The organism is Phyllobacterium sp. (assembly GCF_037994425.1).
GTDB lineage: Bacteria > Pseudomonadota > Alphaproteobacteria > Rhizobiales > Rhizobiaceae > Phyllobacterium.
The window spans coordinates 1-57671 of sequence record NZ_JBBNAM010000402.1 but is presented as its reverse complement, the minus strand read 5'-3'; the positions used below and the strand labels follow the sequence as shown (position 1 = coordinate 57671).

Sequence of the window (57671 nt, the reverse complement as noted above, 5' to 3'; positions counted from 1 at the left end):
TCGTTGAGATGCGCGTAATCGCCGAGCTTCTTTTCGCCCTTGATGACGGTGAGATACTCAGGATAAGCGATATGGACGCCGGTCTTTACGGAAGCGGACCCCATTTCCACAAAGATGAGGCGAAGGTGCTCGATGGCACGCGCACCGCCGACACCGCCGTAACCAACGAGGGCGACGGGCTTCTGGATGAAGTCACCGAGGTCGATGGCGTTCTTCAGGACGGCGGTTGGGCCGTGATTGTATTCGGCGACGGTAAAGACGAAACCGTCAAATTCGCGCAGCTTCTTCTTCCAGCGTTCGGCGGTTTCATTCTGGGCGTTGGTGGTGCGCTCTTCGCCAAAGAAATTCATTGGATAGTCAAGGAGATCGATGATCTCCACCTCGACATCGCCGCGCTGCGCCGCGACATCGGCAATCCACTTGGCAGGAAATTCTGCAAAACGGCCGATGCGGGTACTGCCGACGACAACGGCGATCTTGGTCTTGGACATGGTCGGAAATCCTTCGTCTTGGGGGATGGTAACTAATAGTGCCCGGCGCTATATAAGTGACTGTTTGGAACGCCTACAAGGAGGCACTTTTGTGAAACTAGATCACTTTCAAGTAACCTCCGCGTGCACTGCGGTTAACCACATTTTGGCACGCGTTGGCGACAAATGGACCGTTCTCGTTGTCAATTACCTCGGCAATAAATCGATGCGCTTCAATGAGTTGAAGCGGACGATCAATGGCATTTCGCAGAAGATGCTGACAAGCACGCTGCGCGGGTTGGAGCGCGACGGTTTTGTTACGCGCACCGTATATCCAAGCATCCCGCCGCGCGTCGATTATGAACTCACCGATCTCGGCCGCGACCTGCTCGTGCCAGTCCGTGCCCTTGGTGATTGGGCGATCCGCAATGAACAGCGCGTCGCCGAAGCGCGTGCCCGGTTTGACACCGCCCACGCCGGGAAGGGCGATCATCCGCGGTTCGCGGACGCTGCTGAATAGCACTTTATTCGCTGATGTAAGGAGGCTTGACGTATTTCAATAAATCTGGTTTTCTAGATATATGGATATTAATAATGCACTTGAAGCGCTTGGCGCCATTTCACAATCCACAAGGCTGGATATCTTCCGCTTGCTCATCAAGGCAGGAGACAAAGGGCTAGCTGCGGGTGAAATTGCAGAGGCCATATGCGGACGGCAAAACACCACCTCGACGAATCTTGCCATTCTTGCTCGATCCGGATTGATAAACGCGGCACGGGATGGCCGGAACGTCATCTACCGCGCGGACTACGCTGCGATGCGTGATCTCATCGCCTTCCTGCTTGAGGACTGTTGCGGAGGGCGGCCCGAGATCTGTGCGCCTCTGCTGCAGTCATTGTCGTGTCTCAACACAACATCCGGAGCCTGCTGTAATGCCTGACGCTTATAACGTCCTGTTCTTGTGCACAGGCAATTCAGCCCGTTCGATCCTTGCAGAATCCATCTTAAATGCCGAGGGCAAGGGCCGATTCAAGGCTTACTCTGCCGGAAGTCAGCCCAAGGGAAAGGTAAACCCGATGGCTCTGAAAGTTCTGGAAGCCATGGGCTATCCGAACGAGGGATTGAGCTCGAAAAGCTGGGATGGCTTTGCGGCACCCGGCGCCCCGCGGATGGATTTCATTTTCACGGTCTGTGACGATGCTGCAGGAGAGTCATGCCCTGTTTGGCCAGGTCATCCCACGACCGCCCATTGGGGGATCGAGGATCCCGCGCTCGTCGAAGGCACCGACATCGAAAAGGAGGCGGCGTTCTCCACAGCGGCGCGCTATCTGAAAAACCGGATCATGGCGTTTCTCAATCTGCCGCTTGCATCGATCGATCACATGTCTTTACACGCGCATCTGCACGATATCGCCGCGCTCGATGGATCAACGTCCTCCAAGGCCCAGACCGTCTGATCATGTCCGTTTTCGAACGTTATCTAACCCTTTGGGTTAGCCTCTGTATCATTGCCGGCATCGGACTCGGCCACCTGATACCGGGCTTTTTTCAAGCGGTCGGATCGGCAGAGATCGCCAAGGTCAACATCCCCATTGCCGCGTTGATCTGGTTGATGATCATCCCGATGCTACTCCGGGTCGATTTCGCAGCTTTGAGAGGAGTAGGGCGGTTCTGGCGCGGCATAAGCGTCACGCTTTTCATCAACTGGGCCGTAAAGCCATTTTCCATGGCGCTTCTCGCCTGGCTGTTCATCGGTTGGCTTTTCAGGCCCTACCTGCCGCAGACGCAGATCGAGTCCTATATCGGCGGTCTGATCATTCTTGCCGCGGCACCGTGCACGGCCATGGTTTTCGTCTGGTCGAACCTAACAAGAGGGGAACCTAATTTTACCTTGAGCCAGGTGGCGCTGAACGATGCCATCATGATCGTGGCTTTCGCGCCAGTGGTCGGTCTGCTGCTCGGGCTATCATCCATTGCGGTGCCATGGGACACGCTGGTCATCTCCGTCATCCTCTACATCGTTACACCCGTCATCGTAGCGCAGATCCTTCGGAGCCATATCCTGGGCGTGAGAAGAGGTGCTCTGGACGATGTTCTGAAAGTGATCCAGCCCTATATTCCTTGATTGCACTTCTCGCCACGCTTGTTCTTTTGTTTGGCTTTCAAGGCGATCAGATCATTGCACAGCCGCTGGTCATCGCATTACTCTCTGTTCCGATCCTCATTCAGGTCTACTTCAATTCCGGCCTGGCCTATCTGCTCAATCGCCTCGCGGGCGAGCAGCATTGTGTTGCCGGTCCCTCGGCGCTGATCGGCGCCAGCAACTTATTTGAATTGGCAGTTGCCGCCGCCATCAGCCTCTTCGGTTTCACGTCGGGAGCAGCGCTCGCCACGGTTGTCGGCGTGCTGATCGAAGTGCCGGCCATGCTTTCAGTCGTGTGGATCGTCAATCGCAGCAAGGACTGGTACGAACGCGGCTCGGCCGTGAGCGGTAAACTGAAACCCGAGAGTGTGTCCCGATGACTATCACGATTTATCATAATCCTGCCTGTGCCACGTCGCGCAATGTCCTCGAAATGATCCGCCAGAGCGGCGAAGAACCCGAGGTCGTCAATTATTTGAAAACGCCGCCGGACCGGAAGAAGCTGATGGAACTGGTCGCAGCGATGGGCGGCAATATTCGTAGTCTTCTGCGTGAGAAGGGAACGCCCTTTGCTGAGCTCAACCTGAAGGATCCGAAATGGAGCGATGACCAACTCATCGGTTTTATCGGTGAGCATCCGATCCTCTTGAACCGTCCGATTGTCGTTACTCCTAAGGGGACGAAGCTGTGCCGTCGTCTGAACTGGTACTGGAATTACTGGACAATCCCACGGAACAATTCACCAAGGAGGATGGCAAGGTTATAATGTCGAAGGGAAAGGGCCGTGCGTGACCTCCCTAACGTTGACAGTGGATGCTTCGATGCGGTCGATAGGGCAAAGCTGTCCGTCCCGTTCTCAGATCATTCACCGCGTATCCTTCTCCTCTATGGTTCGCTTCGCGAACGATCCTATAGCCGGTTTCTCGCGCGAGAGGCTGAGCGCCTGTTGAAAGCCTTTGGGGCAGATACGCGAGTGTTCGATCCTTCCGGTCTACCGCTCCCCGATGGAGCGCCGGTCGATCACCCCAAAGTCCAGGAACTTCGTGAACTCTCGCTTTGGTCGGAAGGACAGGTCTGGGTCAGTCCCGAGCGGCACGGCGCGATGTCCGGCGTGATGAAATCACAGATTGACTGGATCCACTTGCCTTGGGGTCGATCCGCCCGACCCAGGGGCGGACGCTTGCAGTCATGCAGGTTTCCGGCGGTTCGCAGTCTTTCAACGCCGTAAACCAGATGCGGGTTCTGGGACGCTGGATGCGGATGATTACCATCCCCAACCAATCGTCAGTCGCCAAAGCCTACCAGGAATTTGACGAGGCCGGGCGGATGAAGCCGTCTTCCTATTACGACCGGGTTGTCGACGTGATGGAGAAATTGGTAAAATTTACACTTTTGACACGCGCCGCATCATCCTACCTAACCAACCGCTATAGCGAGCGCAAGGAGAACGCGGCGAAACTGGAAGAGCGCGTAAAGCTAAACTCCATCTGAACGAAACAAAAAAGGCGGGTCGAAACCCGCCTTTTCCGTATGTCGCTGGGACAGGACTTCTTAGAAATCCATACCGCCCATACCGCCCATGCCGCCGCCTGGCATTGCAGGAGCAGCTGATTCTTTCTTCGGAGCTTCAGCAATCATGGCTTCGGTCGTGACGAGAAGGCCAGCTACCGATGCAGCATCCTGCAGGGCCGTGCGAACGACCTTGACCGGGTCGACGATGCCGAGCGCGATCAGATCGCCATACTCGCCGTTTGCAGCGTTGTAGCCGTAGGTTTCCTTCTTGTTGTCGAGGATCTTGCCGACAACGATCGAAGCTTCATCACCTGCGTTGGTAGCGATCTGGCGAGCCGGAGCCTGCAGTGCGCGACGAACGATGTTGATGCCGGCGTCCTGATCGGCATTGGCACCCTTGAGGGTAAGACCAGCCGATGCACGCAGGAGTGCAACACCGCCGCCAGGAACGATACCTTCTTCAACAGCCGCACGGGTTGCGTTGAGGGCGTCGTCGACGCGGTCCTTCTTTTCCTTCACTTCAACTTCCGTTGCACCGCCAACGCGGATAACGGCAACACCGCCAGCGAGCTTGGCAAGACGTTCCTGCAGCTTCTCACGGTCATAGTCGGAAGTGGTTTCTTCGATCTGCTGCTTGATCTGGCCAACGCGGGCGTTGATTTCGCCCTTCTTGCCATTGCCGTCAACGATCGTGGTGTTTTCCTTGGTGATCGACACCTTCTTGGCGCGGCCGAGCATGTCGAGCGTAACGCTTTCGAGCTTGATGCCGAGATCCTCGGAAATCACCTGACCACCGGTAAGGATGGCGATGTCTTCCAGCATGGCCTTGCGGCGATCGCCGAAGCCAGGAGCCTTGACAGCAGCAATCTTCAGGCCGCCGCGCAGCTTGTTGACGACGAGGGTTGCCAGGGCTTCGCCTTCGACGTCTTCGGAGATGATGACGAGGGGCTTCGAGGTCTGCACGACAGCTTCGAGAACCGGCAGGAGGGCCTGAAGGTTCGAGAGCTTCTTCTCGTGGAGAAGAATGTATGCGTCTTCGAGGTCAGCAACCATCTTTTCAGGGTTGGTGACGAAGTATGGCGACAGGTAGCCGCGGTCGAACTGCATGCCTTCGACGACTTCAAGCTCGGTGTCAGCGGTCTTGGCTTCTTCAACCGTGATAACGCCTTCGTTGCCAACCTTCTGCATCGCCTTGGCGATCATTTCACCGATTTCGGATTCGCCGTTGGCAGAGATGGTGCCAACCTGCGCAACTTCTTCCGAGGTCTTGATCTTCTTGGCGCTCTTGCCGAGCTGCTTGACGACTTCAGCAACGGCAAGGTCGATGCCGCGCTTCAGATCCATCGGGTTCATGCCAGCAGCAACAGCCTTGCCGCCTTCCTGAACGATAGCCTGGGCCAGAACAGTTGCAGTCGTGGTGCCGTCGCCGGCAATGTCGTTCGTCTTCGAAGCGACTTCACGAACCATCTGTGCGCCCATGTTCTCGAACTTGTCTTCAAGTTCGATTTCCTTGGCAACAGTCACACCGTCCTTGGTGATGCGCGGAGCGCCGAAGGACTTGTCGATGACAACGTTACGGCCCTTCGGACCAAGCGTAACCTTGACAGCGTCTGCAAGGATATTGACGCCGCGCAGCATGCGCTCACGCGCGTCGCGGCTGAATTTGACTTCTTTGGCAGCCATTTTATCTCTCCTGGGATTGAACCCGGTTTGATTTAAATTCGTAGATTGCGGGATGCCCGGCGATTAGCCGAGGATGCCCAGAATGTCGGATTCCTTCATGATCAGCAGGTCTTCGCCGCCGATCTTGACTTCCGTGCCGGACCACTTGCCGAACAGGATCAGGTCGCCTGCCTTGACATCGAGCGGTACGAGTTTGCCGGACTCGTCACGAGCACCGGTGCCTACGGCGATGACTTCGCCTTCCTGCGGCTTTTCCTTGGCAGTATCCGGAATGATGATGCCGCCAGCAGTCTTTGCTTCGGATTCGACGCGGCGTACGACGACGCGGTCATGAAGCGGGCGGAACTTGGTTTTGGCCATGGTTAGAACCCTTGATGTTGGTGTCAAAACGATGTCGCGAACGGTAGGCCATTCGCGTTATTAGCACTCGTGTGGGGTGAGTGCTAACTGGGAGCCGAGATAGTGGGGTGGGCTTGAAGAGTCAAGTGAAAGCATCATTGAAAATTGCTGCGAGCAGTTGTTGGAACGACGGAAAACTAAGGTAATCCCTCTTCTCGCATCCAAATGTGAAATGCCAATGACGTATCGTACAAAAATCCTGCCACATATCTTTTGCACATGCAGCGCCAATGAATGAAGCTATCATATATGAATATTACATTTTTTGAAAACGGCGCCGGCGGCTTTGAAGTCGATGTTGGGTGACAGGATGGTCAACTGAAAAGGCAGAAACCCGCAGCGTTGGAGGCGATAAGACGCGCGTGTTCCACGATGGCGGCAGCGCCGATGTTACCGCACCGAAGGCTGGAAGGAGACTGTCGCTGACGCCTTCGAGCTTTACCTGCAAGGCTTGATTATTACGGTGCGAACGGGAGCAGAGCCTGTTCAACCCACGTCAATCGTCGGTGGTCTCTTCACCGACGTGGTGCGCCATATCGACGAGCATGTCGCTGACATGCTTGTCGGCGAGTTCGTAGAAGATCTGTTTGGCCTGCCGGTTGCCGCGTACCAGGCGCGCACCACGCAACAATCTAAGATGATGGCTGACGAGCGATTGCGAGAGATCCAGGCTGGCGGCGATATCGCCTACTGACCTCGGCTCCTCGAGACAGAAAAACAGGATGCGCAAGCGTGTCGGGTCGCCGAGCAGGCGAAAGGTTTCGGCGAGCACCGTCAGTTCAGGCGCGGCAGGCGGATTTCCAGTCAATGTTTGTGCCCCGCATGGCTGTGGGCGTGCGCCGCGTGATCGTGTTGGCCGTGATCATGATCAGCTTCTCCGTGCCCGTGGCCGGAGTGGTCGTGATCATGATCGTCCTCGACTTCGCTGCCAAGGCAACAATCGCCCGGCGCATCCTCCGGCCAGTCGATGGCGATGGTCGAGTGCGCAATGGCGAATTTCTTAACAAGCTCGGCTTCGACCTGTTTGACCAGGAGGCGCGGATCCGTGTCGGGCGTCGGGCGCACATGCAATGTTGCAAGCGGTTTGCCCGAGGTAATCATCCAGACGTGAACGTGGGAAACTGCGGCAAGGCCGGATACCGTTTGCTGCAGGTGCTGTTCGATCGCTTCCGGCGTTGCATTGTCCGGGCGCCTTCAAGGAGAACGTGCAGCGAGTTGCGAAGGAGCGCCCAGGCACTGCGCAGGATCAGAAGGCAGACGAAGACGGACAGGATCGGATCGATCGGGGTCCAGCCCGTATAATAAATTACAATGGCAGCGACAATCGTGCCGACCGAGCCGAGGAGATCCCCCAATACGTGTAGCACGGCGCCTTTGATGTTGACGTGCTCGGTATCGCCGCCCCGCGTCAGTATCCAGAAGACCAGCATGTTGACGAGTAGGCCAATGGTGGCGACGATCAACATGGGTCCAGCCAGAACTTCGCCGGGATTGCGGAAGCGGTTGAAGGCTTCATACGCGATCCAGATAAGGATGGCGAAGAGCGCCACCGCGTTGATGAGGCCAGCAATGACCTCAAAGCGCAGATAGCCGAAGGTCCGCTTTTCATCGGCGGCTCGTCTGCCAAACCGGAAGGCGAAATAGGCCAGCGCCAGAGCGCCCGCATCTGTGAGCATGTGGCCGGCATCCGCAATCAGGGCGAGCGAGCCCGACATAAAGCCGCCCACGACCTCGACGATCATGAACGCAAACGTGATTGTGAACGCTATGAGCGTCTTCATCTCATTGTCGGCAGTAACCTTGGGCGTGTGATCGTGGCCGGCATGGTCGTGTGACATTATCGAACCTTTAGCAAACATATAAATATGTATTCATGTGTTTGATAGACGCGAATGAATGCTGTGTCAACGGCGATTATGCGCTCGCCAGCCAAGGTTTGAAGCCTGCTGTGCGAACATTTCACGCGCAACCGGCGTGACACGTTGGTGGCGATCAGCTAATCGAAGGCAATCTTGGACCTTTGTCGCAAAGCATTCTCGCTCAAAAGGATTGGCATGACCGACATGATACATTTGCAGCGCATCGACGCCTTGATAGATCGTTACGACGTGCTGCTGTGTGATGTCTGGGGCGTCCTCCACAATGGCGTAGATTCCTTCGCGCCTGCCTCCGCCGCCTTGCAACGGGCAAGGCAAGCCGGGCTTACAGTGGTTCTCATCACAAATGCACCGCGTCCCTTTGCCGGCGTTGCCGAGCAAATCCATGCGCTGGGCGTGCCTCAATCCGCCTATGACCGGATCGTCACGTCGGGTGACGTAACCCGAGAACTGATCCGCAATGCTCCACGCCGTGTATTTCATCTCGGACCTGAGCGGGATGAAACGCTCTATGATGGCCTCGACATCGAACTGGTCGAGGAGCGCGAAGCCGATGTCGTCGTCTGCACCGGCTTTTTCGATGACGAAACGGAAACGCCAGAAGATTATGCCGATATGCTGGTGCGCTTTCGCTCGCGCAATCTGCCGTTCATTTGCGCCAACCCGGATATCGTCGTCGAGCGCGGCGATCGCCTGATCTGGTGCGCCGGGGCGCTGGCCCGCGACTATGGGCAACTTGGCGGTCGCACGCTCATCGCCGGCAAGCCGCATCGCCCCATCTACGAGGCGGCCATTGCGGCGGCGGAAGACGTGCGCGGCTTGCCCGTCGAACGTTCGAGGGTTCTTGCCATCGGCGACGGCATGCTGACAGATATCAAGGGCGCTGACCTTTTCGAGATCGATGCGCTCTATATATCGGGAGGAATCCATGCGGGCGACTACGTGATGGGCGGCGTTCAGGACCTAGAAAAACTGCTGGCATTTCTTGCAAAGCATGGCAGCAATCCCGTTGCGACGATGCCCGCCTTGGCGTGAGAAGAGAAATGTCGATCCTGCGTCTGAATGATCCGTCCCACCTGCCTGACAAGCTCAAGGGCGCTGTCGTTGCCATCGGCAATTTCGACGGCGTGCATCGCGGACATCAGGCCGTGCTGGAGCGGGCGCTGGAGACGGCGCAGGCGGAAGGAAAGCCATCGCTGGTGCTGACGTTCGAACCGCATCCCCGCAGCGTATTCGTTCCCGACCAGCCGGTTGACAGGCTGACACCCGCCGCCGAGAAGGCGTCCATCCTGCAAGCGCTCGGATTCGATGCAGTCGTGGAATGCCATTTCACCGCGGCGTTTTCGCAATTGACGGCAGATAACTTCGTCGACCGAATACTCGTCGACGGCCTGGGCGCGAGCCGTATCGTTGCCGGCTTTGACTTCCATTTCGGCAAGGGCAGGCAAGGCGGTCCAGCGTTTTTGATGGCTGCCGGCGAACAGCGTGGTTTCCATGTGACGCTCGTCGATGCCTTCGGCGACGAGGGCGGACAGGCAATTTCCTCGAGCCGCATCCGCGAGCTTTTTGGCGCAGGCGAAGTCGTCGAGGCGGCCGGGCTCCTTGGCTACAGGCATCGCATTCGCGCCACTGTCATTGGCGGAAAGCAACTCGGTCGCACGATTGGCTTTCCGACAGCCAATATGGTGCTTCCGCCCGAAATCCATTTGAAGCACGGAATCTATGCCGTGCGGTTCCGCCGCGCCGACGGCACGCTCTATGACGGCGTTGCCAGCTTTGGCCGCAGGCCCACGGTGGATACCAACGGGGAGCCTTTGCTCGAAACCTATGTGTTCGACTTCAACGGCGATCTTTACGGCGAGACCTGTGCCGTTTCGTTCTTTGGCTATCTGCGTGGCGAGGAAAAATTCGATGGCCTCGAGCCGATGATGCAACAGATCCGGCGTGACGAGGAAGAAGCGCGAGCGCTTCTTCAGGGCGTCAAGCCACTCTCTCCGCTCGACCAGAAGATCAATTTCGATTGAATGTGGCAGGATCGTTTTAAATCAGCAGGAGCAGTGACCAATGATGCGATTGATCGGCATGCTGGATTCGCCCTATGTGCGGCGGGTTGCGATTTCATTGAAAATGCTGGACCTGCCGTTCTCCCACGAATCCGTTTCAGTCTTCAGCACCTTCGTCGCCTTTGCCGAAATCAATCCGGTCGTAAAAGCGCCCACCCTTGTGACGGAACAGGGCGTCGTGCTCATGGATTCCAACCTTATTCTGGAGTATGCCGCGCGCATCGCCGCGCCGGAGCTTGGACTCTCACCCGCAAAGATCGAGCACTTTACGCACGCGCAGCGGATCATCGGCCTCGCGCTCGCCGCTTGCGAAAAGAGCATACAGATCGTTTACGAGCATAGTTTGCGGCCCTCGGAAAAGCGGCATCAGCCCTGGCTCGACCGGGTGCATGGCCAGCTTGCGGAGGCCTTGCGGCTGCTCGAAGCTGAAATCGATCAGGAAAGCTCTTGGATCTTTGGGGATCGTCCGCTCCAGGCGGACATCACCAGCGCCGTGGCTTTCCGGTTTACCAGTGAGATGTTGCCGGACGTCATTGCGGCCGGTGACTACCGCGCTCTCGCGGCGCTATCGCAAAGGGCTGAGGCGACAGAGGCATTTCTTGCTTTCCCATTTAGCTAAGACGGCGATTTGGTAAATTGTTTACCATGTTGATCAATGCAATTTTATCTATCGCCCGATTAGCTACGCATATACGCTTGCCACCTTCCCAGACAGGCTCCTGGAGTTATTTCATGTCTATTCGTCTTGTTAGCGCTCTTGCGAGCGCAATAGTACTTTCAGTTTCGACGACTGCTTTCGCCGATGAATATTATTCCGACAATCAGACCCAGGCGAGTTCACGCGATGACCATTGGTGGTCCGGTGACTGGTACATAACCCTTGGTGCGAAAGGATTTGTCGCACCGAACTATGAAGGAGCAACGGACTACAAGCTGCGCGCGGCGCCTGTTATTTCCATGGGCCGTCCCGGCAGTTCGCTCAAGTTTTCTTCGCTGAATGATAATGCGTCGATCGGCTTCATCGACACGGGCGTATTCCGCGCCGGCGTCACCGGCAAGCTCATTACCGGTCGCGACTCCAGCGACTACGATGAACTGAAGGGCCTGAACGATGTCGACTGGGGTGTCGAACTGGGCGGTTTCGCCGAATTCTACCCCACCGAGAACGTTCGGGGCCGTGTGGAGGTTCGCCGCGGTATTGGCGCGCATGATGGCGTTGTCGCCGATTTCGCCATCGACGCCTTCACGAATCTGACCGATACCGTCCGGGTTTCGGCGGGTCCCCGCGCGACGGTGGCAACGAAGGACTATTTCAGGGAATATTACGGGGTGAATGCCAGCGAGTCCGCGGCATCGGGCCTCAAGCAATATTCGCCGGGCGGCGGGCTGAATTCGCTCGGCATCGGCGGTCAGATTACTTGGCAGACCACCGACAAAATCACGACCAGTGCCTTTGCCGAATATAACCGTTTGATGGGTCCGGCGGCAGATTCGAGCCTCGTGAAGGAGCGCGGCTCGCCCAATCAGGCGACCTTCGGCCTTCAGGCAACTTATCGCTTCGACTTCTCGCTCTGAGGATAGGGACAGGCGCGGCGCGAAGATTATCGCGCCTGCCTCTTTATTCCGCGGGCAGTGATTGATAAAAGCGCGGTCATGAAAAGCGTTTGCCGGCCCTGCGCAAGGTCCATACCTGTTTTGGCGATACGAATTACTGGCCCGGCCTTTCCGCGTTCCTGAAGCTTCGGCTTCGTGGTGCGGAAGGTCCGGGATAGCGCCATTGCGCTTCAATGTGATTGCTGAAATCCCTGCCTGCCGCGATGACGCGCGGGCCTTATACAAGTTGGAAAAATGACCGACACGTCCACGACACTTGACTATTCGAAGACACTTTATCTGCCGCAGACGGATTTTCCCATGCGTGCCGGCTTGCCTGCGAAGGAACCGGAGTTTGTCAGGCGCTGGCAAGACCTCGATCTTTACAGGAAGCTGCGCGAAGACGCGAAGGATCGCCCGCGCTACGTCCTGCATGATGGTCCTCCCTATGCCAACGGCAACATCCACATAGGCCACGCGCTCAACAAAATCCTCAAGGATGTGATCACACGCTCGTTCCAGATGCGGGGCTTTGACTCCAACTACGTTCCGGGCTGGGACTGTCACGGCCTGCCGATCGAATGGAAGATCGAGGAGCAATATCGCGCCAAGGGCAAGAACAAGGACGATGTGCCGATCAACGAGTTCCGCAAGGAATGCCGCGAGTTCGCAACCCACTGGATCAAGGTTCAGTCCGGCGAATTCAAGCGGCTAGGCATCGAGGGCGATTTCGATAATCCCTATACGACGATGGCCTTCCATGCGGAAAGCCGCATCGCGGGCGAGTTACTGAAGTTCGCCATGTCCGGGCAACTCTACCGTGGTTCTAAACCGGTCATGTGGTCGGTGGTGGAGCGCACCGCGCTTGCTGAGGCGGAGGTTGAGTATCAGGATATCGAGAGCGATATGGTGTGGGTGAAATTCCCCGTCGACAGTGGCTCTGGCGACCTCGGTTCGGCCCATGTGGTCATCTGGACGACCACGCCGTGGACGATCCCGGGCAATCGGGCCGTGGCTTTCTCGCCGCGCGTCGCCTATGGGCTCTACGAAGTAGCGGCGGCGGAGAACGATTTTGGCCCGCGTCCCGGCGAGAAGCTGATCTTTGCCGATGCGCTTGCCGAGGAATCGGCGGTGAAGGCCAAGTTGACCTTCAAGCGACTGCGCACGATCACGGCCGATGAGCTAGCTGCGATGACGCTTGCCCACCCGCTCCATGGCTTCGGCGGCGGCTATGATTTTGCCGTGCCGGTGCTTGTCGGCGATCACGTCACCGATGATGCCGGTACTGGCTTTGTGCATACCGCGCCCAGTCATGGCCGCGAGGACTTCGATGCATGGATGAACGCAAGCCGCGAACTCGAGGCTCGCGGAATCTCTGCGGCGATCCCGTTCACCGTGGACGATGCAGGCTTCTACACCAAGGACGCACCCGGCTTCGGTCCGGACCGCGAAGGCGGTGCCGCTCGCGTTATCGACGACAACGGCAAGAAGGGCGATGCCAACAAGTCGGTCATCGAAGAACTCATCGCGCGCGATGCCCTCTTTGCGCGCGGTCGCCTCAAACACAGTTATCCGCACTCGTGGCGCTCCAAGAAGCCGGTCATCTTCCGCAACACGCCGCAATGGTTCGTCTACATGGACAAAGACCTCGGCGACCTGACGACCTTGCGATCGCGCGCACTTGCCGCAATCGACGAGACGCGCTTCGTTCCGGCAGGCGGCCAGAACCGCCTGCGCGCCATGATCGAGGATCGTCCCGATTGGGTTCTGTCGCGCCAGCGCGCCTGGGGCGTGCCCATCTGCGTCTTTGCCGATGAAAACGGCAACGTCCTGAAGGACGACGCGGTCAATGCCCGTATCCTCGCGGCGTTCGAGGAAGAGGGCGCCGACGCCTGGTTTGCCGAAGGCGCGCGCGAGCGCTTCCTCGGAAAAAGGGCCAACGAGCCGTGGACTCGGGTGACGGACATCCTCGATGTCTGGTTCGACTCAGGGTCGACGCATGTCTTTACGCTCGAAGACCGGCCAGACTTGAAGTGGCCCGCCGATGTCTATCTCGAGGGTTCCGACCAGCACCGGGGCTGGTTCCACTCATCGCTGCTCGAAAGCTGCGGCACACGCGGCCGCGCACCTTACAATACGCTCGTCACTCATGGCTTCACCATGGACGAGGAAGGCCGCAAGATGTCGAAGTCCCTCGGCAATACAGTAACGCCGCAGGACGTGATCAAGGATTCGGGCGCCGACATTCTGCGCCTCTGGGTCATGACCACGGACTACTGGGAAGACCAGCGTCTCGGCAAGAACATCATCCAGACGAACATCGATGCCTATCGCAAGCTGCGCAACACGATTCGCTGGATGCTCGGCACGCTCGCCCATGACGAAGGCGACGAGATTGCCTATGCGGACATGCCGGAACTTGAAATGCTGATGCTGCATCGCCTTGCCGAACTGGATGAAGTTGTTCGCGCGGGCTATGACGGTTTCGAATTCAAGCGTATCACGCGCGCCTTGATCGATTTCATGAATGTCGAGTTATCTGCGTTTTATTTCGACATCCGCAAAGATGCGCTTTACTGCGATGCCCCTTCAAGTGTCAGGCGCAAGGCGGCGTTGCAGGTCGTACGGCATCTTTTCGATCGCATCGTCACATGGCTTGCTCCAATGCTGCCCTTCACCATGGAAGAGGCATGGCTCGATCTCCACAAGGACGCCGTTTCGGTGCATCTGGAACAATTCCGTGCGACGCCAGCCGAGTGGAGGAACGACGATCTTGCCGCGAAGTGGCGCAAGGTAAAGGATGTGCGCCGCGTCGTGACCGGCGCTCTCGAACTAGAACGCGCTGACAAACGCATCGGCTCGTCGCTCGAGGCTGCGCCCATTGTCTATATCGCCGATCCGGAATTGCTCGCTGCGGTCACGGACGTCGACATGGCCGAGATCTGCATCACCAGCGCGATCACGATCAGGGGCGAGGCCGGACCTGCCGATGCTTTTGTCACCGACGACGTCAAGGGAGCCGCAGTCGTGCCAGCACGCGCATCAGGCACCAAATGCGCACGCTCGTGGCGTTATACGCACGATGTCGGTTCCGATTCTGCGTACCCGCACGTTTCAGCCCGTGACGCGGCTGCGCTGCATGAATTGGCCAGGCTCGGCAGGCTGGTTGCCTGATGTATAAATGGCGGGGAGACAAGTTCCCCGCCATTGATCTGCTTGAGATTTCTGTTGGCTTGCTAAATACATCCGGTCTCATATAAAAGGCTGCCATTGAACTGCCTGATTTCTGGGGCAGGGCTTTGATCAAGCAAAATTGATTGGCAGATATGCTGCCCGGCTTATCTCTGGAAAGTTGCAAGGATGAATTTGAACGGACGCATAACGGTTCTTGGTGCAATGGTCGGCGCACTGGCGCTTGGCGGCTGCGTCTCGTCACCCACCTATGGTACTGACAAGACTGCGGGCACCCAGCTTCTCGATGACGTCTCCAACATGGCCGCCTTGGGTCCGAAGAAGCGCAACCAGATCGCCTACAATCCGCGCCCCGAACTTGTTCGACCCGCCTCGGGCAAGCCGATGCAATTGCCTGCCCCGCAGGATGCAGTCGAGACCGCCGGCAATCCGGCTTGGCCGGAATCCCCGGAACAGCGCCAGAAGCGTATCCGCGATACGGCAACAGCCAACCAGAACAACCCCGAATTCGTTCCGGAAGTTGCTCCGGATCCGGTGTCCGCGAAGTCGGCCAGCAACAGAACCGAATATGGCTTCTTCAACGACAAGGTTCCGGCGAACCAGGGCAACAAGACCGACGTAGGCGCGGATTTCCGTGCCCGTAAGATGGCTTCGACTGCCGGATCGCCGACTAACCGCCGCTATCTGAGCGAGCCGCCGGTTGAATATCGCCAGCCGGCGGCAACGGCCGCATCCGACCAGCTTGGCGAAGACGAGGCCAAGAAGGAACGCGAGCGCAAGGCCGCCGCCCGCAAGAATAAGGGCTTCAGCTGGAGCAACCTCATCCCCTGGAATTGATTTTACTCAAGTGAACGATTGAGCATCCGCGCGTAGGTGCGCCTAGGGGCTCTGCCCGTTGGGGTTGCATCGTTCATATTGTTGAAACGGATTGCTGAAACGGTGGATGCCTCGATCCGCCGTTTTCGTTTATAAGGGATGGATCGTGTTTCCTTCCAATCGAGGACCGCAACAATTGTTCATCCTGCGATTTCTTGGACTTGTCCTCCTTATCCTTATGACATTGCTGGCGTTTCTTTGGGGCGGGCTGGCGCTTTGGTATCAGCTGCCCTTTGGCGTGGCTGCGACGATAGGCAGCCTCATCCTATGGTTGGCAATCGCCTTTGCCGTACTCTGGCTCGAGTTCAAGAACCGCGTCTGGCGCGCATTGATCGTACTGATTCCGGTCATGGTGGGGCTCGGTTATTGGTGGAGCACGATCAAGCCATCGCTCAACCGGATATGGGCAGATGATGTCGCCCAAACTGCAACCGGCACGCTTAGCGGCAATTACGTGACGCTTTCGAATGTCCGCAATTTTGAGTGGCGCACGACCACTGACTATACGCCGCGCTGGGAAGTCCGCACTTATAGGCTCGACGACCTTGCCACCGCGGACGTGTTCCTCTCTTACTGGTCCAATCCGGCGATCGCGCACACATTGGTCAGTTTCGGCTTCAACAATGGCGAGCACGTGGTCTTTTCAGCCGAGATTCGCAAGGAACGGCATGAGCAGTTCTCGGAGATTGGTGGCTTCTTCAAGGAGTTCGAACTCGCGATGATTGCTGCGGACGAGCGGGATATTATCCGCTTGCGCACGAACGTACGCAAGGAAGACGTCTATCGCTATCAGATCAACCTCAGTCCGGAGACGCGCCAGGCGCTATTCCTGTCTTATCTCGACAGCTCCAACCATCTGGCGACGACGGCAAAATTCTACAATACGATAACCGCAAACTGCACCACGGTCATCTTCAGCATGGCCCGGGCGTTGGCACCGGGGATTCCGCTCGACTATCGCATCGTGTTTTCTGGATATCTTCCAGGCTATCTTTACGATCTCGGGTCGATCGATCACTCAAAACCGCTGGATCAGGTTATCAGGGAGGCTTCGATCAATCAGCGGGCTTTGGCGGCCGATAACGCGCCGGACTTTTCGGCGAAGATCAGGGAACCCGCAAACTAGATTTAAAGCCGCTTGGTACGGAAAAAAGCCTTGAGCATATCTTCGGCTTCCTGCTCCCTGAAGCCCGGATAGACTTCGGGTGCATGGAGACAGGTGGGCTGGTTATAGAACCGTGCGCCGTTCTCGACGCCGCCACCTTTGATGTCCTGCGCACCATAATAGAGGCGCCTGATGCGGGCGAAAGAGATCGCCGCGGCGCACATGGTGCAAGGTTCGAGCGTCACGTATAGGTCGCAGCCTGTAAGCCGCTCGTTGTCGAGGATATGACAGGCCTCGCGGATGACCAGCATCTCGGCGTGGGCTGTCGGATCGCTCATCTCGCGCGTGCGATTGCCGGCGCTTGCGAGGATCGTCCCGTCCTTGACCAGCACTGCGCCAATCGGAACTTCGCCGCGCGTCTCCGCGCGTCTCGCTTCAGCCAATGCCAGGCCCATGGGGTCAGTTTTTTGGTTCACGCCGCGCCGCCGTCCAGAATTTGCTCGCAAGCAAACCTCATAGCTGGTAGTGAGCCCTGCTGAAAGGCTTAACTCCATGACAAGTTCAAATGACAATGACAAGGGCGGCAAACGCCCCTTTGCAAAGCGCAGCTTCGACAAGAAATCGGCTGGTCCTGCCCGTGGCGGACGCGCCGTTCCGCGCAAATTCGATGACGCTCCCGCCGCCGCGGAAGAGGGCGAGCGCATTGCCAAGCGTCTGGCGCGGGCGGGCATAGCCTCCCGCCGTGAAGCCGAAACGATGATCGCCGCGGGCCGCGTTTCCGTCAACGGCCGGCGCCTCGACAGCCCTGCAATCAACGTCAAGCGCAGCGACCGGATCGAAGTGGATGGCAAGCCGCTGCCCGAAAAGGAGCGCACCCGCCTCTGGCTTTACCACAAGCCCGCCGGCCTCGTGACGACCAATCGCGATCCAGAAGGCCGCCAGACCGTGTTTGAATCGCTGCCGAAGGATATGCCACGGGTTCTTTCCGTTGGCCGTCTCGATATCAACACTGAGGGCCTCTTGCTCCTGACGAATGATGGCGGGCTGTCGCGGGCGCTCGAATTGCCATCGACCGGTTGGCTGCGCCGCTACCGCGTGCGCGCCCATGGATCGATCACGCAGGAAAAGCTCAATGCGCTGAAGGATGGAATCGCGGTCGACGGCGTGTTCTACGGAGCGATCGAAGCGACGCTCGAGCGTGAACAGGGCTCCAACGTGTGGATCATGGTTGGCCTCAGGGAAGGCAAGAACCGTGAAGTCAAGAATGTACTCGGCGCGCTGGGTCTTTCGGTGAACCGCCTGATCCGCATTTCCTATGGACCGTTCCAGCTGAGCGATCTGCCGGAAGGCGCCGTGCGCGAGATGAAGGGTCGCACGCTGCGCGATCAGCTCGGTGAACGCTTGATCGAGGAATCGGGAGCCGATTTCGACGCGCCCATCATCAACGTTTTCTCAAACGAGGCAGTGAAGGGCGAGTTGGCGCAGCCGATGAGTGATGCCCGCGAGCGCCCGACACGCGGGTCGTCCGAGTGGATATCGAGCGCTCCCGTCGCCAAGCGGCGCCCGCCACGCAAGTCCGCCGATGAGAAGCGCGAGGAATCCCTGTCGCGCCTGACCACCGATCGCAGCGAACGGCCGGTTCGCGCCCCCCGCGACGAGGACCGCAAACCGCGTTCGCCGCGTGCTGCAGCTCCGAGGGCTCGTCGCGGCGGAAACGAAGAAGAAATTCCGTCGCGTGCTGGTCGTACGGCCAATGTCTGGATGGCGCCGGGCGCCCGCCCCCTTGGCAAGCCCAAGGCAAGAGCGGAAGAGAAGCGCGGCGAGAGCCGAGGCGAAAAGCCACGACGTTTTGGCGAAAGTGCGCCGCGTTCGCGCGATGAGCGACCGGGCGAGGAACGCTCGTTCGGAAGCCGCCCGGGTGGCGGCGAGAAGCGTCGTCCTTATTCGCCTCGGCCGTTTTCCAGTGACGATTCGGGCTCGGAAAGGCCAAAACGTGCGTTCGACTCCGGTCGTTCGGAGGGCGAGCGTCCGGCTCGGCCGCCGCGCGTCGGCAAGCGCGAACGCGCCGAGTTGAAAGAGCGCGAGGCGCGCGGCGACAAGCCGTTTCAGTCCGAACGACAGGACCGCTCGGATCGTCCCTATGGCACAAGCGGCAAGCCAACACGCGGTTCAGCCAAGAGCGGCGATCGTCCCTATGGCGGAGGCAAGCCGCGCGGCGATTCATCGGGGAGCGGCGGACGGCGCGGGCCTGGTGGTCCAGGTGGCTCCCGACCACCACGTGGCAGCAAGCCGCGGGGCTGATCGTGCGTGTAGTCGGCGGTAGATTTCGCGGACGTTCCCTTGCAACGCCGGCTTCCAATGCGATCCGGCCAACCACGGACCGCACGCGCGAAAGCCTCTTCAATGTCCTCGTCCACAACTACCCGGAGAAGTTCGAGTCGACGCGGGTCCTCGACCTTTTTGCCGGCACCGGCGCGCTCGGGCTCGAAGCAATGTCGCGCGGTGCGCGCTATGGCGTGTTCATCGAGGAATCGACCGAGGGAAGGGGACTGATCCGCACCAATGTCGAAGCCTTCGGGCTTCTCGGCAATACCAAGATTTTTCGCCGGGACGCGACGAAACTCGGCGAGGCGGGGACCATCGAGCCGTTTGATCTTGTCTTTGCCGATCCCCCATATTCGAAGGGCCTTGGCGAACTGGCGTTCAGGTCCGCGCTTGATGGCGGCTGGTTGAAGAATGACACCTTGCTGGTTCTCGAAGAAGAGGCCGATGCGATGGTCGAACTCGATGCGCGGTTCTCGGTTGTCGAGGAACGGCCCTATGGCGGAACAATCATTCGGCTTGTCACATTGAAGACGTAAACAGCGGGATTGTATCGCAATCCTGAAAAACAGTACTGGACCGATTTCAATGACTTCGACGTTGCGCCGCACATTTGCGGCATTTGTTTTGATGGGCGCGCTCGCCGGCCTGGGCATTCACGCGCCTGCATATGCCGAAACGACTGCGCAAACGCCCGCCACGACGGCTGCGAGCAAGGATGACGTCTCGTCGTTCTACCTCGACAATGGCCTCGAAGTGGTGGTGATCCCCGACCATCGCGCGCCGGTGGTAACGCATATGCTGTGGTATCACGTCGGTTCGGCCGACGAAGAGCCCGGAAAATCGGGCATTGCGCATTTTTTTGAACACCTGATGTTCAAGGCGACCAAGACCTATCCGGCGGGCGAGTTTTCCCGCAAGGTCGCCGAGATCGGCGGCCAGGAGAATGCCTTCACCTCCTATGATTATACGGCCTTCTATCAGCAGGTTTCGCCACAGGCGCTCGAAATGGTCATGACCTACGAGGCTGACCGGATGGAAAACCTGATCCTCAATGACGATGTTGTGAAGACCGAGCGCGACGTTGTTCTCGAAGAGCGCCGTTCGCGTACAGACAGCAATCCGGGTGCGCTTCTGGCCGAAGACGTTAACGCCACGCTCTACCAGAACCACCCGTACCGCATGCCGGTCATCGGCTGGTTGCATGAGATGGAGAAGCTCAACCTCAAGGATGCGTTGGCATTCTACGAAAAATACTACACGCCCAACAATGCGACCCTTGTCGTTTCGGGTGACGTCGATCTGGCTACCGTCAGAGCCCTGGCGGATAAAACCTACGGCAAGGTCCCCCGCCGGGCTGAACCCGGTAAGCGGGACCGGCCGCAGGAGCCGGAGCAGAATACCAAGCGCACGGTTTCCATGGCGGATCCGCGCGTATCGCAGCCGAGTTTCCAGAAAATGTGGCTTGCGCCCTCCTACACGAACGCGAAGCCCGGTGAGGCGGAAGCGCTTGACCTCTTGAGCGAAATTCTCGGCGGATCCTCGCGCAGCCGCATCTATCAGGCGCTGGTGGTCAAGGACGGATCGGCGGCAAGCGCCGGCGCCTTCTACCAGGGGGGATCACTCGACGATGGCAGTTTCGGTGTCTATGGTTCGCCGCGCGGCTCGGCAACCCTAAGTGATGTCGAAGCCGGCATCGACGCGCAGATCGCCCGCATTATCAAGGATGGTGTCACGGAAGAAGAACTGGAAAAGGCGCGCAATCGCTTTTTGAAGAGCATGATCTTTGCCCGTGATAGCCAGGCTGGAATGGCACGCATCTACGGTTCGACCCTTTCAACTGGGCAGACGATCAAGGACATCCAGGAATGGCCGGATCGCATCAAGGCGGTAAAGGTTGCCGACATTCAGGCGGTGGCAAAGCGATATCTCGTCGATAGCCGCTCCGTTACCAGCTATTTGATGCCGGAAGACGGCAAACCCGATGTGCCTGCAGACGTGGAGGCGGCGCCCGGTACCGCCGAACAAGAGCAGCCGCAAACGCCTGCCGAAGGAGTCGTCCAATGATTCGTGTCGTTACCCCAATCACGAGGCGGCTCGCGGCAACTTTCTTGTTAATCTTCCTTGCCGTCGTCCCCGGCTATGCAGTCGAAATTAAAGAAGTGGTCTCGCCGAAAGGAATACGTGCCTGGCTGGTGCAGGACGATTTTGTGCCGCTTGTTTCCATGCGGTTTGCTTTCAAGGGTGGTTCGGCCCAGGACCCGAAGGGCAAGGAAGGTCTTGCGAATCTGATGACCGGGCTCTTTGACGAAGGCGCTGGCGAACTCGATTCCAATTCGTTCCAGGACAAGCTTGACGATGTCGGCGCGGAGATGAGCTTTACCGCCGATGACGACGATATTATCGGCTCGATCCGAATGCTGTCCGACAAGCGGGATGAAGCAGTTGATCTGCTGACGCTGGCAGTCAACAAGCCACGCTTCGATCGGGAGCCGATCGACCGGATTCGCCAGCAGATCGTTGCCGGCATCAAAGCTTCTGAGCGCAATCCCAATACCATCGCCGGACGCAAATTCGCCGAGGCGCTTTATGGCGATCATCCCTATGGTCGCCAATCGGAGGGAACCGAAGCTAGTCTGATGAGCATCACTCACGATGACCTCGCAACCTTCCACAAGCGCATTTTCGCCAGGGATAACCTGATCGTCGGTGTCGTGGGGGCGATCAGCCCGGAAGAACTGATGCCGCTCCTCGACAAGGTCTTCGGCGATTTGCCTGAAAAGGCCGAGCTTGAGCCGGTCAGCGATGCCGAACTCGCCTTCGGCAAGACCACGCAAGTTGACTACGCTCTTCCGCAGACGTCGATCTCGATGGTCTATCCAGGCGTACGCCGCAAGGACTCTGATTTCTTCGCGGCCTATATCATGAACCATATTCTCGGTGGCGGCACTTTCTCTTCGCGGATTTACAATGAGGTTCGCGAAAAGCGTGGCCTTGCCTATTCGGCCGGATCCAATCTCGCCAACCGAGATCATATGGCTGCCTTGATGATCTCGACGGCAACGCGGGCCGATAGGGCCAGCGAAACACTGCAAATACTCAAGGCCGAAGTTGCGAAGATGGCCAAGGACGGACCGACGGAGGAAGAGCTTGCCGAAGCGAAGAAATACCTGGTCGGTTCCTATGCGGTGAACAATCTCGACTCCTCGTCTGCCGTAGCCAGCACACTTGTGGGACTGCAGGATGAAAATCTCGGCCGCGACTACATCGACAAGCGAGCCGATCTCATCAATGCTGTGACACTGGACGAAGTGAAGGCAGCGGCGAAGAAACTGCTGTCAACGGAGCCGGCGATCCTGATCGTCGGTCCGCCGCTCTCGTAGGAAACAGGTTTATGGCAGCGCGCGAACTTGCTCAAGGGAACGACTCGGCGGGCTTGGATGGCCTATCGCGCCCTCCTACCTTCGCCATTGCCTTTGGCGGCGGTGGGGCCAGAGGCATTGCCCACATCAACGTCATAGAGGCCTTGGATGAACTGGGCATCAGGCCGACGGCAATCTCAGGTTCCTCAATCGGCGCGATCATGGGCGCAGGCATGGCGGCGGGCATGTCGGGCGCCGAAATCCGCGAATATGCGGTCGCCATACTCTCAAAGCGTGGGGAGATCGCCGCGCGGCTCTGGAAGCTTCGTCCGGCGAGTTTCGGCGAGATGTTCGGCGGCGGATTTCGCCTCGGCCAGTTCAATATCGAGAAAGTCCTGAAGCACTTCCTTCCCGAGCGCATTCCCGGAACGTTCGAGGAACTCGAGGTCCCGCTCAGCGTCACCGCCACCGATTTTTATGGCCAGCGCGAAGTCGTGATGGCCGAAGGCGATCTTTACAACGCTGTCGCCGCTTCCGCGGCGATACCCGCCTTGTTCCGGCCGGTACGACGTGAAGATCGCATCCTGATTGACGGCGGTATCTATAATCCCGTGCCTTTCGATCATCTGATGGACAAGGCGAGGTTCGTCATCGCCATTGATGTTGTTGGCGGGCCGGAAGGCGACATAGGCCGGTCTCCTTCGTCAATCGAGGCGATGTTCGGTGCAAGCCAATTGATGATGCAGTCGATCATCGCGACGCGCTTGCGAACCCAGGCGCCTGCGATCTTCCTGCGTCCAAGCGTGGCGCGGTTTGGGGTTCTTGATTTTCTCCGGATCGAACAGGTGCTCGAAGAGTCTGCAGGTATCAAGGACGAACTGAAACGTGCGGTCGATGCGGTAATCACCTATGCCGATCGTGGCGGCGATGGCGGTGAGGCGTAGGGTGCAATAGAGTTCCGCGCGCGACGATTGTTCGGCCGGCCTGCCTTGATAGCCCCAAATTTGCACCATATAGGAAGGGTGCATCAGCACGTCACTGCAATCTTTCATGAAATCAGGTATGAAAATGACCGAGCCGGTAAACTCCAGCGAATTTCTAGACAATGCGGCCGCGCTCGTCGAAGCGGCAAAAAGGGCCGGTGCCGATGCGGCCGATGCAGTGGTGGTTCGCTCGCGTTCGGCCGGGGTGAGCGTGCGGCTCGGAAAGGTCGAATCGACCGAGTCCTCCGAGAGCGACGAGTTTTCCTTGCGCGTTTTTGTCGGTCAGAAGATCGCCAGCATATCTGCGAACAGCGGGGCCGACCCGAAAGTCCTCGCAGAGCGCGCCGTTGCCATGGCGAAGGTCTCGCCGGACGACGCCTTTGAAGGCCTGGCAGCATCCGAAAATCTCGCCCGGAGTATACGCGACCTCGATCTTTACGATCCGACAGTCATTGATGCGGCGCAGTTGACAGAGGCAGCCCTTGCGACGGAAGCGGCCGCCCTTGCCGTCGATGGCGTTACCAATTCCGGCGGCGGCTCGGCATCTGCTGGCATGGGCGGGCTGGTTCTTGTTACGTCGGGAGGCTTTGCCGGGCAGTATATGGGTTCGCGTTTTTCACGCTCCGTCAGCGCAATTGCCGGCAGCGGGACCGCGATGGAGCGCGACTATGATTTCTCTTCGCGCATTTTCTACGATGCGCTCGAAGATGCTGCCGCCATCGGGCGCTCGGCCGGCGAACGTGCCGTCAGGCGCCTCGATGCCCGACAGGCGGCAACCGGCCGCGTAAGCGTGGTCTTTGACCCGCGTGTCGCCCGTGGCATCGCCGGCCATGTCGCCAGTGCGATCAATGGTGCATCCGTCGCTCGCAAGACAAGCTTCCTCAAGGACCGCATGGGCGAGAAGATCTTGAATGAGGCGATCAACGTTCACGATGATCCTTTGCGCGTTCGCGGTCCCTCGTCCCGTCCGTTCGATGGAGAGGGCATCGAGGGTATTCCCCTGACGATGATCGAAAACGGCGTGCTGAAACACTGGTTCCTCTCGACGTCGACCGCAAAGGAGCTTGGTCTTGCGACCAATGGCAGGGGGGTGCGTTCGGGCTCGACGGTCACGCCTGCCTCGACCAATTTTTCGATCGAGCCCGGAGAGAAGTCGCCGCAGGACCTCATCCGCGACGTCGGCACGGGATTTTACGTGACCGAAGTGTTTGGTCATGGTGTCGACATGATCACCGGCGAATACAGCCGCGGCGCTTCGGGCTTCTGGATCGAGAATGGTGAGCTTGCCTATCCGGTCAGTGAAGTGACGATTGCGTCCAACCTCAAGGACATGTTCCTTAATCTTACGGCGGCAAACGACATCGATCGCAATTTCGGCATTGCCAGCCCGACACTCGTTATCGAAGGCATGACACTTGCCGGCAAGTAAGCGCAATCAGGACGATCTGGAACTGATCAGGCAAGCCGCCGAAGGAGCGGGCCGGATTGCTTTGTCTTATTTCCGGCAGGCGCCGCAGGTCTGGATGAAGACCGGCAATTCGCCGGTTACCGAAGCCGATCTCGCGGCCGACAAATATCTGAAGGATATGCTGCTGACGGCCCGCCCTGACTATGGGTGGATTTCCGAAGAGACCCATGATGAGCGCGCCGCTTCGCCGCGTCAGCGGTTCTTCGTTGTCGATCCGATTGATGGAACGAGGGCCTTCATCGAAGGGGCCGACGTGTGGTGTGTCAGCGTCGCCGTCATCGAGAACGGCCGGCCGGTTGCGGGCGTCCTCGATTGTCCGGCGCGCAACGAAATCATCATGGCCGTCCCGAATGGCGGCGCGACGCAGAACGGCACCCCGATCCACGTCGATGCGGAACACCGGCCCTATAAGGTCGCAGGACCAGCCGCATTCATCAAACGGCTGCCGGAACATTTCCTCACGTCCATCGAACACATGCCCTATGTCGCATCGCTCGCCTATAGAATTGCAATGGTGGCGCGCGGTGATATCGCAGGGACGTTCGTGCGCCCCAGTTCGCATGACTGGGACCTCGCGGCGGCCGACCTCATCCTCTCGGAGGCGGGTGGCCAGGTCGTCGCGGCGGACGGAAAGCCACTTATCTACGGCTTGACGAATACAAGTTCGGGCGACTACCGGCACAACGCGCTCGTCGCCGCAAGCGGGCTACTCATGGATAACATGTTGGACGTTGTCGCCGAAACCGCCTTCGGATAAACAGACAGCAATCTTCTCGATCATTTGGACAGGCACATGAGCGAAAACACTTCGGATCAAAAACAGCTGCTTCACCTCGTCTTTGGCGGTGAACTCAAAAAACTGGGCGGCGTCCAGTTTCGCGATCTCGACAAGCTCGACATCGTCGGCATTTATCCGGATTTTGCCTCGGCGCAGCGCGCCTGGAAGTCAAAGGCGCAAGCGACGGTGGACAATGCCCATATGCGCTATTTCATTGTCCACATGCACCGATTGCTGGACCCGGCAACGGGCAAGGCAGACTGACCGCGCTCGCGAGGTCGGATCGACGTATGACAGAACAGAATTCAGCAACGGCCAAGGCGCCTCGCCGCAAAGCTGGGGTGCTCAAGCGCTTCTGGCGGTCGATACGCGGCCCGCTCGCGAATTCGCCCATCGTTCGCAGCCTGATTGTATGGCTGATCACGCAGTTTTTCCGGCTGGTGAATATCACCAATCCACGGCTCAAGGGCTCATCGGACCTCGAGGACATGAAGCGCGGCGGTGAACCGTTTATCGCGGTCGCATGGCATGGGCAACATTTGATGGCGCCGTTTCTCATGCCGCGCGGCGTTCGCTTCGTTGCGATGTTTTCGAAGAGCAAGGATGCAGAACTCAATGCACGCGTTGCCGAGCGCTTCGGCGTCGAGATCGTTCGCGGCTCAGGTGGAAGGGACCGCTCGAAGGGTACGGAAAAAGGCGGCGCGCGGGCCCTCCTTGTCTTGAAGAAGGCGTTGGCCGAGGGCAAGACGGCCGCCATGATCGCGGATATCCCGCATGGAACGCCGCGCGACTCTGGCCCTGGTGTCATTCTCCTTGCCAAACTGTCCGGCCGGCCGATCCTGCCGATATGTTATCTGACGACGCGTCGAAAAGTTCTGGAGAAGAGTTGGGACAAGACCACGATTCCCTTGCCATTCGGCAAATCGGGGTTGATTGTCGGCGACCCTATCTTTGTTCCCGAAGATGCAGATGAAGCAATGCTCGAAGCCAAGCGTGTCGAATTGACCGATAGTTTGAACGCGAACACGAAGCGCGTGCATGAACTCGTGGACGGCGCGGCATGAGCGAAAAATGGGCACGCCTGGTCCTCGGCACCTACCGCTGGCTTGGCGCGGCAACATTTCCCATCGTCGGCGCTTATGTTGCTTTCCGCGCCAGCAAGGGCAAGGAGGAGCGTGGCCGCCACGGTGAACGCTATGGTGCTGCAAGTGTAGCGCGGCCATCGGGACCGCTCATCTGGGTTCATGCGGCGAGTGTTGGCGAGACGTCCGCGGTCACCCCGCTCGTCGAGGCCATCGTCGACATGGACATTCATGTCGTCCTGACAACCGGCACGGTGACTTCGGCGAAGATGGTGCAGGAGCGGCTCGGTGACCGGGTCATCCACCAATATGTGCCGCTTGATCTCAAGCCAGCTGTCGATCGCTTTCTGACGCATTGGCAGCCTGACCTCGCCATCATCTGCGAATCCGAGATTTGGCCCATGACGATCCTCGAGCTTGGCACCAGGCGGGTACCGCAGGTGCTCGTCAATGGACGCATGTCGGACCGGTCCTTCGCCAATTGGCACAAGCGCCCGTCGATTGCTGAAGCGCTGTTCGAGAACCTCGCCCATGTCGTTGCGCAATCGGATCTCGACGGCGAAAGGTTCCGCGCGCTCGGCGCAAGGCCGGTGACCGTATCTGGCAACCTCAAGGTTGATACGGCCGTGCCGCCAGTGAACAATGCGGAGCTTCTGGCGATGCAGCGCATGATTGGTGCGCGCAAGACTTGGGCAGCGATTTCGACTCATCAGGGCGAAGAAGAAATCGTCGCGCAGGTCCATCATATGCTTAAGGCGCGCCATCGCGATCTCTTGACGATCATCGTGCCGCGCCATCCCGACCGTGCGCCGGCAATCGCTGAAGCGATCGAGAAAATGGGATTGAAGGTTGCGCTGCGCAGCCGGGCAGACCAAATCGAACCCGACACCGATATCTATCTCGGTGATACGATCGGCGATATGGGGCTTTACCTGCGCCTTACGGAGATCGCGCTCGTTGGCCGGTCGCTCACTGCGCAGGGCGGGCAGAATCCGCTCGAACCAGCCATGCTCAAATCCGCCATTCTTTCGGGTCGCAATGTCCAGAACTTCCGGGATTCCTACCAGCGGCTCATCAAGAACGGCGCGGCAAAACTTGTCCGCGACAAGGACATGCTGGCAGGCGCGGTGAACTACCTCTTTAATAACCCCGAGGAACGGCAGGTCATGATCGAAGCTGGCCTGAAGACCGTCGAAGACATGCGCGGGTCGCTGGATCGTACCTTGACGGCGCTTGAGCCCTTCATCCAGCCGCTCGTTCTCCAGGCTCGGCTGAGCAATCGCGAAAGCGGCTGGAAATGATGAGCGAAGCGCCTCCCTTCTGGTGGGAAAAGCCGGATTGGCGGGCCTGGGCTCTGAGCCCGTTTTCCATGCTTTATGGGGAGGTGGCCGGGCGTCGGATACGACGGGCCAAACCACCTACGGTTCCGGTGCCGGTCTTGTGCATCGGCAATTTTATAGTAGGCGGCGCGGGAAAGACGCCGACTTCGATTACCTTTGCCAAGGCGGCGACCGCGTTGGGTCTGACGCCCGGCATCGTGTCGCGCGGTTATGGCGGGACGTTTTCAGGTTTGCACCGGGTCGACCCCGGCCACGACAGCGCACGCCTCGTCGGCGACGAGCCCTTGCTGCTGGCGCGGTACGCATCCGTCATCGTGTCTTCGCACCGTTATGCGGCGGCACAGGCGCTGCAGCAATCCGGATGCGATTTCATCATCATGGACGATGGGTTTCAGAGCGCCCGCTTGCATTTCGATTTTGCATTGATGGTCGTCGATGCTGGCCGCGGCGTCGGCAACGGTCATGTCTTGCCGGCCGGACCCCTGCGTGCACCGCTGATCGACCAGCTCATCAGGACCGATGCGGTGCTAAAAGTCGGTACCGCCAATGGCGCCGATCGGCTCGTGCGCAATGCGGCACGCGCGGCAAAGCCGATCTATGAAGGCGTTCTCAAGCCGGTCTCAACGTCTGAGATAGCCGGCAAACGGTTGCTCGCCTTTGCCGGCATCGGCGATCCTTCGAAGTTCTTCAAGACGCTTGGAGAGGCGGGCGGAGTTGTCGAGCAAGCACGGGCTTTTCCCGACCACCATCCCTACACCGAAGAAAACATCAGCGAGCTTGCGCAGGCCGCCGATCGGGACGGTCTCATCCCCGTTACCACGACAAAAGACCTGGTACGCCTCCTGGATGGCAGTCCAGCGGCCAAGTCCTTTGCAGGCCGTACAACCGTGTTGGAGGTTGAACTCGTGTTCAGCCAGTCCGACGCGCCGGCGCGCATCATCCGTGAGACGCGCGACCGCGCCCGCCATCGGCGGCTCGGTGCTTCATAGTATGCCTGGAAACCTCTTGTTGATCCTTGGGGGCGCTTCGCGCATCGGAATGTTGAGGCTCGTCCCCGTCGTCTGGCTGTAAAGCCGGTCATTCGAGAAGAGTGTCCCACCGGCGCGGGTGATTTCGACGCCAAGCGCAACACGCGTAGAGGCCGCGGCCGGAACCCTGATCTCATAGGCTACCGGGAAGGTACCGTTTCTGTTTAGCGTAAAACTTGTGCGGGCCAATCGCGGCATGGGCGCCGAGTTTCCCCGGCTGGCGTCGTAGGCAGTAACAAAGACGATGGAGCTCGCGGTCAGGCGCGCATATGGCGGTCCTTGCAGATAGCCGCGAATAGTCTTCGCCGGTCCGCTATAGGCCGGGACGTTGCTGGTCGTATCCGTGGTGCAACCACCCAGGAAAATTCCGGCCGCGACGAGATTGAACAAGGGTGCGCGGCGGGTCAGCATGTCGGTCAGCCTTTGCTTCGACTACGCAGATCGGGGTTCAACTGAAGCTCGTGCTCGAGCGAAATGCGCGCATCGGCATAGGCCTCCTGGCGCGCAACGCTCCAGTATTTGAGCTCGTCGAGCGGAATCTTCTCGGACGTCACGGCGCAAAGAACATAGGAGCCCGGCGACAGCACCTGAAAGTCGCCGTCGAGATAACGAATTTTGGCTTCGCGCGAGCCCGGTCCTTCAAATCTGTTCATTTTATGCCGATGTTTCCAGTCGATGATTTGTTCATTTACGGCTGAGACCCTTGGGCGGTCAAGCATCGCGAAGTACAAGAACGCTTTACCGGCGGCCGAACAACCGCTCGATATCCCTGAGCTTCAGTTCGATATATGTGGGCCGTCCGTGATTGCAGGTGCCCGAGCCTGGTGTTTCTTCCATCTGCCGCAAGAGCGCGTTCATTTCCTCCGGCTTAAGGCGCCGTCCGGACCGGACCGAGCCGTGGCAAGCCATGGTGGCGGCGACGTGGTCGAGGATCCCTTTCAGGCCATTGGACGTATCGTGCTCGGCAATTTCGTCAGCAAGATCGCGCACAAGCTGCTGTGCGTCTATCTCGCCGAGCATGGAAGGGGTCTCGCGTACCGCAATCGCCCCCGGGCCGAAGGGTTCAATGCCGAGACCGAAGCGCGCCAGCGTCTCGGCGTGCACTGCCAGCCGCTCCACATCCTCTTCCGGAAGATCGACGATCTCCGGAATGAGGAGCATCTGGGCGGGAAGCGGCCGCGAGTGCAAGGCTGTCTTGAGCGCCTCGTAGACGAGACGCTCATGCGCCGCATGCTGGTCGACGATGATGAGGCTATCCTCGGTCTGCGAGACGATGTAGTTGGCATGCACCTGTGCCCGCGCAGCGCCCAGAGGCGCTGAAAGCAATTCCCTCGGAACTTCGTCCAAGGAACCGCGCGCATCGGCTGCGATCGCTGCCGCGCCATCATAGAGAAACGGCTGTGCTCCCTCGGAAAAGCCGCTACTGGCGGGCACTGGGCGTTCCGTTTCCAACGGGCGGTATAGGGATCGTTCAACGGAATAATTCTGATTGACGGCGGCATTGCCACGCCAAGCCTGATGCGCCGGCGTAGGGCGGGCTGATTCGGCGCCGCCGAGCCTGAATGCATTCAGCATCGCATCGGCGCCGCTGGTTGCCGCGCGAATGCCCGATTGACCCAGCGCCTCGCGGATCGCACCAACGATCAGGCCGCGCACGAGACCTGGATCGCGGAAGCGCACGTCCGCCTTTGCAGGGTGTACATTCACATCCACCAAGGCTGGATCGATGTTGAGAAAAAGGACGACCACGGGGTGGCGGTCACGTGCGATCACATCGGCATAGGCGCCGCGTATCGCTCCCCATATTTGCTTGTCGCGCACCGGCCGGCCATTCACATAGGCGAATTGATGCAAGCTGTTGCCGCGGTTGAAAGCCGGGATACCGGCAAATCCTGTCAGGCGCACCCCATCACGTTCCGCGTCGATCGCGATGGCGTTTTCAGGAAATTCCCTGCCAAGCACCTGCGAGATGCGCTCCAGCATCCCTGACGATCCCGGGCCGGTCGCCGCAAGGTCAATAGGCGTCCGGTCGCTGCCCGCAAGGGAGAACCGGATGTGCGGAAAGGCAATTGCGATGCGCTTGACGACATCGCTTATCGCCGAAGCTTCGGCCCGGTCGGTCTTCATGAATTTCAGGCGCGCTGGCGTCGCAAAGAACAGGTCGCGGACTTCCGCGATCGTGCCGCCATTCATCGGCGTTGGCCGAGGTCCCTCCTGGCGTCCACCATGGACACTGATTTCATAGCCGGAATCAGCTTTAGCCGTCCGCGACCTGAGTGAGAGGCGTGAAACGGAGCCGATCGAGGGCAGGGCCTCACCGCGAAAGCCTAGCGCCCGAATGTCATGGACATTGTCCGTAAGTTTCGACGTACAGTGACGCGATACCGCAAGGGCAAGTTCATCGGAACCGATGCCTGAGCCGTTGTCGGTGATGCGGATAAGGTTTTTGCCCCCGCCCGCGGTGACGACCTCGATGCGCGTTGCACCCGCATCGATCGAATTTTCGACGAGTTCCTTGACCACGCTCGCCGGGCGTTCGATGACTTCGCCGGCCGCGATCTGGTTGATGATGGTCTCGGTGAGCTGCTTGATGGGCATTGCAAAATCTATAGTGGATTCGGGTCGGCCGGGAAATCCGTTGACGGCCCGCGTCCCCCGGAAAATCGTCTCCTAAGCCTACGAGTCTGGTGGAGCTTTGAATTTGACGTTCGAGACGGGCCCTCACGTCGAATGGGTCGAATGTCAAATTCGCTCCACTAGCCATCGGATCAGGTTTGATGATAGGTCTTCCGGCATATCTAAGGAGGAAAAACAATCATGGCCAATTCCAAGCCGTCCTTTGTCTGGACTGATCCCTTTCTCTTGGAAGATCAATTGACCGAAGACGAACGGATGATCCGCGATAGCGCCCGGGCCTTTGCTCAAGGCGAACTTCTCCCGCGCATCGAAGAGGCCTATCTCGAAGAGAAGACTGATCCTGCGCTTTTCCGGATGATGGGCGAGTCCGGCCTTCTCGGCGTAACACTTCCCGAGGAATATGGCACGGCGGGCGCGTCGTATGTCGCATATGGCCTCGTCGCGCGTGAGGTCGAGCGCGTCGACAGCGGCTATCGCTCGATGATGAGCGTTCAGTCCTCACTCGTCATGTATCCCATCTATGCCTACGGATCAGAGGAGCAGCGCCAAAAATACCTGCCGAAGCTTGCCTCCGGCGAGTGGATCGGCTGCTTCGGGCTGACCGAACCCGACGCCGGTTCTGACCCCGCCGGAATGAAAACTCGTGCGGAGAAGGTTGCCGACGGTTACCGCCTTTCCGGGTCCAAGATGTGGATCTCCAATTCGCCGATCGCGGATGTGTTCGTTGTCTGGGCGAAATCCGATGCGCATGACGGACAGATCCGCGGCTTTGTTCTCGAAAAGGGTATGAAGGGCCTCTCGGCCCCGAAGATCGGCGGCAAGCTGTCGCTGCGCGCTTCGATTACCGGCGAAGTGGTCATGGACGGTGTCGTTGTCGGCGAAGAGCATTTGCTGCCGAACGTCTCGGGCCTCAAGGGACCCTTCGGCTGCCTCAACCGCGCCCGCTACGGCATTTCCTGGGGTGTCATGGGCGCCGCCGAAGACTGCTGGCAGCGGACAGTGCAGTACGGGCTAGACCGCAAGCAATTCGGCCGGCCGCTGGCCGCAACGCAGCTTTTTCAGAAAAAGTTCGCCGATATGCAGACGGAAATTACGCTCGGTCTGCAGGCCTCGTTGCGCGTAGGCCGTTTGTTCGACGAGGGCAAAGTCGCGCCGGAAATGATCAGCCTGGTCAAGCGCAACAATTGCGGCAAGGCCCTGGACATTGCGCGCATGGCCCGCGACATGCACGGCGGCAACGGCATACAGATCGGCTATCATGTGATGCGCCACGCCCAGAACCTCGAAACGGTCAACACCTATGAGGGTACGCACGACGTGCATGCGCTGATCCTCGGCCGCGCTCAGACCGGCATTCAAGCGTTCTTCTGAAGCGTACTTTCGTCGAATGGACTTCGGTGCAAGCCTGTTGTATCGAAGTCCGGTAAGGACACCGCTCCTAGATCAAGCACGCGCACCGCCGCCTCTGCCTACCATTCGAGGAGTGAGCGATGAGTCAATCGAATATCCATACTGTTACTTTCGGGCGCGTTGCCCCAGGCCTTCCCGTTAAAGATATACAGGCCGCATGCGCCTTTTATTGCGAAGTCCTCGGTTTTCAGAAGGTCTTCGAGAACGGCAGCCCGACCGGCTTCATGGTCCTGAAAAAGGATGCCGCCGAGATTCACCTTAACCAGGTCCGCAATCCCGTCGCGACGACCACGAACGCTCTCCACATGTTCGTCGATGATATAGCGACGCTTTACGAGATCTGCGAGGCGAAGGGAGTCCGCATCATCAAATCCTTGAAAGACAAGGATTATGGGCAGCGTGCGTTCGTCTTCGCCGATCCGGACGGAAATCGCATCGACGTCGGACAGCGGATTTAGTCCGGTCTCACCCCTCTCGCTGCGCGATCAGCTTGTCCACGGCGGCAAGCAGGATGCAAAGGGCGATGCCTTCCGAGGCCAACCGAACCTCTTGAAGCGATGGAAAAGTCGGCGCAAGCCGCAGCGTGCTGTCATTGGGATCGCGTCCATAGGGAGAGGTCGCGCCGGCTGGCGTCAGAACGACGCCGGCCTCGCGGGCAAGCTCTACCACATCGCGTGCCGTACCATGCATTGCATCGACGCAGATGAAGTAGCCGCCGTCAGGCTTCGTCCACTGTGCAACGCCAGTACCGGCGAGGCGGGATTCCAGGGCTTCGATGACCGAATCGAATTTCGGAGCTATGAGGGCGCGGTGCGCATCCATATGCCGGTTGAGGCCATCCATGTTCTTGAGAAAGCGCACATGCCGCAATTGATTCAATTTGTCGGGTCCGATGGTGCGCTTGCCGGCACGGGCGAGATACCATTTTACGTTTGCCGCAGACGACGCGAACAAGGCAAGGCCGGCGCCGGCGAGCGTGACCTTTGAAGTCGATGCAAAGACGAAGGCGCGGTCGGCATGATTGGCCTGCGCGCAAAGGTCGAGAATGTTGGCGATCTCGTGCCGGGTTGCCGTAAGGTGGTGGACCGCATAGGCATTGTCCCAGAACAGCCGGAAATCCGGCGCGCCTGTCCGCATTGCGGCGAGGCGTTCCAGTGTTTCGGTCGAATAGGTTTCGCCCGATGGATTGGAATATTTTGGCACGCACCACATGCCTTTGACATCGGGATCGGCGACGAGTTCCTCGACCAGGTCCATGTCCGGACCATGCCCGGTGAGCGGCACCGGCAGCATGCGGATGCCATACTCCTCGCCGATAGCAAAGTGCCGATCGTAGCCGGGGACCGGGCAGATGAAGGCAGGCGATCCCGATTGCCGCGACCAGGGTTCCATTTCGCCCGGAACACCCTTGACCATCGCCCATAGCAGGCAGTCATGCATCATGGCGAGGCTTGAATTATCGCCGACGACTATGCGGTCTGCCGGCGCGCCCATCATGGGTGCGAACAGTGCGCGGACTTCGGCCAGGCCCTGCAGCCCACCATAGTTGCGCGCATCTTCGCCCGCTTCGCTGAAGTGGTCGCCGTTGCCCGGAAGAACGAGCATGCCATTGGCAAGGTCGAGCTGTTCGGGGCTCGGCTTGCCGCGGGTCATATCGATCCTGAGCCCTTTTGCACGAAAAGCCTCGTAGTCGCGGAGGACATGGTTGCGCAAAGCGTCAAGGTCATCGACGCCGAGATCAGCGATGGGGAGCATGCGAGTCAGCCCTTCTGCTGCTGGACGATACCGTAAATATTGGTCGACCGGGCGCCCGAACGACAATATGCGAGAACAGGCCCCTCAGCTTCTTCGAGTGCGCTGGCCATGGCGTCAACATCGTCCTGTGTCAATTGTCCGGAAACGACTGGAACGTAGTAGACAGAGATGCCTGCTTTTTCGGCAACGTTTTTGATCTCCGAAAAATTCGGCTGGTCGGCCGCTTCACCGTCCGGCCGGTTGCAAATGATCGTGTGGTAGCCCGCCGCGGCGAGATCGCGCACGTCGTCGGGTGAAATCTGGCCGCTCACGGCATAGCCTTCGTCAATTTGACGGATGTCCATCTTGTTTTCCTGGTGAAGTGAGAAAGTCGAACTACCATACATCAAAAGATGGTCAACACCAGATCCAAAGCGCGATCCGGGCTGATCGCTGCCTAAAATATCATCATTGATTGAGATGTGACTAAAGTATAAGCCGATTGCCGTGCGCGCGCCTGAGAACTGGGCACGCGTCCGCACATCTTGTTGGCAAAGGGGATAGCTAAATTACCGATAAATTTGAATAATTTATAATTTTTAATGTAGTTGGCGAAGTTGGCACACTCATTGCTTTTAATCCCTTGGTGCACACAACCAAAAGAGGGGTTTACCTGAATGTCCAGTCTAACAGCCAGATTTATTGGGACTTTTGCGGCCGCGGCCATGGGGGCGGCGCTGGCTCTCTCGCCTGCTGCAGCGGCGGATGACACGATCAAGGTCGGCATCCTGCACTCCCTGTCGGGAACGATGGCGATTTCAGAAACGACGCTCAAGGACACGATGCTGTTCCTGATCGACGAGCAGAACAAGAAAGGCGGCGTTCTCGGCAAGAAACTTGAAGCGGTCGTCGTCGATCCGGCGTCGGATTGGCCGCTCTTTGCCGAAAAGGCGCGTCAGTTGATCGAACAGGACAAGGTCGCCGCTGTTTTCGGCTGCTGGACCTCGTCGTCACGCAAGTCCGTCCTGCCGGTCTTTGAAGAACTCAACTCCATGCTCTTCTACCCCGTCCAGTATGAGGGCGAGGAAAGCTCGCGCAACGTCTTCTATACGGGCGCCGCGCCGAACCAGCAGGCGATCCCCGCAGTTGACTATCTCGCCAAGGAGGAAGGCGTCGAGCGTTGGGTGCTGGCAGGCACCGACTATGTCTATCCGCAGACGACGAACAAAATCCTCAAGGCCTACCTCAATGCCAAGGGCGTCAAGGATGAGGATATCATGATCAACTACACGCCATTCGGCCACTCCGACTGGCAGACGATCGTCTCCGACATCAAGAAATTCGGCTCCGCCGGCAAGAAGACCGCCGTCGTCTCGACCATCAACGGCGATGCGAACGTGCCATTCTACAAGGAACTCGCCAACCAGGGCATCAAGGCGGAGGACATTCCGGTCGTCGCCTTCTCCGTCGGTGAAGAAGAACTCGCCGGTCTCGATACCAAGCCGCTCGTCGGCCACCTTGCTGCCTGGAATTACTTCCAGTCGGTCGATGCGGATGCCAATGCCGCGTTCATCAAGCAATGGCACGCCTATATCAAAAACGACAAGCGCGTGACCAATGATCCGATGGAGGCGACTTATATTGGTTTCAACATGTGGGTGAAGGCGGTTGAAGCCGCAGGCACCACCGATTCCAATGCGGTCATCGATTCCATCGTCGGTGCGTCGGTTCCCAACCTCTCGGGCGGCTATTCGACGATGATGCCGAACCATCACATCACCAAGCCGGTGCTGATCGGCGAAGTGCAGGACGATGGCCAGTTCGATATCGTCTACCAGACACCTGGTCTTGTCGTTGGCGACGAATGGTCGGATTACCTGCCGGGTTCCAAGGACCTCATCTCCGACTGGCGCAAGCCGATGTCGTGCGGCAACTTCAACGTCGTCAGTGGCAAGTGCGGCGGCGTTACGAACTGACGCGTACCGGCTTCGGGTCGGGGCACATCCGAAGCCACTCCACCTCCGCCCGAGCGGAGGTGGAGTTCCCCGAAGATCTTCAAACCCAGGATTGTTTTGATGCAATTAATCCGTTTGCTGGCCGTACTTTTTGTGATGTCCGGGATGTTTTCGCAGGGTGCGAACGCCTGGGCGGAGACGGTCGAAGACGCAACGCTGCGTCCGCTGGTTCAGGCCCTTGCCGCGGACAATTTCGATGAGACGACGAAAGCGGTATCCGATCTTGCCAAGACTGGCGATCCTCGCGTGTCCGCTATCCTCAACGCGCTTACTGCTGGCGACCTTTACGTTGCGAAGGGCGACAAGTCCGTCTTCATTGGTAAACGCGATGGCTCGTACTACGCGGCAACTGATCCGCTGACTGGAACAAAACTTGCTCCCGTCGCGCGAAGCGCGGCCGAAAAGATCAAGGTCAACAACCGGCTGCGCCGGGACATCGCCGCCGCGATAGGCGGGCTCACATTGATGAGCGACAATCCGGCCGAGCGCCGTTCGGCAGCGGAAGCCGTCCTCAAGACTCGGGACCCTGAGTCGATCCCTCTCCTCGACCAGGCCATAGCGGCCGAAAAAGACGCCGGCATCAAGGGGTTGATGATGCAAGCGAAAGCGGCAGCGGTGCTGAATTCTACCGCGCCCGATGATGCGAAAATTGCCGCAATTGCCGAAGTCAGCGCCGGAAACAGCCGCGACGCACTTGGCCTGTTGACGCCGCTCCAGGGCATTGAGGGGCCGGTCGGTGACGCAGCACGTTCAGCAATCGGTAACATCGACAGCAAGCTTGCCCTGTGGAACGGTATCCAGAACATAGTCTATGGCCTGTCATTGGGCTCGGTGCTGCTGCTTGCGGCGATTGGGCTTGCCATCACCTTCGGCGTCATGGGCGTCATCAATATGGCCCATGGCGAAATGGTTATGATCGGCGCCTATACGACCTTCGTGGTGCAACAGATCATCCGCACATCCGCACCCGGCCTTTTCGACTACTCGCTGCTGATTGCGCTTCCTGCCGCTTTCCTGGTGTCCGGGGCAGTGGGTGTCGTCATCGAACGAGGCATCATCCGTTTCCTCTACGGGCGCCCCTTGGAGACGTTGCTTGCGACCTGGGGCATTTCGCTGGTTCTGCAACAGGCTATCCGGTCCTGGTTCGGCGCTTCCAATGTGCAGGTTGGCAATCCTTCGTGGATGGCGGGATCGTTCGATCTCGGCCTGTTGACGCTCACCTGGTCGCGCCTCTGGATCATTGTCTTTGCCCTTTCCGTCTTCGCGGTGCTGCAACTGGTCCTCAAGAAGACGATGCTCGGCCTGCGGATGCGCGCCGTCACCCAAAACCGCCGCATGGCGTCCGCCATGGGTATCAGGACGCCTTGGGTCGACGCGCTGACCTTCGGTCTCGGTTCCGGCATCGCCGGCATTGCGGGCGTTGCGCTCAGCCAGATCGACAACGTCAGCCCGAATCTGGGGCAGGGCTACATCATCGACAGTTTCATGGTGGTGGTGTTTGGCGGCGTCGGCAATCTCTGGGGAACGCTGGTCGGGGCAATGTCACTCGGCATCGCCAACAAGTTCCTCGAGCCCTTCGCCGGAGCCGTCCTCGGCAAGATCCTCGTGCTGGTGCTAATAATCCTGTTCATCCAGAAGCGCCCGCGTGGCCTTTTCGCACTCAAGGGAAGGGCCATCGAAGCATGATCACGAAATGGTTTTTCACCCATGTCGACCGCCGCGGTTCGATTGTCATCGCCCTGCTGGTGGCGTTCGCCATCCTCGTACCGCTGTCCAACCTCCTATTGCCTCCAACGTCGGCATTTCACGTGCCGACCTATCTTGTGTCGCTGATCGGCAAATACCTGACCTACGCCTTGCTGGCGGTCGCGCTCGATCTCGTCTGGGGTTTCTGTGGCATCCTTTCGCTGGGCCATGGCGCATTCTTTGCGCTTGGGGGCTACGCCATGGGCATGTATCTGATGCGCCAGATTGGCCCACGCGGCGTCTATGCCGATCCGGTGCTGCCCGACTTCATGGTCTTTCTCAACTGGAAGGAACTGCCGTGGTTCTGGCATGGCTTCAACCACTTCTGGTTCGCGGCGCTCATGGTCGTGCTTGTGCCTGGCGTTCTCGCATTCGGCTTCGGCTGGCTTGCCTTCCGCTCGCGCGTCACTGGCGTCTATCTTTCGATCATCACGCAGGCGCTGACCTATGCATTGCTGCTTGCGTTTTTCCGAAACGATATGGGTTTTGGCGGCAATAACGGCCTCACGGATTTCAAGGATATCCTGGGGTTCAATATCCAGGCGAATAGCACCCGGTGCATGCTCTTTGCAGCAACAGCGTTGTTTCTTGCGCTCGCCGTATTCGTGACGAGCTTCATCGTCCGCTCCAAGCTCGGCAAGGTACTTGTCGGTGTGCGCGATGCGGAGAGCCGCATGCGGTTCCTCGGTTACCGGGTCGATCGCTACAAGCTCTTCGTGTGGACAATTTCTGCCATGATGGCGGGAATCGCCGGCGCGCTCTACGTGCCGCAGGTCGGTATCATAAATCCTTCGGAGTTCGAACCGGCCAACTCGATCGAGGCGGTGATCTGGGTCGCCGTCGGTGGGCGTGGCACGATCATCGGGCCGATCATCGGCGCGGTGCTGGTCAATTTCGGCAAGACGTATTTTACCGCAGCTTTCCCGGAAGTCTGGCTGTTCGCGCTTGGCGCCCTTTTCATCATCGTCACCCTGTTCCTGCCGAAGGGTATTCTCGGCCTCTACGGTACGTGGCAGGCGAAGCGCAAGGAAAGGGCGGCGCGCAGGCGCAACGATGAAGGACTGCCCTCGTCAGAACGCGTGGGACCCATCGCCGAACCTCAGGCAGCGGAGTAAATCATGAAAGCCCAGGATACGCTCCTCTATCTCGATGGCGTCTCGGTTTCCTTCGACGGATTTCGGGCCATCAACAATCTGTCGCTCGTCCTGCGCGCCGGCGAAATGCGGGCCGTCATCGGCCCCAATGGCGCAGGCAAGACGACGATGATGGACATCATCACCGGTAAGACCCGGCCGGATACGGGCGACGTTTATTTCAACGGCGAGATTGATCTTACGCGCCACGACGAAGCGGAAATTGCGCTGCTTGGCATCGGCCGCAAGTTTCAGAAGCCCACGGTATTTGAGAGCCATACGGTTGAAGACAATCTTGTCCTGGCGCTCGCCGGTCCGAAATCGGCCTTCTCGGCTCTGTTCCACCGGCAAAGTGCCGACGAGGCCGAACGCATCGATGACATCCTGCATACGATCAGGCTGCATACGAAGCGCGATTGGCTCGCGGCCAATCTTTCGCACGGCCAGAAGCAATGGCTGGAGATCGGCATGCTGCTTGCGCAGGACCCGAAGCTGCTGCTCGTCGACGAGCCGGTCGCCGGCATGACCGACGCTGAAACGGCGGAAACCGCCAAGCTCTTGCGCGAGATCGCCAAGACCCGTTCGGTGCTGGTGGTTGAACACGACATGCATTTCGTGCGCGAACTCGACGTCAAGGTCACGTGCCTGCACGAAGGCGCGGTCTTGGCGGAAGGCTCGCTCGATTTCGTCAGCAATGACCAGCGCGTCATCGAAGTTTATCTGGGGCGATAGGAAAATCATGCTGACCGTCGAGAACGCATCCCTCCACTATGGCGCGGCCCAAGCGCTGCGCGGCGTATCGCTTGAAGTGAAACCCAAGTCGATCACCTGCGTTCTCGGACGCAATGGTGTCGGCAAGACGAGCATGCTGCGCGCCATCGTCGGTCAGCATCCGCTCTCGTCGGGCTCGATACGTTTCGAAGGCGCGCCGATTGACCGCAAGCCATCCTACGACCGTGCTCGCGCCGGTATCGCTTTCGTGCCGCAGGGCCGGGAGATCTTCCCTTTGCTGACCGTCCGCGAGAATCTTGCGACGGGATTTGCCGCGGCAACACGCGGTAACCGCAGCGTGCCGCCGGAAGTGTTCGAATTATTTCCCGTGCTGAAGACGATGCTCGGGCGCAGGGGTGGCGATTTGTCGGGCGGTCAGCAGCAACAGCTGGCGATAGGTCGCGCTCTGGTGACACGACCAAAATTGCTTGTGCTCGACGAGCCGACCGAGGGCATCCAACCCTCGATCATCAAGGATATTGGCCGCGCCATCCAGTTCCTGCGCGACCAGGCCGGCCTCGCCATACTTCTCGTCGAGCAATACCTCGACTTCTGCCGCGAACTCGCCGATCACGTCTACATCATGGATCGCGGCGAGATCGTTCATTCCGGCGATGCGCCGAGCCTCGACCGTCCGGACGTGCGCAAGTTTCTGACGGTTTGAAAAACTTGCCTTGCTGACGACAGGTCATCATCGCTAGGTTCGCTCCGGAGGAGCAACCTTGATGATTGACAAGCTGGAATTCTTCATCGCGCTGGCGCGGCACAAGCATTTCGGCCGTGCGGCCGAAGAATGCGGCGTCACCCAGCCCACCTTGTCGGCCGCCATCCGGCAGCTCGAGGCAACGCTCGGCGTCGTGCTCGTCCAGCGTGGTTCGCGCTTCAAGGGGCTTACCTCGGAAGGGCAGCGTGTCCTTGAATGGGCGCGGCGCATCGTCGGCGATACGCGTACCATGCGGGAAGAACTGCGCGCCGCCCGTCTTGGCCTTGCTGGGCACGTGAAGATCGCCGCCATCCCGACGGCGCTTGCCATGGTTTCGCGACTGACCACTCCATTTCGCGAAAAGCACCCGGACGTGACGTTCTCGGTTACCTCACGCACATCGCTCGAAGTTTTGACCCTGCTCAGCAATTTCGAGATCGACGTCGGTATAAGCTATCTCGACAATGAACCCCTCGGCCGGGTGACTTCGGTACCGCTTTATACCGAGCGCTATCAGCTGATCACATCGGCCGGAAGCACCCATTCCGACCGGGAGTCGGTCACCTGGAAGGAGGTTGGGCAATTGCCGCTTTGCCTGCTCACAATGGATATGCAGAACCGCAGGCTCATCAACAAGCACCTGCAAGAGGCGGGTATCGAGGTGCATCCGACGCTCGAGTCGAACTCCATGATCGTGCTGTTCTCGCATATCCGCACCGGCAAATGGGCGAGCATCATGCCGCTCAACCTTGCCGAGACGCTCGGTTTTGCCGAGCCGATCCGCTCGATACCCATTGTCGAGCCCGATGCACGTCACCTTGTCGGGCTCGTTGCGGCCGACCGCGAACCGCACACACCACTTGTTTCAGCACTTTTGCATGAGGCGAGGGCGCTTGCGCAAAGCCTTAATATGATTTGATAGAAAATTTCTATCGAATGACGAAACTGCGATATTGATATATAATATCATATTTGATCTGTTCTAAAGAACAGGGAGAAACTCAGGGAGGGCGCTGCACGATATGCAGAGTGCAAGTACCGATATCGCCGAAAGAGCGATAGGCATTATCGATCAATTGAAGGGCAACGAAGGCCCTCTGCTTCCGATCTTGCACGAGTTGCAGGCCGAGTTCGGCTATGTTCCCCGCGAGACGCTGCCGCTCATTGCGAGCGCCCTCAATATTTCGCGTGCCGAGGTCCAGGGCGTCTTCACCTTCTATCACGACTATCGTGACCATCCGGCCGGACGACATGTGCTGAAGCTGTGTCGCGCCGAGGCATGTCAGTCGATGGGCGGCGATGCGCTTGCGGACCGCGCCCACGAACTCCTTGGTATCGATTGGCACGGCACGACGCCTGACGGCGCCGTAACGCTCGAACCCGTCTATTGCCTCGGGCTCTGTGCCTGCTCCCCTTCGGCAATGCTCGACGGCGAGGTCATTGGCCGACTTGACGCGGAAAAGCTCGAGGAAATCGCGGCGGAGGTACGGCTATGACTGTCACCTTCTATGTTCCGCGCGATTCCGGCGCGCTCGCGCTAGGCGCCGAGAAAGTTGCAAAAACCCTTCAATCCGAAATCGACAAGCGCGGTCTTGACGCGCGCATCGTGCGCAATGGCTCTCGGGGTATGTATTGGCTCGAACCGATGGTTGAGGTGGAAACGCCGGGTGGCCGCGTAGCCTATGGCCCGGTCAAGGCTTCTGACCTGCCGGCATTGCTCGACAATGGGATGCACGAAGGTAGGGTGCACCCGCTCTGGCTCGGGCTGACCGATCATCTGCCGTTCCTTGCCAGGCAGACGCGGCTGACGTTTGCCCGTTGCGGCATCACGGATCCCGTGTCACTTGAAGATTATCGTGCCCATGACGGTCTTAACGGCCTCGAAAATGCCCTCAAGCTCACGCCGGCGGAGATCGTCGCTCAAGTGACGGAGTCCGGCCTGCGCGGCCGCGGCGGTGCGGGTTTCCCTACCGGTATCAAGTGGAAGACCGTGCTCGATACAGCGGGAGAGCAAAAATATATCGTCTGCAATGCCGATGAGGGCGACAGCGGTACCTTCGCCGACCGCATGATCATGGAGGGCGATCCTTTTGTCCTCATAGAAGGCATGACGATCGCTGGAATCGCCGTCGGTGCAACGAAAGGTTATGTCTATATCCGTTCCGAATATCCGCATGCGGTCGCGATAATGAACGAGGCGCTCGAAGCGGCGCGGCGCGGGAATGTCCTTGGAAGATCGGTGCTCGGATCCCCTTATGCATTCGACATGGAAGTGCGGGTCGGCGCGGGCGCCTATGTCTGCGGCGAAGAGACCGCCTTGCTCGAAAGCCTTGAGGGCCGACGGGGCATTGTTCGCGCCAAGCCGCCGCTTCCTGCGCACAAGGGCTTGTTCGGTCGCCCGACCGTCATCAACAATGTGATATCGCTGGCATCGGTCCCAATCATCCTCGAGAAAGGCGCGACCTTCTACAAGGATTTCGGCATGGGCCGCTCGCGCGGCACTATCCCGTTGCAGATCGCCGGCAACGTCAAGCATGGCGGACTGTTCGAAACCGCCTTTGGCCTGACTCTGGGCGAAATCGTCGATGATATCGGCGGCGGCACGGCAAGCGGCCGTCCCGTCAAGGCGGTACAGGTCGGCGGCCCGCTCGGTGCCTATTTCCCGCGCGAATTGTTCGATACGCCTTTCGATTACGAGGCATTTGCTGCGAAGGACGGCCTTATCGGCCATGCCGGTCTCGTCGTCTTCGATGATACGGTCGACATGCTGAAGCAGGCGCGTTTTGCCATGGAATTCTGCGCGGTAGAATCTTGCGGCAAATGCACTCCCTGCCGCATCGGCTCGACGCGCGGCGTAGAGGTTGTCGACCGCATTGCCGCAAATGTCGAACCTGAAAAACAGATCAAGGTTCTGACCGATTTATGTAATACAATGAAGTTCGGCTCGCTCTGTGCCCTGGGCGGCTTCACGCCCTATCCCGTCATGAGCGCGCTGACGCATTTTCCTGAGGATTTCCGCCCGGCGCCAAATACGCATTTTGCCGCCCATGCCGCGGAATAGGAGATAACGATGTCCCTGGTTCACGAAATCGACTACGGCACGCCCGCTTCGCAATCCGAAAAGCTGGTCACCCTGACCATCGACGGAAACGAGGTTACGGTGCCGGAAGGCACGTCGATCATGCGTGCCGCCATGGAAGCCGGCATCGAGGTTCCAAAACTCTGTGCGACGGACATGGTGGACGCGTTCGGTTCCTGCCGCCTCTGCCTTGTTGAGATCGACGGCCGCGCCGGCACGCCGGCCTCCTGCACCACGCCCGCCATGCCGGGTTTAGTCGTCCGCACACAGACCCCGCGTCTCAAGGATATTCGCAAGGGCGTGATGGAACTTTATATCTCCGACCACCCGCTGGATTGCCTTACCTGCGCCGCCAATGGCGATTGCCAATTGCAGGATATGGCGGGTGCCGTCGGTCTTCGGGATGTTCGCTACGGCTATGAGGGTGAGAATCACGTTTTTGCCAAGGTTGGCGCCGTGGCCAACGACCATTGGTTGCCCAAGGATGAATCCAACCCCTATTTCACTTATGATCCGTCCAAATGCATCGTTTGTTCCCTGTGCGTGCGCGCCTGCGAGGAAGTGCAGGGCACCTTTGCCCTGACGATCGAGGGACGCGGCTTCAATAGCCGTGTTTCTGCCGGGCCGCATGATAGTTTTGTCGACAGTGAGTGTGTGTCCTGCGGCGCCTGCGTGCAAGCGTGCCCGACCGCGACGCTGACGGAAAAGTCGGTCATCGAGATCGGACAGCCCGAGCATTCCTATGTGACAACGTGCGCTTATTGCGGCGTCGGCTGTTCGTTCAAGGCCGAGATGCGCGGTGAAGAACTGGTTCGCATGGTGCCATGGAAGGACGGCAAGGCCAATCGCGGCCACTCCTGCGTCAAGGGGCGTTTCGCCTACGGCTATTCGACCCACAAGGACCGCATCCTCAACCCCATGATCCGCGAAAAGATCACAGACCCCTGGCGCGAAGTCAGTTGGGATGAGGCTTACAAGCATGTGGCGAATGAATTTCGCCGCATTCAATACCAGTATGGCCGCAACTCCGTCGGCGGAATTACTTCTTCGCGCTGCACCAACGAGGAAACGTACCTCGTGCAGAAACTGGTGCGTGCCGGCTTCGGCAACAATAACGTCGATACGTGTGCCCGCGTCTGCCATTCGCCGACCGGATACGGTCTGAAGCAGACCTTCGGTACTTCCGCCGGTACCCAAGATTTCGACAGCGTCGAACACACCGATGTCGTCATGATCATTGGCGCCAACCCGACTGATGGGCATCCCGTATTTGCCTCGCGCTTGAAAAAGCGTCTGCGCAAAGGTGCGAAGCTTATCGTCGTCGACCCGCGCCGGATTGATCTCGTCCGCAGTCCGCACGTTGAGGCCTCATATCATCTGCCGTTGCGCCCCGGCACTAATGTCGCCGTCGTCACTTCATTGGCGCATGTCATTGTGACGGAAGGGCTGTTCGACGAGAAGTTCATCCGTGAACGTTGCGACTGGGACGAGTTCCAGGATTGGGCTGCCTTTGTTTCTTCGCCGGAACATAGTCCCGAAGCCACTCAGCAGGTTTCCGGCGTTGATCCGGCGCTTCTGCGTCAGGCGGCGCGCCTGTTTGCGACCGGCGGCAACGGATCCATCTATTATGGCCTCGGCGTTACCGAGCACAGCCAGGGCTCGACCACGGTCATGGCCATCGCCAATCTTGCTATGGCGACCGGCAATATCGGGCGCAAGGGCGTCGGCGTTAACCCGCTGCGCGGCCAGAACAACGTCCAGGGCTCTTGCGACATGGGCTCGTTCCCGCACGAGTTGCCCGGCTACCGCCATATTTCCGATGACTCGACCCGCGACATCTTCGACAAGCTGTGGGGCGTCAAGCTTCAGGACGAACCGGGGCTGCGCATTCCGAACATGCTTGATGCAGCTGTCGACGGCACGTTCAAGGGCATCTACATCCAGGGCGAGGACATTTTGCAGTCCGATCCCGATACCAAGCACGTTGCAGCGGGTCTCGCTGCCATGGAATGCGTCGTCGTCCACGATCTCTTCCTGAACGAGACTGCCAATTACGCCCATGTTTTCCTGCCTGGATCGACCTTCCTCGAAAAGGACGGGACCTTCACCAACGCCGAACGTCGTATCAATCGCGTGCGCAAGGTGATGAGCCCGCGTAACGGGTATGCCGACTGGGAGGTTACGCAGAACCTCGCCAAGGCGATGGGTCTGAACTGGGATTACAAGCATCCGTCCGAGATCATGGACGAAGTTGCCCTGACAACACCAAGCTTTGCCGGCGTATCCTTCGATCTCATCGACAAGGAGGGATCGGTCCAGTGGCCCTGCAATGAAAAGGCGCCGCTCGGCACACCGATCATGCACATCGATGGTTTCGCGCGCGGCAAGGGCAAGTTCATCCGCACCGAATACGTCGCAACGGACGAGCGGAGCGGACCGCGCTTCCCGCTGCTGCTGACGACGGGACGCATCCTGTCGCAGTACAATGTCGGCGCGCAGACACGCCGGACGGACAATGTCGTCTGGCATGAAGAGGATCGCCTTGAGATCCACCCGCACGATGCGGAACAGCGCGGGGTGCGCGAAGGAGACTGGGTGAAGATTGCAAGTCGTTCCGGCGAAACCACACTGCGCGCCCTGATTACCGATCGCGTGTCACCGGGCGTGGTTTATACGACCTTCCATCATCCGACGACACAGGCGAACGTCATCACCACGGACTTTTCCGACTGGGCAACCAACTGTCCGGAGTACAAGGTCACCGCGGTTCAGGTGGCGGTGTCGAATGGTCCGAGCGACTGGCAGGTCAAATACGACGAACAGGCGCGGCAAAGCCGCCGGATCGCAGCCACGCTGGACGCGGCGGAATAGCAATGTCCGAGCGGCCGACCCGGCTTTCCGTCCCGCGCATCATCCGCCGCCGCAAAGGCACGGCCGACGCCTGGGCGATGGACAGCCGGATCGTGCCGGAGGAAACGCCGATAGCCTTCAGCTACAATGGCACGACCCATGCCGTCATGATGGCGACGCCCGCTGACATGGAAGATTTCGCGGTGGGCTTCAGCCTCTCCGAAGGCATCGTGTCGACCATGGAAGGAATCAGCGAAATCGCCATCGAGGAGCACGACGAGGGCATCGACGTGCAGGTGCGCCTTGCGGCGGAAGCAGGACAGGAACTGACCGACCGCCGCCGCCGTATGGCAGGTCCAGTTGGCTGCGGATTGTGCGGTATCGAATCGATCGAGCAAGCATTGAAGCCTGTGGCATCCGTCGACAAGGTGCGACTTGCCCTCGCGCCGGAAGAAATCGCAGATGCCGTAAATTCATTGTCAGAACGCCAACCACTACATGGCGAGACCGGCGCAGTGCATGCAGCGGGCTTCTATGTGCCGGGCCAGGGCATCCTTGCGGTGCGCGAGGATGTTGGCCGGCACAATGCGCTCGACAAACTTGCGGGCGCGCTGTGCCGGGCTGGCGTCGCAGGTCAGACTGGTGCTGTCGTCATCACCAGCCGCGTGTCGATTGAAATGGTGCAGAAGACGGCAATCATCGGCGCATCGGTGCTGATTGCGGTATCCGCGCCCACGGCTCTTGCCGTCCGCACGGCGGAAGCTGCAGGTATGACGCTCATCGCGCTCGTGCGCGGCGAAGAGTTCGACGTCTTCACCCGACCGGAACGCGTACCCGTAGCATTGGCGCAGGTGAAAACAAAAGGGGATGAATTGGCAGTCAACGGGCCGGCAAAACCCAATCCCGATTCCGCCGCTTCCACGCTCATTCAAAGTCCCACAGTTCGATTGGTGCAATATGGATAGTGAAAGTCATAAATCGACGGCACAGAAACTGGTCTACATGGCCAACCAGATTGCGGGATTCTTCCACACGCAACCGAAGGACGAGGCGATCGCCGGGGTTGCCGACCATATAAACCACTTCTGGGAGCCGCGTATGCGCACCCAGCTTTTCGCCATCCTCGAACAGGATGACAATGGCCTTGACGACCTTGTCATTGCCGCCGCCAAGCACATTCGCAAGCCAGGGCCGATTCCTGCCTGAATGTGTGCGATGCATTGCAAGAAGGCCGTCCTCGCATAGCCTGCTTTGCCTCGTTCATTGCCGGCGCACCGAGTGTGCATCGAAAGGTAGGTCCGCCAATTGATCGAGGCACATCGCGTCGATAGCGGGATGCGACAGCGGATCACGGTACCAATCTAGCGGTTCGTGCTCGATATGCTCTCGCTTGGGGTCATTAGAAAGCCAAATCGCGCGCATCAGAAAGAAAATCTTCATCGTAGATCTCCCTGATCATAAGATTACCCTCTATTATGGGGATCAAGCGCATCTCGGCAATCAAGATTGCCGATACTGGGATGAAGAAAAACTTCATGAAGAACCTTAACCGATTTCATCTGAATGGCCTAAAGGCAGTTGAAGCGATCGGGCGCCTCGGCTCTTTGCCGAGGGCGGCCGACGAACTCGGCGTCTCCGTCAGCGCAGTTAGTCAGCAGCTGATCCGCACCGAGGAACAGCTCGGCCAGGCGATCTTCGAGCGAACCCGTGCGGGACTGGTGCCGACAGGCTTCGGTCGCTCCTTGCTGCCGCGACTTGCCGATGGGTTTCAACAAATCTCGCAGGCGATCTCGCTCGTCGAGGGTGCCGATCAGGCGCTCCTGCTTTCCGTGGCGCCCACCTTTGCGTCGAAATGGCTCGTGCCGCGGCTCGGGCGTTTGCGCGCGGCTTATCCGGATCTGAAAATTCGCATCGATCCCGGTACTGCGCTTCTTGATCTCGCTCGCTCAGATATCGACCTTGCCATAAGGCTCGGCAGCGGTGACTGGCGGGACGGAACACCGGAACGTCTTTTGCCGCAATCGATGTTCCCTGTCTGCACGCCGGCATTTGCCGAGCGCCTGTCTGCGCCCGCCGATATCTTCACCCAGCCCATTATCTGCTACGAGAACCCTATGTTCAGTTGGGACGACTGGCAGGCCGCAACGGGCCTTGCAGGGCCGCTTCCATTTGACGGACCAACCTTCTCCGATCCCTGGCTTGCCCTCGAGGCTACAATCAGCGGGCAAGGCATCATGCTGGCCTGGGATCTCTTCGTTGAAGATAGCCTTGCTGATGGGCGGCTCGTCGCTCCGTTTCCAGCGCGTGTTCCGTCATCGATCGCCTATTGGCTGGTCTCGCCGAAAAATCGCAAGGCGACGCGGCAGATGCTGCAGTTCCAGGGCTGGATTCGCAACGAAATTCAGCATGAGAATGCAACCCGTCCCGCATGATCTGTTGACAAGTTCGGGCGAAGTTTGAACAGTGCCGAGCATCGACATTGAGGGCTGGAATCTTCCGGCCCTGAGCGTTGGGAGGCCTTGATGTCTATGCGTGCGGTTTTCGGCTTTTCGCTCTTTATTTTCAGTATGTTCGCAGCTTACGTGCCGGCAGGCGCCGCAGAGACGAACCGTGATGTGGTCGTCACCAAAGACGGGGATTATTTCGGGTTCGACCTGCGGACCGAACAGGATGTCACGCAGGACCAATGCGAACTCGTTTGCCTGGCGGACAAGGCCTGCAAGGCATTTACCTACAATCCCAAGGCGAAGTGGTGCTTCCTCAAATCAGACTTCAACGAGCTGAAGCCTGCCCTTGGCTCCATCGCCGGAAAAGTTATCGAAACGGTCGCAGAACCTGATATCGGTGCGCCACCGAAGCTGCCATTCCTTTCCGATCAGTTGGTGCAAGAGGCCCGGCAAGTCAAAGGCAGTTTGACGCTGACAGCCGCGCAAAAGGCGCAGGGCCTCGATGGCCTCATGGCTGTTGCACGCAGTGAGCTTGCTTCGGGCAATCTTGAAAATGCGCTCAACAATTTCAAGGCGGCTCTGGCTGTCAATCCCGACGATGGCACCCTTTGGATCGAGACCGCTCGCGCGGCCAATCGTGCGGACAAGAATACGTACATTGCCGGCCAGGCCGCGCTTGCTGCGTTAAATGGCTACCAGCTCACGCGGACGGCATCGAGCCGGGCCGACGCACTGGCGGTTCTTGCCGCGGCGCTGCAGAACTCCGAAAATTACCGCGCTGCGCTGAGCGCCTATAAGGCCAGCCTTGATCTCGTCAACTACAAGGTGGTCGAGGCTGCGTATCTCGACCTCAGGGCTCTCCAGGGTTTCCGTGTCGTGAACCACACGATTGATGCGGATAGTGCCGTGCCGCGCGCCTGCGTGCAGTTTTCCGAACCTTTGGTGAAGGTGGGTACGGATTACACGCCTTTCCTCACCCTCAATGGTGGTGCCCCAAAGGCCATCGAAGCCAGGGGCAGCGAAATTTGCATCGAAGGTCTCGAACATGGCCAGCGCTACAAGCTGTCCCTGCGGCCGGGCCTGCCTTCGTCGGTCGGCGAGGCGCTGGAGGCGCCCGTCGACCTTGACCTTTACATCCAGGATCGCTCCGCGATGGTGCGATTTACCGGCGATAGTTTCGTGCTGCCGAGCACCGCTCGACATGGCATTCCTCTCGTTTCGGTCAATACGGCGACAGCCAATCTCAAGCTCTATCGAATCGGCGACCGCGGCCTCGCGCCGCTTATGACGAGTTCGCAATTCCTGACACAGCTCGACGGGTATAATGCGCAGCGCCTGCAGGACGAATCCGGCGAGCTTGTATGGCAGGGTGCGATCGATATTCAGTCCGAACTCAACAATGATGTCGTTACCAGCTTCCCGGTCGACGAAGCGCTTCCGCAGCGTAAGCCCGGCGTCTATGTGCTAACCGCTGTTTCGCCCGATGCCAAAACCGAAGAGTGGGATGCACAGGCGACGCAATGGTTTGTGGTGTCCGATATCGGCCTGACCACTTATGCCGGAACCGACGGCCTCAACGTGTTCGCCCGTTCATTGGCGACGGCGCAACCGCTCATCGGCGTTGAGCTGCAGCTTCTTGCCAAGAATAACGAAATTCTCGGCACGGCGACGACCGACACCGAGGGGAGGGCAACCTTCACTGCCGGGCTGATGCGTGGCACGGCGGCCACTGCGCCGGCGGTGATAACTGCCAAGAACGGCGACGCCGACTATGTGTTCCTCGACATGACCCGTGCCGGCTTTGACCTTTCCGACCGGGGCGTGACGGGGCGCGCGGCCCCCGGCGCCATCGACATATTGGCCTGGACGGAACGCGGCATCTATCGCGCGGGCGAGACCGTCCATGCGTCGGCACTAGCCCGCGACAATGCCGCCAACGCCATCGAGAAACTACCGCTGACCTTCGTTTTCAAACGGCCCGACGGGGTCGAAGACCGTCGCATGGTCAGCGATGGTGCAAATCTCGGGGGCCACACGCTCGACCTTGCGCTGCAGCCCAATTCGATGCGCGGCACCTGGACCATGCAGATTTTCACCGACCCCAAGGCCTCACCAATTGCGGAAAAACAGTTCCTGGTCGAGGACTTTGTTCCGGACCGTGTTGAATTCGACCTGACCAGCGAGGCGAAATCGCTCGAAATCGGCAAGTCGATGCCGGTGAAAGTCGATGGGCGCTATCTCTATGGCGCTCCGGCCGCGGGGCTCAATCTGGAAGGCGAGATCGCCTTGAAGCCAACGCATGAAAGCGCTGATTTCGCGGGCTATTTCTTTGGTCTTGCGGACGAAGAGGTCAACGAGGACTCGCGCATTCCCTTGGAGGATCTGCATCCGCTCGATGACGGCGGCAAGGCGACATTCGACGTCTCGCTCAGCGACGTTCCCTCCACGACCCAACTTCTCAATGCCGACGCGGTGGTCCGCATGCAGGAGGCAGGCGGGCGCGCTGTCGAAAGGACATTGACGCTTCCGGTCAAGCCGGAAGGGCCGATGATCGGCATCAAGCCGGAATTTTCGGGCGATCTGCCAGAAAATTCGGTGGCCAAGTTTCATGTGATTGCCGTCGACCAGAACAATCAGAAACAGGCGATGCAGGGTCTGGGGTGGAAGCTGGTCAGCATCGAGCGCAACTATCAATGGTACCGCGACGGAAATTCGTGGAAATACGAACCGATTCTTTCGACGAAGCAGATCGCCAATGGCCAGGTAAACGCCACCGCCGACGGAGCCGAAATTTCAGTGCCTGTCACCTGGGGCCGTTTCCGCCTCGAGGTGGAGACGACGGTGGCGGATGGCCCAACCTCGAGCGTCGAGTTCGATGCCGGCTACTATGTAGCGGCGACATCGACCGAAACGCCTGACGGCCTCGAAATCGCACTGGACAAGGGCAGTTACGCTCCGGGCGAAACGGCAAAGCTCAAGGTTTCACCGCGCTTCGCTGGCGAACTTCTGGTAACGGTCGGCGCGGAAAACCTGCTTGTGACGAAGCGCGCGAGCATTCCGGCGGAGGGCGGCGAAGTTGAGATTCCCGTCACTGCCGATTGGGGTGCCGGCGCCTATGTGACGGCAACATTGTTCCGCCCGGGTAATGCGCAGGAAAGCCACATGCCGATGCGGGCAATCGGCGTGAAATGGCTCGGCGTTAACCCGGGCGATCGCAACCTCGCCGTGAAACTCGATGTGGTGCCAAAGACAGAACCGCGCAAGCCGCTCAATATCGCGCTGCAGGTCACGGGTGCCGGGGCGAATGAAAACGCGTTCATCACCGTAGCCGCCGTGGACGTCGGTATCCTCAACCTTACCCGCTACGAAGCCCCAAACCCTGACGGATGGTATTTCGGCCAGCGCCAGCTCGGCATCGAGATTCGCGATCTCTATGGACGCCTGATCGACGGTTCTCAGGGCGCGACTGGCAAGCTGCGCACTGGCGGCGACGGCGCACAGATGCCGATGCAGGGTAGCCCGCCCACGGAGAAACTCATCGCGTTCTTTTCAGGACCTGTGAAACTCGATCCGCAAGGCAAGGCCAATGTCAGCTTTGACGTTCCGCAGTTCAACGGAACCGCGCGTATCATGGCGGTCGCTTGGTCGAAGGCTGGCGTCGGTCATGCGACGTCCGACGTGATCATCCGGGATCCCGTCGTGGTGACCGCAAGCATGCCGAAATTCCTTGCTCCAGCCGACAAGGCGTCGCTTCGGCTCGATATTGCCAACACCGACGCACCGGCGGGAGATTATCAGCTGCAGGTGACGACCAACCCGGCGGTGAGCGTCGAACAATCCGGTGCGTCCCGGACGGTGAACCTCGCGGCGGGGGGAAAATTCGACATCACCCTGCCGTTGAAGGGGGAACATCCGGGCGATGGCGTCGTATCGGTAAAACTTTCGAACGCGGCCGGCTTGTCACTCGACCAATCGTTGAACGTACCCGTGCGTCCGGCAACGCTCCCCGTCACTGTTCGCAAGCCCATCAAGATTGCTCCCAACAGCACGCTGAAGGTCGATGGTGAATTGCTTGCGGGCAGCATCCTCCAAGGCGCCTCGGTCAGTCTCAACGTGACGCGTTCGGCTGCCTTCGACATTCCGGCGTTGTTGATGACGCTCGACCGCTATCCCTATGGTTGTGCGGAGCAGACGACTAGCCGTGCGCTGCCATTACTCTACATGAGCGAGCTCGCCAAGCAGTCCGGCATCGCGGAAGATACGGACGTGCAGAAACGCGTTCAGGACGCGATCTACCGGGTGCTGTCCTACCAGTCATCTTCAGGCAGCTTCGGTCTTTGGAGCCCTGGTTCGGGCGATCTGTGGCTTGATGCCTACGTCACAGACTTCCTCACGCGCGCGCGCGAACAGAAATATGAAGTGCCTGAACAGGCGCTTGTTCAGGCACTCGAGAACCTGCAGAATTCGTTGAGTTACGACGTAAGCGTCAAGGACAAGGGTAACGAAATCGCCTATGCGCTTTACGTGCTTGCGCGCAATCGCAAGGCTGCCATCAGCGACTTGCGCTATTATGCCGACACGAAACTTGCCGAGTTTCCGACACCGCTGGCGCGAGCCCATCTGGCCGCAGCGCTTTCACTTTATGGTGACGCCCAACGCTCGCAAAGCATCTTCACCGACGCGCTACAGCAATCGACCCTGGTCACGAATGTCAGCTTTGCCCGCTCTGACTATGGTTCGTCCCTACGTGACGACGCAGCCGTTCTTGCTCTTGCTGCCGAGAGTCGCCCGGTTCCGCCAATTGTTCCGCAATTGTCGAAGATCGTCGCTGGCGAGTGGGAACGCAAGCCCTATACGAGCACGCAGGAACAGACGTGGATGCTGCTTGCTGCCCGCGCCATCCAAGGCGGTGACCAGGACTTGAAGCTCGACATCAACGGCACTGCGCGTGCCGGAGGCTATGTCGCGCGCATAAGCGGCGACGAACTGTTGGCACAACCCGTCTCGGTCACGAATGCATCTGCAGAGCCTGTCTCGGTGGTTGTCACGACTGTCGCGTCGCCTTCACAGCCATTGCCGGCAGGCGGTGACGGTTTTGGCATCGAGCGCACCTACTACACGCTTGATGGCCAGCAAGCCAATGTCAGCCAGGCGAAGCAGAACGAGCGCTATGTCGTGGTTCTGAAGGTCACCCAGAACAACCCGTGGCCGTCGCGGGTCCTGATAACTGACCTCTTGCCGGCAGGTTTCGAGATCGACAACCCCGGGCTCGTCAATAGCGCGAGCTTGTCAAATTTCGACTGGATAGGCGAAGTCGAGGCCGCCCATACGGAATTCCGCAGCGACCGCTTCGTAGCGGCCTTCGATCGCGCCAATGGCGACAACGGCGAGATAACGCTCGCCTATGTCGTGCGCGCCGTAACCCCAGGCACCTATGATCACCCGGCTGCCAGCGTCGAGGACATGTATCGTCCGCAGTTCTCCGCGCGTACCGCCACCGGCCGGATGGAGGTCGTCACAGCACAATAATGTCGGCCTGGCGAACATTCCGCATCGGCATCTTGGCCAACTTCGCCTTGGCCGCGACGCTGGCATTTGGCCTTGATGCGGCGGATCGCGCGCTTCCGCCTCCATTGGAGAAGGCGCGCGACATTTCACCGGAGGTCCTTGATGCGGATGGTCAGCTTCTACGCGCCTTTGCCACGTCTGGCGGGCACTGGCGGCTCGCCACGCAAGCGACCGACGTCGATCCGCAATTCGTGCGCATGCTTGTCGCCTACGAGGATCAGCGATTCTGGCAGCATCGAGGCATCGATCCGATCGCCCTGGCCCGGGCAGCGGTGCAGCTCGTCACCAATGGCCGGATCGTTTCGGGGGCCTCGACGCTTTCCATGCAGGTTGCGCGCCTAATCGAACCGAGGCAAGGCCGCTCGCTCACGGCCAAATTGCAGCAGCTCGTTCGCGCGCTTCAGATCGAGCGACGGCTCAACAAATCCCAGATACTCGATCTTTACCTGACGCTCGCGCCCTATGGCGGCAACCTGGAAGGCGTCCGTGCGGCGAGTCTTGCTTATTTTGGCAAGGAGCCGCGTCGCCTGACGGTCGCCCAGGCCGCCCTTCTCGTCGCTCTGCCGCAATTGCCCGAGCGGCGCAGGCCGGACCGCAACCTTGCGCTGGCCGAGGCGGCGCGTTCGCGCGTGCTGCATCGCCTTGCGGTCGAAAAGGTCATTGGCGACGGCGAGGCCGAACGGGCGGAGCTTGCGCCAATTCCGGCGCAAAGGTTGCAACTGCCGGCTTACGCCGCCCATCTAGCGGAGACCGCCAGGCGCAAGGAACCGGGGATTAACCGACATACGACGACCCTGCGCCGTTCGATCCAACAGGGATTGGAAGGGGTGGCGAGGGACTTCGCCGCAAGGTTGGGGCCGAAGGTTTCCGTCGCCATGGTGATGGCCGACGTGCGCACCGGCGAGATAGTCGGTGAGGTTGGTTCGGCCAACTATTTCGACGCGAGCCGTTCGGGCTGGATCGACATGACGAGAATCAATCGCTCGCCCGGCTCGACGCTCAAGCCCTTTATCTACGGGCTCGCGCTGGAGGATGGCCTGGTCAGTCAGGAGACGATCATCGAGGACCGGCCGGCCGACTTTTTCGGCTATCGCCCACGCAATTTCGACATGAGCTATCAGGGCGATGTCAGCATTCGCCAGGCGTTGCAACTCTCGCTCAACGTTCCGGCCGTGCGCCTTCTCGATGCCGTAGGTCCGACGCGGCTGATGGTCCGCTTCCGCCGCGCCGACGTCCGTCCGGTGTTACCACCCAATGAACCGCCGGGCCTCGCCATCGGGCTTGGCGGCGTCGGCATAACACTGAAGGATCTGGTGCAACTCTACGCCGGGCTTGCCAACCGGGGCAGGCCGGTGCGGCTCGGCGACGGCGTTCAGGATAAACCCGCGCAGATCATGTCCGAACCCTTGCTCGAGCCGGTTGCCGCCTGGAACATCGCTGATATTCTCTCGGGCGTCATGCCACCGCTCGGTGCCGGCCAGCGCGGAATCGCCTACAAGACCGGCACGAGCTACGGATATCGCGATGCCTGGTCAGTGGGGTTTGATGGCGATCATGTTCTCGGCGTCTGGGTCGGCAGGCCCGACAATGGCGCCGTTCCGGGCCTTACGGGTTTCGGTTCGGCGGCGCCGATCCTCTTTGAAGGATTTGCCAAATCCGGTATCACCATCACACCACTGCCGCCAGCACCGGCCGGTGCGTCGCGAGTAACGCAGGCGCAGTTGCCAATCAGCCAGCGCCGCTTCTCGGTCACTTCCAACGGACTTATCGCTGCGTCGACGCGCGAGCCTGCACCGCAGATCATCTATCCGCCAGAAGGAGCGAAGATTGATCTCGGCGCGAAGTCGGGAGGAGAAATCATGCCGCTGGCTTTGAAACTCCAGGGTGGACGCGCGCCGTTCCGCTGGCTGGCGAATGGCAAGCCGCTGCCCGAAACCTCGCGACGCCGCGTCAACCAGTGGCTGCCGGATGGCGGGGGCTATTCAACCCTGACGGTCATCGATGCGGCGGGGCGCGCTGCCAGCGTCCGCGTCTTTGTCGATTGAATCGAAAAAGGCGGCGTTTAAAAACGCCGCCTCCTGGCGTTGCTTGCCTTAGCGTGTGCCCGTCCATAAACGCCAAACTGCTGAAATTATTGGAGAATTCTGGATTTTCTGCGGGTAAAGCCCGGCGGTTTCAGGTACACTTTGGCATCAAGCCACTGATTCCAAAGGAAAACCCGCAACCGCCGGAGCCGACAATGCGCCAAGAACGCACCGTCCAGGCCACTATATTCGATCTTTTCGCCGAACACGAGATCGG

At 59.2% G+C, this 57671-nt stretch carries 48 protein-coding genes and 4 pseudogenes (1 of these 52 running past the window's edge); 40 read left to right on the top strand and 12 right to left on the bottom strand.

What is annotated here, in order from left to right; all coding sequences use genetic code 11:
• Window positions 1–491, bottom strand: partial view of an NAD(P)H-dependent oxidoreductase gene (locus AAAB35_RS26685; RefSeq protein WP_340671351.1) — the 5' portion only. Its footprint begins 70 nt before the window's first position; the window shows 491 of its 561 coding nt (coding positions 1–491); it begins with the start codon at window positions 489–491; its stop codon lies off the left edge, out of view.
• A 91-nt stretch (window positions 492–582) separates the two neighbouring features.
• Between AAAB35_RS26685 and AAAB35_RS26680 the strand changes: the two genes are divergently transcribed.
• From AAAB35_RS26680 to arsH, 6 genes and pseudogenes are all read left to right on the top strand, one after another.
• Window positions 583–990: a helix-turn-helix domain-containing protein gene (locus AAAB35_RS26680; RefSeq protein WP_340671350.1), complete on the top strand. Its 408-nt coding sequence runs from the start codon at window positions 583–585 to the stop codon at window positions 988–990.
• Between the two features lie 61 nt (window positions 991–1051).
• Window positions 1052–1411 carry a metalloregulator ArsR/SmtB family transcription factor gene (locus AAAB35_RS26675; RefSeq protein WP_340671349.1) on the top strand — a complete coding sequence of 120 codons (360 nt, stop codon included), beginning with the start codon at window positions 1052–1054 and terminating at the stop codon, window positions 1409–1411.
• Window positions 1404–1928, top strand: coding sequence for an arsenate reductase ArsC (locus AAAB35_RS26670; protein WP_340671348.1), 525 nt, complete (start codon window positions 1404–1406; stop codon window positions 1926–1928). Before AAAB35_RS26675 ends, AAAB35_RS26670 begins: the two co-directional genes overlap by 8 nt.
• Window positions 1929–1930: 2 nt before the next feature.
• Window positions 1931–2994, top strand: a pseudogene (gene arsB / locus AAAB35_RS26665) (ACR3 family arsenite efflux transporter).
• Window positions 2991–3406 (top strand): annotated as a pseudogene (arsC, locus tag AAAB35_RS26660) (arsenate reductase (glutaredoxin)). The pseudogenes arsB and arsC overlap by 4 nt, the downstream one beginning before the upstream one ends.
• 49 nt (window positions 3407–3455) lie before the next feature.
• Window positions 3456–4105 (top strand): annotated as a pseudogene (gene arsH / locus AAAB35_RS26655) (arsenical resistance protein ArsH).
• A 60-nt stretch (window positions 4106–4165) separates the two neighbouring features.
• Here the strand turns inward: arsH and groL are convergent.
• From groL to AAAB35_RS26635, 4 genes and pseudogenes are all read right to left on the bottom strand, one after another.
• The gene (gene groL / locus AAAB35_RS26650; RefSeq protein ID WP_340671347.1) at window positions 4166–5809 is read right to left on the bottom strand and encodes a chaperonin GroEL; all 1644 of its coding nucleotides are present in this window, start codon (window positions 5807–5809) and stop codon (window positions 4166–4168) included.
• A 63-nt stretch (window positions 5810–5872) separates the two neighbouring features.
• Window positions 5873–6169, bottom strand: coding sequence for a co-chaperone GroES (gene groES / locus AAAB35_RS26645; protein ID WP_340671346.1), 297 nt, complete (start codon window positions 6167–6169; stop codon window positions 5873–5875).
• Window positions 6170–6704: 535 nt separating this feature from the next.
• Window positions 6705–7016, bottom strand: a complete 312-nt coding sequence (locus tag AAAB35_RS26640; RefSeq protein WP_340671345.1) for a metalloregulator ArsR/SmtB family transcription factor — start codon at window positions 7014–7016, stop codon at window positions 6705–6707.
• Window positions 7013–8046 (bottom strand): annotated as a pseudogene (locus tag AAAB35_RS26635) (cation diffusion facilitator family transporter). The gene AAAB35_RS26640 and the pseudogene AAAB35_RS26635 overlap by 4 nt, the downstream one beginning before the upstream one ends.
• Before the next feature lie 225 nt (window positions 8047–8271).
• Between AAAB35_RS26635 and AAAB35_RS26630 the strand changes: the two are divergent.
• The 7 genes from AAAB35_RS26630 to AAAB35_RS26600 all read left to right on the top strand — a co-directional run bounded on the left by AAAB35_RS26630 (window position 8272) and on the right by AAAB35_RS26600 (window position 16935).
• Complete coding sequence (locus tag AAAB35_RS26630; RefSeq protein WP_340671374.1) at window positions 8272–9120, top strand: TIGR01459 family HAD-type hydrolase; 849 nt, start codon at window positions 8272–8274, stop codon at window positions 9118–9120.
• Window positions 9121–9128: 8 nt separating this feature from the next.
• Window positions 9129–10109, top strand: coding sequence for a bifunctional riboflavin kinase/FAD synthetase (locus AAAB35_RS26625; RefSeq protein ID WP_340671344.1), 981 nt, complete (start codon window positions 9129–9131; stop codon window positions 10107–10109).
• A 40-nt stretch (window positions 10110–10149) separates the two neighbouring features.
• Window positions 10150–10767 carry a glutathione S-transferase gene (locus AAAB35_RS26620; protein WP_340671343.1) on the top strand — a complete coding sequence of 206 codons (618 nt, stop codon included), beginning with the start codon at window positions 10150–10152 and terminating at the stop codon, window positions 10765–10767.
• A 113-nt stretch (window positions 10768–10880) separates the two neighbouring features.
• Window positions 10881–11723 carry a MipA/OmpV family protein gene (locus AAAB35_RS26615; RefSeq protein ID WP_340671342.1) on the top strand — a complete coding sequence of 281 codons (843 nt, stop codon included), beginning with the start codon at window positions 10881–10883 and terminating at the stop codon, window positions 11721–11723.
• 273 nt (window positions 11724–11996) lie between these two features.
• Window positions 11997–14915, top strand: a complete 2919-nt coding sequence (ileS, locus tag AAAB35_RS26610; RefSeq protein ID WP_340671341.1) for an isoleucine--tRNA ligase — start codon at window positions 11997–11999, stop codon at window positions 14913–14915.
• Window positions 14916–15101: 186 nt separating this feature from the next.
• Window positions 15102–15770: a hypothetical protein gene (locus AAAB35_RS26605; protein WP_340671340.1), complete on the top strand. Its 669-nt coding sequence runs from the start codon at window positions 15102–15104 to the stop codon at window positions 15768–15770.
• Window positions 15771–15945: 175 nt separating this feature from the next.
• Window positions 15946–16935, top strand: coding sequence for a DUF4105 domain-containing protein (locus AAAB35_RS26600; RefSeq protein ID WP_340671339.1), 990 nt, complete (start codon window positions 15946–15948; stop codon window positions 16933–16935).
• Window positions 16936–16937: 2 nt separating this feature from the next.
• Here AAAB35_RS26600 and AAAB35_RS26595 read toward each other — a convergent pair whose 3' ends face one another.
• Entirely contained in the window at window positions 16938–17369 is a 432-nt protein-coding gene (locus tag AAAB35_RS26595) for a nucleoside deaminase (protein ID WP_340671373.1), read from the bottom strand.
• A gap of 97 nt (window positions 17370–17466) precedes the next feature.
• On the opposite strand from AAAB35_RS26595, the gene AAAB35_RS26590 reads away from it, so the two are divergent.
• The 11 genes from AAAB35_RS26590 to lpxK all read left to right on the top strand — a co-directional run bounded on the left by AAAB35_RS26590 (window position 17467) and on the right by lpxK (window position 29238).
• Window positions 17467–19215: a pseudouridine synthase gene (locus tag AAAB35_RS26590; protein WP_340671338.1), complete on the top strand. Its 1749-nt coding sequence runs from the start codon at window positions 17467–17469 to the stop codon at window positions 19213–19215.
• Window positions 19216–19217: 2 nt separating this feature from the next.
• On the top strand, window positions 19218–19775 hold the full coding sequence (gene rsmD, locus AAAB35_RS26585) for a 16S rRNA (guanine(966)-N(2))-methyltransferase RsmD (protein WP_340671337.1): 558 nt from the start codon (window positions 19218–19220) through the stop codon (window positions 19773–19775).
• A 49-nt stretch (window positions 19776–19824) separates the two neighbouring features.
• Window positions 19825–21303: a pitrilysin family protein gene (locus AAAB35_RS26580; RefSeq protein ID WP_340671336.1), complete on the top strand. Its 1479-nt coding sequence runs from the start codon at window positions 19825–19827 to the stop codon at window positions 21301–21303.
• Complete coding sequence (locus AAAB35_RS26575) at window positions 21300–22619, top strand: pitrilysin family protein (protein ID WP_340671335.1); 1320 nt, start codon at window positions 21300–21302, stop codon at window positions 22617–22619. The genes AAAB35_RS26580 and AAAB35_RS26575 overlap by 4 nt, the downstream gene beginning before the upstream one ends.
• An 11-nt stretch (window positions 22620–22630) precedes the next feature.
• Entirely contained in the window at window positions 22631–23542 is a 912-nt protein-coding gene (locus tag AAAB35_RS26570) for a patatin-like phospholipase family protein (RefSeq protein ID WP_340671334.1), read from the top strand.
• 124 nt (window positions 23543–23666) lie between these two features.
• Window positions 23667–25010 (top strand): TldD/PmbA family protein, encoded by a 1344-nt coding sequence (locus tag AAAB35_RS26565; protein ID WP_340671333.1) that lies wholly within the window; start codon window positions 23667–23669, stop codon window positions 25008–25010.
• Window positions 24997–25806, top strand: a complete 810-nt coding sequence (locus AAAB35_RS26560) for a 3'(2'),5'-bisphosphate nucleotidase CysQ (protein WP_340671332.1) — start codon at window positions 24997–24999, stop codon at window positions 25804–25806. The genes AAAB35_RS26565 and AAAB35_RS26560 overlap by 14 nt, the downstream gene beginning before the upstream one ends.
• Window positions 25807–25842: 36 nt before the next feature.
• Window positions 25843–26091 carry a DUF4170 domain-containing protein gene (locus AAAB35_RS26555; RefSeq protein WP_340671331.1) on the top strand — a complete coding sequence of 83 codons (249 nt, stop codon included), beginning with the start codon at window positions 25843–25845 and terminating at the stop codon, window positions 26089–26091.
• A 26-nt stretch (window positions 26092–26117) separates the two neighbouring features.
• A complete protein-coding gene (locus AAAB35_RS26550) occupies window positions 26118–26891 on the top strand; it encodes a lysophospholipid acyltransferase family protein (protein WP_340671330.1) in 774 nt (257 codons plus the stop codon).
• The gene (gene waaA / locus AAAB35_RS26545) at window positions 26888–28210 is read left to right on the top strand and encodes a lipid IV(A) 3-deoxy-D-manno-octulosonic acid transferase (RefSeq protein ID WP_340671329.1); all 1323 of its coding nucleotides are present in this window, start codon (window positions 26888–26890) and stop codon (window positions 28208–28210) included. The genes AAAB35_RS26550 and waaA overlap by 4 nt, the downstream gene beginning before the upstream one ends.
• Window positions 28207–29238: a tetraacyldisaccharide 4'-kinase gene (gene lpxK, locus AAAB35_RS26540; protein WP_340671328.1), complete on the top strand. Its 1032-nt coding sequence runs from the start codon at window positions 28207–28209 to the stop codon at window positions 29236–29238. Before waaA ends, lpxK begins: the two co-directional genes overlap by 4 nt.
• Here the strand turns inward: lpxK and AAAB35_RS26535 are convergent.
• The 3 genes from AAAB35_RS26535 to mutL form a co-directional block, all read right to left on the bottom strand.
• Window positions 29233–29688: a hypothetical protein gene (locus tag AAAB35_RS26535; protein WP_340671327.1), complete on the bottom strand. Its 456-nt coding sequence runs from the start codon at window positions 29686–29688 to the stop codon at window positions 29233–29235. The genes lpxK and AAAB35_RS26535 overlap by 6 nt on opposite strands.
• Window positions 29689–29693: 5 nt before the next feature.
• Complete coding sequence (locus AAAB35_RS26530) at window positions 29694–29930, bottom strand: DUF2093 domain-containing protein (RefSeq protein ID WP_340671326.1); 237 nt, start codon at window positions 29928–29930, stop codon at window positions 29694–29696.
• A gap of 85 nt (window positions 29931–30015) precedes the next feature.
• Complete coding sequence (gene mutL / locus AAAB35_RS26525; protein WP_340671325.1) at window positions 30016–31875, bottom strand: DNA mismatch repair endonuclease MutL; 1860 nt, start codon at window positions 31873–31875, stop codon at window positions 30016–30018.
• 219 nt (window positions 31876–32094) lie between these two features.
• Here mutL and AAAB35_RS26520 point away from each other — a divergent pair, with 219 nt between their 5' ends.
• Together AAAB35_RS26520 and AAAB35_RS26515 are read left to right on the top strand one after the other, a co-directional pair.
• On the top strand, window positions 32095–33285 hold the full coding sequence (locus tag AAAB35_RS26520; RefSeq protein ID WP_340671324.1) for an acyl-CoA dehydrogenase: 1191 nt from the start codon (window positions 32095–32097) through the stop codon (window positions 33283–33285).
• A gap of 119 nt (window positions 33286–33404) precedes the next feature.
• A complete protein-coding gene (locus tag AAAB35_RS26515; protein ID WP_340671323.1) occupies window positions 33405–33782 on the top strand; it encodes a VOC family protein in 378 nt (125 codons plus the stop codon).
• A gap of 7 nt (window positions 33783–33789) precedes the next feature.
• On the opposite strand, the gene AAAB35_RS26510 is transcribed toward AAAB35_RS26515, so the two are convergent.
• Entirely contained in the window at window positions 33790–35079 is a 1290-nt protein-coding gene (locus AAAB35_RS26510) for an aminotransferase class I/II-fold pyridoxal phosphate-dependent enzyme (RefSeq protein WP_340671322.1), read from the bottom strand.
• A gap of 5 nt (window positions 35080–35084) precedes the next feature.
• Complete coding sequence (locus AAAB35_RS26505) at window positions 35085–35423, bottom strand: TIGR01244 family sulfur transferase (RefSeq protein WP_340671321.1); 339 nt, start codon at window positions 35421–35423, stop codon at window positions 35085–35087.
• A 360-nt stretch (window positions 35424–35783) separates the two neighbouring features.
• Here AAAB35_RS26505 and urtA point away from each other — a divergent pair, with 360 nt between their 5' ends.
• The 11 genes from urtA to AAAB35_RS26450 all read left to right on the top strand — a co-directional run bounded on the left by urtA (window position 35784) and on the right by AAAB35_RS26450 (window position 48561).
• Window positions 35784–37034, top strand: coding sequence for an urea ABC transporter substrate-binding protein (gene urtA / locus AAAB35_RS26500; protein WP_340671372.1), 1251 nt, complete (start codon window positions 35784–35786; stop codon window positions 37032–37034).
• A 99-nt stretch (window positions 37035–37133) separates the two neighbouring features.
• Window positions 37134–38759: an urea ABC transporter permease subunit UrtB gene (gene urtB, locus AAAB35_RS26495; protein ID WP_340671320.1), complete on the top strand. Its 1626-nt coding sequence runs from the start codon at window positions 37134–37136 to the stop codon at window positions 38757–38759.
• On the top strand, window positions 38756–39934 hold the full coding sequence (gene urtC, locus AAAB35_RS26490; RefSeq protein WP_340671319.1) for an urea ABC transporter permease subunit UrtC: 1179 nt from the start codon (window positions 38756–38758) through the stop codon (window positions 39932–39934). The genes urtB and urtC overlap by 4 nt, the downstream gene beginning before the upstream one ends.
• Window positions 39935–39937: 3 nt before the next feature.
• The gene (gene urtD / locus AAAB35_RS26485) at window positions 39938–40684 is read left to right on the top strand and encodes an urea ABC transporter ATP-binding protein UrtD (protein ID WP_340671318.1); all 747 of its coding nucleotides are present in this window, start codon (window positions 39938–39940) and stop codon (window positions 40682–40684) included.
• A gap of 7 nt (window positions 40685–40691) precedes the next feature.
• Window positions 40692–41387, top strand: coding sequence for an urea ABC transporter ATP-binding subunit UrtE (gene urtE, locus AAAB35_RS26480; protein WP_340671317.1), 696 nt, complete (start codon window positions 40692–40694; stop codon window positions 41385–41387).
• Window positions 41388–41448: 61 nt separating this feature from the next.
• Window positions 41449–42345 carry a LysR family transcriptional regulator gene (locus AAAB35_RS26475; RefSeq protein ID WP_340671316.1) on the top strand — a complete coding sequence of 299 codons (897 nt, stop codon included), beginning with the start codon at window positions 41449–41451 and terminating at the stop codon, window positions 42343–42345.
• A gap of 103 nt (window positions 42346–42448) precedes the next feature.
• Entirely contained in the window at window positions 42449–42922 is a 474-nt protein-coding gene (locus AAAB35_RS26470) for a formate dehydrogenase subunit gamma (RefSeq protein WP_340671315.1), read from the top strand.
• On the top strand, window positions 42919–44487 hold the full coding sequence (locus tag AAAB35_RS26465; protein ID WP_340671314.1) for an NADH-quinone oxidoreductase subunit NuoF: 1569 nt from the start codon (window positions 42919–42921) through the stop codon (window positions 44485–44487). Before AAAB35_RS26470 ends, AAAB35_RS26465 begins: the two co-directional genes overlap by 4 nt.
• 9 nt (window positions 44488–44496) lie before the next feature.
• Window positions 44497–47376, top strand: coding sequence for a formate dehydrogenase subunit alpha (gene fdhF, locus AAAB35_RS26460; protein ID WP_340671313.1), 2880 nt, complete (start codon window positions 44497–44499; stop codon window positions 47374–47376).
• Between the two features lie 2 nt (window positions 47377–47378).
• Window positions 47379–48320, top strand: a complete 942-nt coding sequence (fdhD, locus tag AAAB35_RS26455) for a formate dehydrogenase accessory sulfurtransferase FdhD (protein WP_340671312.1) — start codon at window positions 47379–47381, stop codon at window positions 48318–48320.
• A complete protein-coding gene (locus tag AAAB35_RS26450; protein ID WP_340671311.1) occupies window positions 48313–48561 on the top strand; it encodes a formate dehydrogenase subunit delta in 249 nt (82 codons plus the stop codon). Before fdhD ends, AAAB35_RS26450 begins: the two co-directional genes overlap by 8 nt.
• A gap of 54 nt (window positions 48562–48615) precedes the next feature.
• Here AAAB35_RS26450 and AAAB35_RS26445 read toward each other — a convergent pair whose 3' ends face one another.
• Window positions 48616–48795 carry a hypothetical protein gene (locus tag AAAB35_RS26445; RefSeq protein ID WP_340671310.1) on the bottom strand — a complete coding sequence of 60 codons (180 nt, stop codon included), beginning with the start codon at window positions 48793–48795 and terminating at the stop codon, window positions 48616–48618.
• 35 nt (window positions 48796–48830) lie between these two features.
• On the opposite strand from AAAB35_RS26445, the gene AAAB35_RS26440 reads away from it, so the two are divergent.
• From AAAB35_RS26440 to pbpC, 3 genes are all read left to right on the top strand, one after another.
• Window positions 48831–49787 (top strand): LysR substrate-binding domain-containing protein, encoded by a 957-nt coding sequence (locus tag AAAB35_RS26440; RefSeq protein ID WP_340671309.1) that lies wholly within the window; start codon window positions 48831–48833, stop codon window positions 49785–49787.
• A 96-nt stretch (window positions 49788–49883) separates the two neighbouring features.
• A complete protein-coding gene (locus tag AAAB35_RS26435; RefSeq protein WP_340671371.1) occupies window positions 49884–55331 on the top strand; it encodes an alpha-2-macroglobulin family protein in 5448 nt (1815 codons plus the stop codon).
• The gene (gene pbpC, locus AAAB35_RS26430) at window positions 55331–57415 is read left to right on the top strand and encodes a penicillin-binding protein 1C (protein ID WP_340671308.1); all 2085 of its coding nucleotides are present in this window, start codon (window positions 55331–55333) and stop codon (window positions 57413–57415) included. Before AAAB35_RS26435 ends, pbpC begins: the two co-directional genes overlap by 1 nt.
• The last annotated feature ends 256 nt before the right edge of the window (window positions 57416–57671 follow it).

Excerpts from the sequence above, each read along its gene's own strand:
- AAAB35_RS26675 (WP_340671349.1), top strand. The coding sequence starts at position 1,052 with ATGGATATTAATAATGCACTTGAAGCGCTTGGCGCCATTTCACAATCC.
- AAAB35_RS26670 (WP_340671348.1), top strand. The coding sequence starts at position 1,404 with ATGCCTGACGCTTATAACGTCCTGTTCTTGTGCACAGGCAATTCAGCC.
- groL (WP_340671347.1), bottom strand. The coding sequence starts at position 5,809 with ATGGCTGCCAAAGAAGTCAAATTCAGCCGCGACGCGCGTGAGCGCATG.
- groES (WP_340671346.1), bottom strand. The coding sequence starts at position 6,169 with ATGGCCAAAACCAAGTTCCGCCCGCTTCATGACCGCGTCGTCGTACGC.
- AAAB35_RS26630 (WP_340671374.1), top strand. The coding sequence starts at position 8,272 with ATGATACATTTGCAGCGCATCGACGCCTTGATAGATCGTTACGACGTG.
- AAAB35_RS26625 (WP_340671344.1), top strand. The coding sequence starts at position 9,129 with ATGTCGATCCTGCGTCTGAATGATCCGTCCCACCTGCCTGACAAGCTC.
- AAAB35_RS26620 (WP_340671343.1), top strand. The coding sequence starts at position 10,150 with ATGATGCGATTGATCGGCATGCTGGATTCGCCCTATGTGCGGCGGGTT.
- AAAB35_RS26615 (WP_340671342.1), top strand. The coding sequence starts at position 10,881 with ATGTCTATTCGTCTTGTTAGCGCTCTTGCGAGCGCAATAGTACTTTCA.
- ileS (WP_340671341.1), top strand. The coding sequence starts at position 11,997 with ATGACCGACACGTCCACGACACTTGACTATTCGAAGACACTTTATCTG.
- AAAB35_RS26605 (WP_340671340.1), top strand. The coding sequence starts at position 15,102 with ATGAATTTGAACGGACGCATAACGGTTCTTGGTGCAATGGTCGGCGCA.
- AAAB35_RS26595 (WP_340671373.1), bottom strand. The coding sequence starts at position 17,369 with ATGGGCCTGGCATTGGCTGAAGCGAGACGCGCGGAGACGCGCGGCGAA.
- AAAB35_RS26590 (WP_340671338.1), top strand. The coding sequence starts at position 17,467 with ATGACAAGTTCAAATGACAATGACAAGGGCGGCAAACGCCCCTTTGCA.
- AAAB35_RS26580 (WP_340671336.1), top strand. The coding sequence starts at position 19,825 with ATGACTTCGACGTTGCGCCGCACATTTGCGGCATTTGTTTTGATGGGC.
- AAAB35_RS26575 (WP_340671335.1), top strand. The coding sequence starts at position 21,300 with ATGATTCGTGTCGTTACCCCAATCACGAGGCGGCTCGCGGCAACTTTC.
- AAAB35_RS26570 (WP_340671334.1), top strand. The coding sequence starts at position 22,631 with ATGGCAGCGCGCGAACTTGCTCAAGGGAACGACTCGGCGGGCTTGGAT.
- AAAB35_RS26565 (WP_340671333.1), top strand. The coding sequence starts at position 23,667 with ATGACCGAGCCGGTAAACTCCAGCGAATTTCTAGACAATGCGGCCGCG.
- AAAB35_RS26555 (WP_340671331.1), top strand. The coding sequence starts at position 25,843 with ATGAGCGAAAACACTTCGGATCAAAAACAGCTGCTTCACCTCGTCTTT.
- AAAB35_RS26550 (WP_340671330.1), top strand. The coding sequence starts at position 26,118 with ATGACAGAACAGAATTCAGCAACGGCCAAGGCGCCTCGCCGCAAAGCT.
- waaA (WP_340671329.1), top strand. The coding sequence starts at position 26,888 with ATGAGCGAAAAATGGGCACGCCTGGTCCTCGGCACCTACCGCTGGCTT.
- lpxK (WP_340671328.1), top strand. The coding sequence starts at position 28,207 with ATGATGAGCGAAGCGCCTCCCTTCTGGTGGGAAAAGCCGGATTGGCGG.
- AAAB35_RS26535 (WP_340671327.1), bottom strand. The coding sequence starts at position 29,688 with ATGCTGACCCGCCGCGCACCCTTGTTCAATCTCGTCGCGGCCGGAATT.
- AAAB35_RS26530 (WP_340671326.1), bottom strand. The coding sequence starts at position 29,930 with ATGAACAGATTTGAAGGACCGGGCTCGCGCGAAGCCAAAATTCGTTAT.
- mutL (WP_340671325.1), bottom strand. The coding sequence starts at position 31,875 with ATGCCCATCAAGCAGCTCACCGAGACCATCATCAACCAGATCGCGGCC.
- AAAB35_RS26520 (WP_340671324.1), top strand. The coding sequence starts at position 32,095 with ATGGCCAATTCCAAGCCGTCCTTTGTCTGGACTGATCCCTTTCTCTTG.
- AAAB35_RS26515 (WP_340671323.1), top strand. The coding sequence starts at position 33,405 with ATGAGTCAATCGAATATCCATACTGTTACTTTCGGGCGCGTTGCCCCA.
- AAAB35_RS26510 (WP_340671322.1), bottom strand. The coding sequence starts at position 35,079 with ATGCTCCCCATCGCTGATCTCGGCGTCGATGACCTTGACGCTTTGCGC.
- AAAB35_RS26505 (WP_340671321.1), bottom strand. The coding sequence starts at position 35,423 with ATGGACATCCGTCAAATTGACGAAGGCTATGCCGTGAGCGGCCAGATT.
- urtA (WP_340671372.1), top strand. The coding sequence starts at position 35,784 with ATGGGGGCGGCGCTGGCTCTCTCGCCTGCTGCAGCGGCGGATGACACG.
- urtB (WP_340671320.1), top strand. The coding sequence starts at position 37,134 with ATGCAATTAATCCGTTTGCTGGCCGTACTTTTTGTGATGTCCGGGATG.
- urtC (WP_340671319.1), top strand. The coding sequence starts at position 38,756 with ATGATCACGAAATGGTTTTTCACCCATGTCGACCGCCGCGGTTCGATT.
- urtD (WP_340671318.1), top strand. The coding sequence starts at position 39,938 with ATGAAAGCCCAGGATACGCTCCTCTATCTCGATGGCGTCTCGGTTTCC.
- urtE (WP_340671317.1), top strand. The coding sequence starts at position 40,692 with ATGCTGACCGTCGAGAACGCATCCCTCCACTATGGCGCGGCCCAAGCG.
- AAAB35_RS26475 (WP_340671316.1), top strand. The coding sequence starts at position 41,449 with ATGATTGACAAGCTGGAATTCTTCATCGCGCTGGCGCGGCACAAGCAT.
- AAAB35_RS26470 (WP_340671315.1), top strand. The coding sequence starts at position 42,449 with ATGCAGAGTGCAAGTACCGATATCGCCGAAAGAGCGATAGGCATTATC.
- AAAB35_RS26465 (WP_340671314.1), top strand. The coding sequence starts at position 42,919 with ATGACTGTCACCTTCTATGTTCCGCGCGATTCCGGCGCGCTCGCGCTA.
- fdhF (WP_340671313.1), top strand. The coding sequence starts at position 44,497 with ATGTCCCTGGTTCACGAAATCGACTACGGCACGCCCGCTTCGCAATCC.
- fdhD (WP_340671312.1), top strand. The coding sequence starts at position 47,379 with ATGTCCGAGCGGCCGACCCGGCTTTCCGTCCCGCGCATCATCCGCCGC.
- AAAB35_RS26450 (WP_340671311.1), top strand. The coding sequence starts at position 48,313 with ATGGATAGTGAAAGTCATAAATCGACGGCACAGAAACTGGTCTACATG.
- AAAB35_RS26445 (WP_340671310.1), bottom strand. The coding sequence starts at position 48,795 with ATGAAGATTTTCTTTCTGATGCGCGCGATTTGGCTTTCTAATGACCCC.
- AAAB35_RS26440 (WP_340671309.1), top strand. The coding sequence starts at position 48,831 with ATGGGGATCAAGCGCATCTCGGCAATCAAGATTGCCGATACTGGGATG.
- AAAB35_RS26435 (WP_340671371.1), top strand. The coding sequence starts at position 49,884 with ATGCGTGCGGTTTTCGGCTTTTCGCTCTTTATTTTCAGTATGTTCGCA.
- pbpC (WP_340671308.1), top strand. The coding sequence starts at position 55,331 with ATGTCGGCCTGGCGAACATTCCGCATCGGCATCTTGGCCAACTTCGCC.